Annotated in this window: 56 protein-coding genes and 2 pseudogenes (2 of these 58 cut by a window edge); 31 read left to right on the top strand and 27 right to left on the bottom strand. The window is 57.9% G+C overall.

Annotated features, from left to right (window positions below):
• A protein-coding gene (locus RHM56_RS23980; protein ID WP_322236705.1) for an ABC-type transport auxiliary lipoprotein family protein crosses the window boundary here: on the top strand, positions 1 to 413 show its 3' portion. 214 nt of this gene lie to the left of the window's left edge; only the last 413 of its 627 coding nucleotides appear in the window; its start codon lies off the left edge, out of view; its stop codon occupies positions 411 to 413.
• Positions 414 to 561: 148 nt separating this feature from the next.
• Here the strand turns inward: RHM56_RS23980 and RHM56_RS23975 are convergent, their stop codons facing one another.
• The 4 genes from RHM56_RS23975 to RHM56_RS23960 form a co-directional block, all read right to left on the bottom strand.
• Positions 562 to 1791 carry a nucleoside recognition domain-containing protein gene (locus RHM56_RS23975; RefSeq protein WP_322236703.1) on the bottom strand — a complete coding sequence of 410 codons (1230 nt, stop codon included), beginning with the start codon at positions 1789 to 1791 and terminating at the stop codon, positions 562 to 564.
• Positions 1792 to 1896: 105 nt separating this feature from the next.
• The gene (gltP, locus tag RHM56_RS23970; RefSeq protein ID WP_322236701.1) at positions 1897 to 3210 is read right to left on the bottom strand and encodes a glutamate/aspartate:proton symporter GltP; all 1314 of its coding nucleotides are present in this window, start codon (positions 3208 to 3210) and stop codon (positions 1897 to 1899) included.
• Positions 3211 to 3765: 555 nt separating this feature from the next.
• The gene (locus tag RHM56_RS23965; protein WP_019409262.1) at positions 3766 to 3930 is read right to left on the bottom strand and encodes a DUF1328 domain-containing protein; all 165 of its coding nucleotides are present in this window, start codon (positions 3928 to 3930) and stop codon (positions 3766 to 3768) included.
• Between the two features lie 82 nt (positions 3931 to 4012).
• Positions 4013 to 4312 (bottom strand): hypothetical protein, encoded by a 300-nt coding sequence (locus RHM56_RS23960; protein ID WP_322236699.1) that lies wholly within the window; start codon positions 4310 to 4312, stop codon positions 4013 to 4015.
• A 445-nt stretch (positions 4313 to 4757) separates the two neighbouring features.
• Between RHM56_RS23960 and algB the strand changes: the two genes are divergently transcribed.
• Both algB and RHM56_RS23950 read left to right on the top strand, forming a co-directional pair.
• On the top strand, positions 4758 to 6104 hold the full coding sequence (algB, locus tag RHM56_RS23955) for a sigma-54-dependent response regulator transcription factor AlgB (protein ID WP_322236697.1): 1347 nt from the start codon (positions 4758 to 4760) through the stop codon (positions 6102 to 6104).
• A gap of 10 nt (positions 6105 to 6114) precedes the next feature.
• The gene (locus RHM56_RS23950; RefSeq protein WP_322236695.1) at positions 6115 to 7902 is read left to right on the top strand and encodes a KinB sensor domain-containing domain; all 1788 of its coding nucleotides are present in this window, start codon (positions 6115 to 6117) and stop codon (positions 7900 to 7902) included.
• A gap of 122 nt (positions 7903 to 8024) precedes the next feature.
• Here the strand turns inward: RHM56_RS23950 and RHM56_RS23945 are convergent, their stop codons facing one another.
• The 7 genes and pseudogenes from RHM56_RS23945 to RHM56_RS23915 all read right to left on the bottom strand — a co-directional run bounded on the left by RHM56_RS23945 (position 8025) and on the right by RHM56_RS23915 (position 14312).
• Positions 8025 to 8801, bottom strand: coding sequence for an N-acetylmuramoyl-L-alanine amidase (locus RHM56_RS23945; RefSeq protein WP_322236693.1), 777 nt, complete (start codon positions 8799 to 8801; stop codon positions 8025 to 8027).
• A gap of 134 nt (positions 8802 to 8935) precedes the next feature.
• Entirely contained in the window at positions 8936 to 9337 is a 402-nt protein-coding gene (locus RHM56_RS23940; protein ID WP_322236691.1) for a hypothetical protein, read from the bottom strand.
• A gap of 340 nt (positions 9338 to 9677) precedes the next feature.
• A complete protein-coding gene (locus tag RHM56_RS23935) occupies positions 9678 to 11639 on the bottom strand; it encodes a diguanylate cyclase (protein WP_322236689.1) in 1962 nt (653 codons plus the stop codon).
• Entirely contained in the window at positions 11636 to 12511 is an 876-nt protein-coding gene (locus RHM56_RS23930) for an endonuclease/exonuclease/phosphatase family protein (protein ID WP_322236687.1), read from the bottom strand. Before RHM56_RS23930 ends, RHM56_RS23935 begins: the two co-directional genes overlap by 4 nt.
• A 15-nt stretch (positions 12512 to 12526) precedes the next feature.
• A complete protein-coding gene (locus RHM56_RS23925) occupies positions 12527 to 13186 on the bottom strand; it encodes a thiol:disulfide interchange protein DsbA/DsbL (RefSeq protein ID WP_322236685.1) in 660 nt (219 codons plus the stop codon).
• Between the two features lie 199 nt (positions 13187 to 13385).
• Entirely contained in the window at positions 13386 to 14006 is a 621-nt protein-coding gene (locus RHM56_RS23920; RefSeq protein WP_322236683.1) for a c-type cytochrome, read from the bottom strand.
• An 18-nt stretch (positions 14007 to 14024) separates the two neighbouring features.
• Positions 14025 to 14312: pseudogene (locus RHM56_RS23915) on the bottom strand (c-type cytochrome).
• Between the two features lie 196 nt (positions 14313 to 14508).
• Between RHM56_RS23915 and yihA the strand changes: the two are divergent.
• Positions 14509 to 15156 (top strand): ribosome biogenesis GTP-binding protein YihA/YsxC, encoded by a 648-nt coding sequence (yihA, locus tag RHM56_RS23910; protein WP_322236681.1) that lies wholly within the window; start codon positions 14509 to 14511, stop codon positions 15154 to 15156.
• Between the two features lie 381 nt (positions 15157 to 15537).
• Here the strand turns inward: yihA and polA are convergent, their stop codons facing one another.
• A complete protein-coding gene (polA, locus tag RHM56_RS23905) occupies positions 15538 to 18303 on the bottom strand; it encodes a DNA polymerase I (protein ID WP_322236679.1) in 2766 nt (921 codons plus the stop codon).
• 74 nt (positions 18304 to 18377) lie between these two features.
• Here polA and RHM56_RS23900 point away from each other — a divergent pair, with 74 nt between their 5' ends.
• The gene (locus RHM56_RS23900; protein WP_322236677.1) at positions 18378 to 18668 is read left to right on the top strand and encodes a DUF2782 domain-containing protein; all 291 of its coding nucleotides are present in this window, start codon (positions 18378 to 18380) and stop codon (positions 18666 to 18668) included.
• Between the two features lie 55 nt (positions 18669 to 18723).
• Entirely contained in the window at positions 18724 to 19674 is a 951-nt protein-coding gene (locus RHM56_RS23895) for a homoserine kinase (protein ID WP_322236675.1), read from the top strand.
• A gap of 124 nt (positions 19675 to 19798) precedes the next feature.
• Here the strand turns inward: RHM56_RS23895 and znuA are convergent, their stop codons facing one another.
• On the bottom strand, positions 19799 to 20731 hold the full coding sequence (gene znuA, locus RHM56_RS23890) for a zinc ABC transporter substrate-binding protein ZnuA (RefSeq protein WP_416194871.1): 933 nt from the start codon (positions 20729 to 20731) through the stop codon (positions 19799 to 19801).
• Between the two features lie 57 nt (positions 20732 to 20788).
• Here znuA and RHM56_RS23885 point away from each other — a divergent pair, with 57 nt between their 5' ends.
• The 7 genes from RHM56_RS23885 to RHM56_RS23855 all read left to right on the top strand — a co-directional run bounded on the left by RHM56_RS23885 (position 20789) and on the right by RHM56_RS23855 (position 26341).
• Entirely contained in the window at positions 20789 to 21271 is a 483-nt protein-coding gene (locus RHM56_RS23885; RefSeq protein WP_322236671.1) for a Fur family transcriptional regulator, read from the top strand.
• Entirely contained in the window at positions 21271 to 22059 is a 789-nt protein-coding gene (gene znuC, locus RHM56_RS23880) for a zinc ABC transporter ATP-binding protein ZnuC (RefSeq protein WP_322236669.1), read from the top strand. Before RHM56_RS23885 ends, znuC begins: the two co-directional genes overlap by 1 nt.
• A complete protein-coding gene (gene znuB, locus RHM56_RS23875) occupies positions 22052 to 22840 on the top strand; it encodes a zinc ABC transporter permease subunit ZnuB (protein ID WP_322236667.1) in 789 nt (262 codons plus the stop codon). Before znuC ends, znuB begins: the two co-directional genes overlap by 8 nt.
• Positions 22841 to 22877: 37 nt before the next feature.
• Positions 22878 to 23594 (top strand): PA5502 family lipoprotein, encoded by a 717-nt coding sequence (locus tag RHM56_RS23870; protein ID WP_322236665.1) that lies wholly within the window; start codon positions 22878 to 22880, stop codon positions 23592 to 23594.
• Positions 23595 to 23807: 213 nt separating this feature from the next.
• Complete coding sequence (locus RHM56_RS23865; protein WP_322236663.1) at positions 23808 to 24815, top strand: methionine ABC transporter ATP-binding protein; 1008 nt, start codon at positions 23808 to 23810, stop codon at positions 24813 to 24815.
• A complete protein-coding gene (locus RHM56_RS23860; RefSeq protein ID WP_322236661.1) occupies positions 24815 to 25489 on the top strand; it encodes a methionine ABC transporter permease in 675 nt (224 codons plus the stop codon). The genes RHM56_RS23865 and RHM56_RS23860 overlap by 1 nt, the downstream gene beginning before the upstream one ends.
• A gap of 81 nt (positions 25490 to 25570) precedes the next feature.
• On the top strand, positions 25571 to 26341 hold the full coding sequence (locus tag RHM56_RS23855) for a MetQ/NlpA family ABC transporter substrate-binding protein (RefSeq protein WP_322236659.1): 771 nt from the start codon (positions 25571 to 25573) through the stop codon (positions 26339 to 26341).
• A gap of 112 nt (positions 26342 to 26453) precedes the next feature.
• Here RHM56_RS23855 and RHM56_RS23850 read toward each other — a convergent pair whose 3' ends face one another.
• Positions 26454 to 27089, bottom strand: coding sequence for an SCO family protein (locus tag RHM56_RS23850; RefSeq protein WP_322236657.1), 636 nt, complete (start codon positions 27087 to 27089; stop codon positions 26454 to 26456).
• 229 nt (positions 27090 to 27318) lie between these two features.
• Between RHM56_RS23850 and RHM56_RS23845 the strand changes: the two genes are divergently transcribed.
• Complete coding sequence (locus tag RHM56_RS23845; protein WP_322236655.1) at positions 27319 to 27966, top strand: hypothetical protein; 648 nt, start codon at positions 27319 to 27321, stop codon at positions 27964 to 27966.
• A gap of 64 nt (positions 27967 to 28030) precedes the next feature.
• Here the strand turns inward: RHM56_RS23845 and RHM56_RS23840 are convergent, their stop codons facing one another.
• The 3 genes from RHM56_RS23840 to RHM56_RS23830 form a co-directional block, all read right to left on the bottom strand.
• A complete protein-coding gene (locus RHM56_RS23840) occupies positions 28031 to 28762 on the bottom strand; it encodes a carbonic anhydrase (RefSeq protein ID WP_322236653.1) in 732 nt (243 codons plus the stop codon).
• Positions 28763 to 28912: 150 nt separating this feature from the next.
• A complete protein-coding gene (locus RHM56_RS23835; protein ID WP_322236651.1) occupies positions 28913 to 29404 on the bottom strand; it encodes a DUF523 domain-containing protein in 492 nt (163 codons plus the stop codon).
• Positions 29401 to 30036, bottom strand: a complete 636-nt coding sequence (locus RHM56_RS23830) for a 2OG-Fe(II) oxygenase (RefSeq protein WP_322236649.1) — start codon at positions 30034 to 30036, stop codon at positions 29401 to 29403. Before RHM56_RS23830 ends, RHM56_RS23835 begins: the two co-directional genes overlap by 4 nt.
• A 151-nt stretch (positions 30037 to 30187) precedes the next feature.
• Between RHM56_RS23830 and RHM56_RS23825 the strand changes: the two genes are divergently transcribed.
• Positions 30188 to 30940, top strand: coding sequence for a DUF2059 domain-containing protein (locus RHM56_RS23825; protein WP_322236647.1), 753 nt, complete (start codon positions 30188 to 30190; stop codon positions 30938 to 30940).
• Between the two features lie 8 nt (positions 30941 to 30948).
• Here RHM56_RS23825 and RHM56_RS23820 read toward each other — a convergent pair whose 3' ends face one another.
• Complete coding sequence (locus RHM56_RS23820; RefSeq protein WP_016782682.1) at positions 30949 to 31302, bottom strand: YkgJ family cysteine cluster protein; 354 nt, start codon at positions 31300 to 31302, stop codon at positions 30949 to 30951.
• A gap of 147 nt (positions 31303 to 31449) precedes the next feature.
• Between RHM56_RS23820 and RHM56_RS23815 the strand changes: the two genes are divergently transcribed.
• A complete protein-coding gene (locus RHM56_RS23815) occupies positions 31450 to 32751 on the top strand; it encodes an FAD-binding oxidoreductase (RefSeq protein ID WP_322236644.1) in 1302 nt (433 codons plus the stop codon).
• Between the two features lie 80 nt (positions 32752 to 32831).
• Here the strand turns inward: RHM56_RS23815 and RHM56_RS23810 are convergent, their stop codons facing one another.
• Positions 32832 to 33065 carry a DUF1127 domain-containing protein gene (locus RHM56_RS23810; protein ID WP_322236642.1) on the bottom strand — a complete coding sequence of 78 codons (234 nt, stop codon included), beginning with the start codon at positions 33063 to 33065 and terminating at the stop codon, positions 32832 to 32834.
• 169 nt (positions 33066 to 33234) lie between these two features.
• On the opposite strand from RHM56_RS23810, the gene RHM56_RS23805 reads away from it, so the two are divergent.
• Positions 33235 to 34662, top strand: a complete 1428-nt coding sequence (locus RHM56_RS23805; RefSeq protein WP_322236640.1) for a PLP-dependent aminotransferase family protein — start codon at positions 33235 to 33237, stop codon at positions 34660 to 34662.
• Between the two features lie 30 nt (positions 34663 to 34692).
• Positions 34693 to 36228 carry a phospholipase D family protein gene (locus tag RHM56_RS23800; RefSeq protein ID WP_322236637.1) on the top strand — a complete coding sequence of 512 codons (1536 nt, stop codon included), beginning with the start codon at positions 34693 to 34695 and terminating at the stop codon, positions 36226 to 36228.
• 339 nt (positions 36229 to 36567) lie between these two features.
• On the opposite strand, the gene RHM56_RS23795 is transcribed toward RHM56_RS23800, so the two are convergent.
• Together RHM56_RS23795 and RHM56_RS23790 are read right to left on the bottom strand one after the other, a co-directional pair.
• Positions 36568 to 37722 (bottom strand): MFS transporter, encoded by a 1155-nt coding sequence (locus RHM56_RS23795; protein ID WP_322236635.1) that lies wholly within the window; start codon positions 37720 to 37722, stop codon positions 36568 to 36570.
• A 152-nt stretch (positions 37723 to 37874) separates the two neighbouring features.
• Entirely contained in the window at positions 37875 to 39368 is a 1494-nt protein-coding gene (locus RHM56_RS23790; RefSeq protein ID WP_322236633.1) for an aldehyde dehydrogenase, read from the bottom strand.
• Between the two features lie 242 nt (positions 39369 to 39610).
• Here RHM56_RS23790 and RHM56_RS23785 point away from each other — a divergent pair, with 242 nt between their 5' ends.
• Both RHM56_RS23785 and RHM56_RS23780 read left to right on the top strand, forming a co-directional pair.
• A complete protein-coding gene (locus tag RHM56_RS23785; RefSeq protein WP_322236631.1) occupies positions 39611 to 39973 on the top strand; it encodes a cupin domain-containing protein in 363 nt (120 codons plus the stop codon).
• Positions 39974 to 40189: 216 nt separating this feature from the next.
• Positions 40190 to 40486: an I78 family peptidase inhibitor gene (locus RHM56_RS23780; RefSeq protein WP_322236629.1), complete on the top strand. Its 297-nt coding sequence runs from the start codon at positions 40190 to 40192 to the stop codon at positions 40484 to 40486.
• Positions 40487 to 40564: 78 nt separating this feature from the next.
• Here RHM56_RS23780 and rpmG read toward each other — a convergent pair whose 3' ends face one another.
• On the bottom strand, positions 40565 to 40720 hold the full coding sequence (gene rpmG, locus RHM56_RS23775) for a 50S ribosomal protein L33 (protein ID WP_003437824.1): 156 nt from the start codon (positions 40718 to 40720) through the stop codon (positions 40565 to 40567).
• An 11-nt stretch (positions 40721 to 40731) separates the two neighbouring features.
• A complete protein-coding gene (gene rpmB, locus RHM56_RS23770) occupies positions 40732 to 40965 on the bottom strand; it encodes a 50S ribosomal protein L28 (RefSeq protein ID WP_019410280.1) in 234 nt (77 codons plus the stop codon).
• Between the two features lie 535 nt (positions 40966 to 41500).
• On the opposite strand from rpmB, the gene RHM56_RS23765 reads away from it, so the two are divergent.
• Complete coding sequence (locus tag RHM56_RS23765) at positions 41501 to 43087, top strand: ABC transporter substrate-binding protein (RefSeq protein WP_322236627.1); 1587 nt, start codon at positions 41501 to 41503, stop codon at positions 43085 to 43087.
• A 3-nt stretch (positions 43088 to 43090) separates the two neighbouring features.
• Here the strand turns inward: RHM56_RS23765 and radC are convergent, their stop codons facing one another.
• A complete protein-coding gene (gene radC, locus RHM56_RS23760; RefSeq protein WP_322236625.1) occupies positions 43091 to 43765 on the bottom strand; it encodes a RadC family protein in 675 nt (224 codons plus the stop codon).
• A 122-nt stretch (positions 43766 to 43887) separates the two neighbouring features.
• On the opposite strand from radC, the gene coaBC reads away from it, so the two are divergent.
• The 4 genes and pseudogenes from coaBC to argB all read left to right on the top strand — a co-directional run bounded on the left by coaBC (position 43888) and on the right by argB (position 48190).
• Positions 43888 to 45096: a bifunctional phosphopantothenoylcysteine decarboxylase/phosphopantothenate--cysteine ligase CoaBC gene (gene coaBC / locus RHM56_RS23755; RefSeq protein ID WP_322236623.1), complete on the top strand. Its 1209-nt coding sequence runs from the start codon at positions 43888 to 43890 to the stop codon at positions 45094 to 45096.
• A gap of 5 nt (positions 45097 to 45101) precedes the next feature.
• Complete coding sequence (gene dut / locus RHM56_RS23750; RefSeq protein WP_322236620.1) at positions 45102 to 45557, top strand: dUTP diphosphatase; 456 nt, start codon at positions 45102 to 45104, stop codon at positions 45555 to 45557.
• 295 nt (positions 45558 to 45852) lie between these two features.
• Positions 45853 to 47256: pseudogene (locus RHM56_RS23745) on the top strand (phosphomannomutase/phosphoglucomutase); the annotation flags it as partial.
• A 25-nt stretch (positions 47257 to 47281) separates the two neighbouring features.
• The gene (gene argB, locus RHM56_RS23740) at positions 47282 to 48190 is read left to right on the top strand and encodes an acetylglutamate kinase (RefSeq protein WP_019410286.1); all 909 of its coding nucleotides are present in this window, start codon (positions 47282 to 47284) and stop codon (positions 48188 to 48190) included.
• Positions 48191 to 48261: 71 nt separating this feature from the next.
• Here argB and pyrE read toward each other — a convergent pair whose 3' ends face one another.
• Positions 48262 to 48903, bottom strand: coding sequence for an orotate phosphoribosyltransferase (pyrE, locus tag RHM56_RS23735; RefSeq protein ID WP_322236617.1), 642 nt, complete (start codon positions 48901 to 48903; stop codon positions 48262 to 48264).
• 82 nt (positions 48904 to 48985) lie between these two features.
• Here pyrE and RHM56_RS23730 point away from each other — a divergent pair, with 82 nt between their 5' ends.
• Positions 48986 to 49765, top strand: coding sequence for an exodeoxyribonuclease III (locus RHM56_RS23730; protein WP_003437806.1), 780 nt, complete (start codon positions 48986 to 48988; stop codon positions 49763 to 49765).
• A gap of 144 nt (positions 49766 to 49909) precedes the next feature.
• Here RHM56_RS23730 and RHM56_RS23725 read toward each other — a convergent pair whose 3' ends face one another.
• Both RHM56_RS23725 and rph read right to left on the bottom strand, forming a co-directional pair.
• Complete coding sequence (locus RHM56_RS23725) at positions 49910 to 50278, bottom strand: DUF4870 domain-containing protein (protein WP_322236615.1); 369 nt, start codon at positions 50276 to 50278, stop codon at positions 49910 to 49912.
• A gap of 16 nt (positions 50279 to 50294) precedes the next feature.
• Positions 50295 to 51017, bottom strand: coding sequence for a ribonuclease PH (gene rph / locus RHM56_RS23720; protein WP_322236612.1), 723 nt, complete (start codon positions 51015 to 51017; stop codon positions 50295 to 50297).
• A gap of 302 nt (positions 51018 to 51319) precedes the next feature.
• On the opposite strand from rph, the gene RHM56_RS23715 reads away from it, so the two are divergent.
• The 5 genes from RHM56_RS23715 to RHM56_RS23695 all read left to right on the top strand — a co-directional run.
• Positions 51320 to 52183 carry a YicC/YloC family endoribonuclease gene (locus tag RHM56_RS23715; protein WP_322236610.1) on the top strand — a complete coding sequence of 288 codons (864 nt, stop codon included), beginning with the start codon at positions 51320 to 51322 and terminating at the stop codon, positions 52181 to 52183.
• Positions 52184 to 52196: 13 nt separating this feature from the next.
• Entirely contained in the window at positions 52197 to 52817 is a 621-nt protein-coding gene (gene gmk, locus RHM56_RS23710) for a guanylate kinase (RefSeq protein WP_322236608.1), read from the top strand.
• 169 nt (positions 52818 to 52986) lie between these two features.
• A complete protein-coding gene (gene rpoZ / locus RHM56_RS23705) occupies positions 52987 to 53250 on the top strand; it encodes a DNA-directed RNA polymerase subunit omega (protein WP_016782707.1) in 264 nt (87 codons plus the stop codon).
• 60 nt (positions 53251 to 53310) lie between these two features.
• The gene (spoT, locus tag RHM56_RS23700) at positions 53311 to 55416 is read left to right on the top strand and encodes a bifunctional GTP diphosphokinase/guanosine-3',5'-bis pyrophosphate 3'-pyrophosphohydrolase (RefSeq protein WP_322236606.1); all 2106 of its coding nucleotides are present in this window, start codon (positions 53311 to 53313) and stop codon (positions 55414 to 55416) included.
• Between the two features lie 24 nt (positions 55417 to 55440).
• Positions 55441 to 55797 carry the 5' portion of a RidA family protein gene (locus tag RHM56_RS23695; protein ID WP_019410296.1) on the top strand. 24 nt of this gene lie beyond the right edge of the window, so the window shows 357 of its 381 coding nt (coding positions 1-357); its start codon is at positions 55441 to 55443; its stop codon lies beyond the right edge, outside the window.

Genomic DNA, 55797 nt, shown 5'->3' with positions numbered 1-55797 from the left:
TTGCCGTGATACCCGAGGGCAACCTGGTCAGTAACTACAAGGGTGCGCGCTGGAGCGACCCGGCCCCGGCGCTGCTGCGCAATCGATTGCTGGATGCCTTCTTGCAAGACGGTCGAATCAAAGCCTTGAGCACCGACGACAGCAACTTGCAGTCCGATTACGAGTTAGGCGGCGAGCTGTTGGCGTTCCAGACCCATTACAACGGCAAAAGCCCGGAAGTTATCGTGCAATACAACGCCCGACTGGTGCGTTCCAGCGACCAACGGATCATTGGCTCCAAGCGCTTCGAAGTGCGCCAGCCGCTGACGAATCCATTGGTCCCGGGGGTTGTGGCGGGGTTTGGACAAGCGACTGACACCCTGATGCCGCAAGTGGTGCAGTGGGTGTTGCAGCAAGGGCAGACACAACGCTAAAAGCGCCCTTATCCTCAGGGTGTACCTGAAACCGGTAGGAGCGAGCTTGCCTCGCGATCTTTTGATCGGTTAAAAGATCGCGAGGCAAGCTCGCTCCTACAGGGTCCGTGTTTGCTTAAATAGCCCTCAGAATCCATGGTTGGGCGTGTTAACCGAAGAACCAGTAACAAACGCCAATCGCCGCCACCACGCCTGCAAACTCCGCCAGCAAGGCGCAGCCCACGGCATGCCGGGCGCGCTGGATGCCCACCGCACCGAAGTACACCGCCAGCACGTAGAACGTGGTTTCCGTACTGCCCTGCACAGTCGCCGCGACCAGCGCCGGGAAGCTGTCGACGCCTTGGTTCTGCATGGTTTCAATCAGCAACGCCCGCGCCGCACTGCCCGAGAACGGCTTGACCATCGCGGTCGGCAGCGCATCCACAAAACGCGTGTCCCAGCCCAGCCACTCGACCACATGACGAATGCCGTCCAGGCCAAAGTCCAGCGCGCCCGAAGCCCGAAGCACGCCTACCGCACAGAGCATCGCCACCAAGTACGGCAGCAGGTTCTTGGCCACGTCGAAGCCTTCTTTGGCTCCTTCGACGAACGCTTCGTAGACTTTGACCTTGCGCAGCGCTCCAATCACCAAAAACAGCATGATCAGCCCGAATAGCGTCAAGTTGCCGAGGATTGACGACAAGCTGGCCAGCGCCGTGGCCGACAAGGTTGCCAGCAACGCCATAAACCCGCCCAGCACCAACGCACCCGGTATCAGATAGGCCAACACCACCGGGTCCCACAGCCGCAGACGCTGCATAAAGGCCACCGACAGCAGCCCCACCAGAGTCGAGGCACTGGTCGCCAGCAAGATCGGCAGGAACACCAGCGTCGGATCGGCCGCCCCTTGCTGGGCGCGATACATAAAGATGGTCACGGGCAACAGGGTCAACGAGGAGGCGTTGAGCACCAGAAACAGGATTTGCGCATTGCTCGCGCTGGTAGGGCTGGGGTTCAACTCTTGCAGGGCACGCATGGCCTTGAGGCCAATCGGCGTGGCGGCATTGTCGAGACCCAGGCCGTTGGCGGCGAAGTTCAGGGTAATAAAGCCGAGTGCCGGGTGACCCGGCGGCACTTCCGGCATCAAACGCTTGAACAGCGGCCCCAGCGCCTTGCCCAGCCAGTCGACAATGCCGGCTTTCTCGGCAATGCGCAGAAACCCCAGCCACAAGGTCAGGGTGCCGAACAGCAAAACCATCACTTCGACCGACAGCTTGGCCATGGCGAAAATGCTTTCAACGATCGCCGCGAAGATCCCGGCATTGCCACCCACCAGCCACTGAGCGAGGGCCGACACGGCTGCGACAACGAAAAAGCTGAGCCATAGGCCGTTAAGCATCAGAAAACTCCCGGAATAGACGGCGAATGATAACGGCCAGACCCCAGAAACAACAAACCCCGGACAAGTCCGGGGTCTGGGGAGTGAAGTGCCAAGCGTAGGTGATTAACCTTTGGCCACTTCCTTGTTGCGCCAGTGCGGCAGCGAGTTCCAGTAGCGCTCGCCTTTGGCCTGGTCGTACATGCCTTCCCAGCGCGAGATAACCAGCACCGCCAACGCGTTACCAATCACGTTCAGCGCGGTACGTGCCATGTCCATCACTCGGTCAACACCTGCGATGAAGGCCAGGCCTTCCAGCGGGATACCCACGCTGCCCAAGGTGGCCAGCAACACCACGAAGGACACGCCCGGTACGCCGGCGATGCCTTTGGAGGTGACCATCAGGGTCAGCACCAGCAGCAGTTGCTGGCTGATCGAGAGGTCAATGCCGTACAGCTGGGCAATAAAGATGGCCGCGATGCTTTGGTACAGGGTCGAACCATCAAGGTTGAACGAGTAACCGGTTGGCACCACAAAGCTGCAAATCGCTTTCGGGCAGCCGTAGGCTTCCATCTTCTCGATCACGCGCGGCAGCACGGTTTCGGAGCTGGCGGTGGAGTAAGCCAGCACCAACTCATCTTTGAAGATGCGCATCAGCTTGATCACCGAGAAGCCGAACAGCTTGGCGATCAGGCCCAGTACCGCGAAGGCGAAGAAGAGGATGGCCGCGTAAACCAGAATCACCAGCTTGGCCAGTGGCACCAGCGAGGCAAAACCGAAGTTGGCAACCGTCACTGCGATCAGCGCAAACACACCGATTGGCGCGTAGTTCATGATCATGTGAGTGACTTTGAACATCGCCTCGGACACGCCCTGGAAGGTTTTCACCAACGGGTCGCGCAGTTCGGCATTCAGGCTCGACAAGCCGAGACCGAAGAGTACCGAGAAGAAGATGATCGGCAGCATCTCACCGCGAGCCATGGCCGCGAAGATGTTGGACGGAATCAGGTTGAGGATGGTTTCGATGAACGCATGCTCATGCTGCACTTCAGCGGCCGTGGCTTGATATTTGGAAATATCAACCGTGCCCAGCGTGCTCATGTCGATCCCGGCGCCCGGGTGGAACACGTTGGCCAGTACCAGACCGACCAAAATCGCGATGGTGGTGACCACCTCGAAGTAAATGATTGTTTTAAAACCGATGCGACCGAGTTTCTTCGCATCCCCCACGCCTGCAATCCCGACAACCAGTGATGAAATCACGATTGGGATTACGATCATCTTGATCAGACGGATAAAGATATCGCCAGCAGGTTGCAGAACGTTACTGATCCACCAGGCCTTTTCAGCACTGAAATGGTTGAGCAGTGCGCCGATTGCAATCCCGAGGACCAGACCGATTAGGATCTGCCAGGCGAGGCTGAGTTTTGCCTTCTTCATGTCATTACCCTTACTTCAAGTGGACTCGGGCACACGCTCGGACTAGAGCACTTAAAAGCGCAAAAGCCAGAACCTGTGCCCCCGTAGAAGGTCGCCCAAATCGAGCCCAAGAGGCTCTTTGGCAGGCGAAAAAAGGCGCAACTATTCCCATGCATGGCGTAACCGTCTAATGCCGTAAACGCCTACCCTATGCCGAATCGGCATGCGTTTTGTCGGACAAGACATCAAAAACCAAGGGGGATGCAGTGACAGAATAGACGACATAACCGCCGTAGACCGGCTGTTTCAAGGTCTTTTTGAGGCAGAAGAGAAATTAAAAACAGCGTTGATATTTAAGAAATATCCCACAACACAAATCGAAAATTGCGAAGCAATCATTTTGCTAGCAGTCGATATACGGTCGACGTTTCAGAGGGTCGTTCAGCCACATACTTTTGAAAAAAATGAACATTAATAAGGCATTACCGACGAAAGGAGGTTATGCACTGAACAGACAATTGATCATTTTGTAGCCGCTGCCGCAGGCTGCGAAGCGGCTACAGGTTTGAGTCCCCTTCAACCTCGACCGCGACGACCAAAGATAAAGGACACAATGAACATCACCAGGAACACGACAAAGAGGATCTTGGCGATGCCGGTGGCGGTGCCTGCGATACCACCGAAGCCCAGAACCGCAGCGATGATGGCGATAATCAGGAAAGTAACTGCCCAGCTCAACATGGTGAATCTCCTTATTACTGTGTGAAAGGGTGAAGCCGTTTTTCTACTCAAGGCCCGGCAAGGGCCTCAACGTTGTGAACACTTAAAACACCCAACGTTCCGGCGCAGGTTGCGAGTGTGCAATTTGCGTGTCTTCAGCAGCAGTCAGGTCATAGCGGCCCGTCGTTTGGCTTGAGCTCTGCAGGCTGGAGCGAATCGCGCCGAAGTGCTGCTGTTGCGTGACAACATGCTGAACGGGCGTTGCTACCGGTTGCTGCATCTGTTCCCAACGCCCCCATTGCTGACCACCAATCAGCGTGACCACGAGCGCAAGGCTGGCGAACAGGCCTTGCTGCACATTCAGAGATGAAAAACGCATGCTGGCGAAACCTTGACGATTCATGCTCAAACTCCTGCCACTGGGTGGTCGTTTTTGTGAGGGCTGCCGCGAGCCCAGCTGGGCTATGCGACTTCAATACAGGAGATATTGCAGGCTGCATGCCAGCTTTAATATTTAGATAAATTCGTTATAAATCAAATAGTTATAACTAATCTAAAAACGCTTGAACACGCAGATTGCACGATACGCCCGAGCGTCACCGTGCGTTCTGCACGATCGATCAGGGCGCTGTAGAGTCGGTGGGTGAAACATCAGGCACAAAGGTTCACGTTGAGAATTAACAAGCGCGACGCGACTTCGGGAAATCGCCATTAAATTCATTAAAATCAGTTATTTACGAAAATACCGATGAAGCATTCCTACTCGCTTCGGAATCATTCGTGAATAATCATGCAACTTGCCCGATTATTGCGACACTAACCAAGACACTCATTAAGGAGCGCCTGATATGGAATCAGCCAAAGATCAACAGGGCCGCATTCTGCTGGTCGACGATGAGTCCGCGATCTTGCGCACTTTCCGGTATTGCCTCGAAGACGAGGGCTATACCGTTGCTACGGCCAACAGTGCGGCTCAGGCCGATGCCTTGCTGCAACGCCAAGTCTTCGACTTGTGCTTTCTGGACCTGCGCCTGGGCGAGGACAATGGCCTGGATGTGTTGGCCCAGATGCGTATTCAAGCGCCCTGGATGCGGGTCGTTATCGTGACCGCACACTCCGCCGTCGACACCGCGGTGGATGCTATTCAAGCGGGCGCAGCTGACTATCTGGTCAAACCGTGCAGCCCGGACCAACTGCGTCTGGCGACCGCCAAGCAACTGGAAGTGCGCCAACTGTCGGCCCGACTCGAGGCCCTCGAAGGCGAAGTGCGCAAACCCAAGGACGGGCTCGACTCGCATAGCCCAGCGATGATGGCGGTGCTGGAAACCGCTCGCCAGGTGGCAGGCACTGACGCCAACATCCTTATTCTCGGCGAATCGGGTACGGGTAAAGGCGAGCTGTCACAAGCGATTCATGGCTGGAGCAAACGGGCCAAAAAGTCCTGCGTGACTATTAACTGCCCCTCGTTGACCGCAGAGCTGATGGAAAGCGAGCTGTTCGGCCACACCCGTGGCGCGTTTACCGGTGCCAGTGAAAGCACCTTGGGCCGGGTCAGCCAGGCCGACGGCGGAACGCTGTTTCTGGATGAGATCGGCGACTTCCCGCTGGCCTTGCAGCCTAAGCTGCTGCGCTTTATTCAGGACAAAGCCTACGAGCGCGTCGGTGACCCGGTGACACGCCGCGCCGATGTCCGGATCCTGGCCGCCACCAACCTTAATCTTGAAGACATGGTGCGCGACGGGCGTTTTCGCGAGGACTTGCTCTACCGCCTGAATGTCATCACCTTGCACTTGCCGCCGTTGCGCGAGCGTAGCGAAGACATCCTGACCCTGGCGGACCGCTTTCTGGCCCGCTTTGTTAAAGAGTACGCGCGCCCTGCCCGCGGCTTCAGTCAGGAGGCGCGTCTGGCGCTGTCCAACTACCGATGGCCGGGCAACATTCGTGAGCTGCGTAACGTGGTTGAGCGCGCGAGCATCATTTGTCCGCAAGAAGTGGTCGAAGTCAGCCACTTGGGCATGGCTGAGCAAGCCGTCCCCAACGCCCCGCGCATTGGTGCCGCACTGAGCCTCGACCAGTTGGAAAAAGCCCATATCGGCGCGGTTCTGGCCACCAGCGAGACCTTGGATCAAGCAGCAAAAACCCTGGGCATTGATGCCTCGACCCTCTATCGCAAGCGCAAGCAGTACAACCTGTGAGCCCTCTGCGATGAAACTGGCTATCAAGCTGCGCACCCGGTTGTTCCTCAGCATTTCCGCATTGATCACGGTGGCGCTGCTCGGGCTGTTGCTCGGCGTTGTCAGCGTGATGCAGATGGCCAAAACCCAGGAAGCGCTGATCCGCAACAACTTCATCACCCTCGATCTGGGCCTGAAGCTGCGCCAGACCCTGGGCGACCAACTGATCCTGATGCTGCGCAACCATCCCGAGCCCGCAGCACTGGAAAAGTCGGCGCAGGAGTACTTCAAGCTGCTTGACGAAGGCATCGAGCACGAACACAAAAACGATCTGCAAAATGGATTTGCCCAGGCGCGCACGGACTACGAGCAGTTTTTACAAGCGTTCAAGCAGGCCCACGCCAATTCGCTCGACCTGGCCAGCGACAAAGAACTCACTACCCGCTTCAACCAACTGCGCAATGGCCTGATCAGCGAGCACCGTCAGGCGCTGGACGACATCTATACCGCGCAGGCCGCCGCCCGCGATCGCGCAATCATCATCGCTTCGCTGCTGGGGCTGGTAGGGCTGGCGGTGCTGATTATCGGCTTTATTACTGCCCACGGAATTTCCCGACGCTTTGGTGCGCCGATCGAAGCGCTGGCCAAGGCCGCCGACAACATCGGCAAAGGCAATTTTGAGGTGGTGCTGCCACTGTCTTCCGCCACCGAGATGAACTTGCTGACACGCCGCTTCGGGATCATGGCCGAGGCGTTGCGCCAGCATCAGGCAACCAATGTCGACGAACTGCTGGTCGGCCAGCAACGACTACAGGCGGTGCTCGACAGCATTGATGACGGTTTGCTGATGATCGATCAGCAAGGCCGCCTTGAGCACTTGAACCCCGTCGCTCAGCGGCAATTGGGCTGGGACGAAGGACGCCTCGGCCAGCCGTTGGGGCAGGCGTTGGCACGCCCTGAGCTAGACCAGCTATTGCTCACAGTGCTGCGCGGCGGCAACCTTGATCGCGCCCCCGAAGACTTGAGCGTCGACATTCAAGGCGAAACCCGCCTGCTGACGTACAGCCTGACCCCCGTGAGCCAGCCCAAAGGCCCGATTTTGGGCGCCGTGATGGTGCTGCATGACGTGACCGAGCAGCGGGCCTTTGAGCGCGTGCGCAGCGAATTTGTGTTGCGCGCCTCCCATGAGCTGCGGACCCCGGTCACCGGTATGCACATGGCGTTCGGCTTATTTCTGGAGCGTGCGCGCTTTGACCCGCAATCACGCGAAACCGACTTGCTGAACACCGTCAACGAAGAAATGCAGCGGCTGATGCAGTTGATCAATGACCTGCTGAATTTCTCGCGTTATCAGAACGGCATGCAAAAGCTGACGCTGGCCCCGTGCGATCTTGAGCACATGCTTGAACAGGCCCGCGCGCGTTTTGCAGAGCGCGCTGCCGCCAAAAATATAGAGTTGCTGATCGACCTGCAGCCGCCGCTGCCGAGCCTGAATGCCGATCAGGCCCAGTTGGAACGCGTGCTGGATAACCTGCTGGGCAATGCGTTGCGCCATACCGCGAGTGGCGGGCTGATCCGCCTGCAAGCTCGACGTCATGGTGAACGGATCATTATCAGCATCGAAGACAATGGCGAAGGCATTGCCTACGGCCAGCAGGGCCGCATTTTCGAGCCCTTCGTACAAGTGGGCCGTAAAAAGGGCGGCGCCGGCCTCGGGCTGGCGCTGTGCAAAGAGATCGTGCAATTGCATGGCGGGCGCATCGGCGTGTATTCACGTCCAGGGCAAGGCACGCAGTTCTATATGGCGTTGCCATTGTAAGGACTGTTTTGTAGCCGTTGCCGAAGGTTGCGAAGGGGCTCGCAGCGACCCTGCCCGAAGGTCCTTCGGCCCTTATCGCAGCCTTCGGCAGCGACTACAGGAGCTGCGCAGTCCAAATGGCTCTACTTCTGCGCATTAAGCACTTTCAATATGGCCGCGCTTTCAGCATCAGGCGTGCCGTCGAAACGCGATGGCCGGAAGTGCATCTGAAACGCCGCCAGGACATGGCGCGTGGCAATGTCGAGTTCGCCAGTTTGTGGCGTCTCGTAACCCAGCAACGCTAGCTGCTGCTGGAACCAGGTGATGCTCGGCAGGTCGTTGGCAAACTGCGCCTGCTCATGTGCGACGGCCTGGGCGTTGGGCCAGGTACCGAAGCCTGCTTCAGCCAAGCGTTTCCAGGGGAACAACGGGCCGGGATCAAGCTTGCGCAACGGCGCAATGTCGCTATGGCCGATGATGTTGTGCGGGTCGATCTTGTAGCGCGTCGAAATATCTTTCAGCAGCGCGATCACTGACTGGACCTGGCCTTCGGTGTAGGGATACCAGACACGCCCGGTCGGGGTATCACGGAAGCCCGGGTTAACGATTTCGATGCCAATTGAGCTTGAATTGAGCCAGGTACGGCCTTTCCATTGGCTTTCGCCGGCGTGCCACGCACGCTGGTTTTCATCGACCAGCTTGTAGATTGTCGGCGGTGTATCGCCGATCAGGTAATGACTGCTTACAGGTCCGCTCGTCAATAACTGCAGCGAGCGCTCAAGCGAAGTTGATGTGTAATGAAGCACCACAAACTGCACGCGGCTGTCATGGTTGACCGAAGGATGGCTGGTGTCCATCCGCAAACCGTTGGCACAACCAGCCAGCAGTGCAAGAGACAAAACAAGAAGAGGAAATTTCATGGGCAGCGGCCACACAAGAGCAATTAATGCGCCAGCATACCTTACCGCCCATGCCTGTATCTGAACGTAGCCTCTGCTTCAGGTGCAAACGCCTATATGCACCGCAGCGGCTGTGCCTATAGGCGTGGGTCAAATTACTTGCCGCACACCAGATAAAAACTCATCGATGAATCGCCAGATGGCCGATCAAGCCCAAGCATAACCCCGATGACATTGACCTCTTCACGGGTCGGTTTACTCGACAACTTGGCGATGCCATGGAGTACGTGCTCATAACTCGAACTATCGAACGTCGAAACGTGGCAATACTTCGGCGCTTTATTAAAAGCACCGGGCATAAATTTAATTTTATAACTAGCGCCGTAATCTTTTTGACTGGTGTATTCAGTAGAATTTATCCAGTTTGGCGATTGAGCCTCTATCTTTCCGTCATGGGTAATAGTGGCTGAATAAGTGACCGACTTAGTCGCCGCGCTCACGCTTACAGCGCCAGCCATAAGCCCTAGAGCCGATAACATAGAAATCAATATTTTCATGGTATTCCTTCGATAATGCAGGGCATTACATCGGCTCAACGCATGCCATAGAGGCCGAGAACAGGGTATTGCGAGGCATGCAAGCTCACCAGCGCTATCAATCAGCTTTCATTTAATAACGCATACAAGATCATTCAATAACCGATGTAACTACTCAATATAATTAAACACCCTTTAGCCGTCTGTCACTTCATCTAAGCCGTGAAACTACAACGCGTCAAGCCGTCAAAGTACAACTAGGCTGGCAACTAAACAAATAAGACAGGTACTACTATCCCGCAGGAAACAAACTACGCACTCACTAATACAACCACTCAACAAGAACCGCGAATACTTACACTTAAACCCGGCTGCACTCTATACGGTTGCGGCCATTATGTTTGGCTCGGTACAACGCTTCGTCTGCCCGCTTAAGTACGTGTTCGCTGCGATCTGCGAGCTTGAAGGGCGCCAGACCAATAGAGCACGTGAGCGTCACAGGCTCGCCCTTGAAATGGAACGGGCAAGCCTCGATGGCCGCGCGCAGTTTTTCGAGCAATTGCAAACCCGCTGCCAGGGTTGTATCGGGAATTAACAAGACAAACTCTTCACCCCCAAATCGGGCGATGAAGTCATTCGCCCGCAAGTGCTTGCGAAGTTGTGCGGCCACAATTTTAAGCACTTTGTCGCCCGCCAGATGGCCATAGCCATCATTGATGCGCTTGAAGTGATCAAGGTCGAGCATGGCTATCAGCAACGGATTGCCGTGGGCTTGCCACTGTTGAACTTCAAACGCCAGCCGTTCGCCCCAGGCAGCCCGATTGGGCAAGCCGGTCAACGGATCGATCAGGGCTTTGAGACGCTGCTCTTCGAGGTGCTCTCGGTAGTCCTGGGCCTGCTGCTCCATGAAAGCCACCCGCTCGGCCAACCCTTGCAGGTGCTCGGAGAGTTCTTGCTCACGAGCATCACGCTGTTGCTGGTGCTGGTCCATCGTGCCCAGCAGACCTTCAAGACGGGCTTCAAGGATGTGTTTGAGGCTGTTGAGGTCGACGGCCTCTTGCACACTGCTCTGCAGGCCATCGACGTGCTCGCGCAACTGGTTGTCCAACTCAGCCGCAGCCGATCGCCCATGGGCGTGGCCGTCACTGGCAGCTTGCAGGTTGTTTTGAAACGATTCGAGCCGCTCATTGAGCTGTTTGAGGTAGGTCTCAAACTCATGCTGGCCGCCGTCGGTGATGGCCAGCATCAAAACAGCCAGATCGTCGAGAATCGGCAGTAATTCGTACCAATTGAGACCTTTTTCGAGACGACGACGCATGGACTCAGCTTGCGGCCGATGATGTTCGGGCAGCGACAGATCGTTCAGCAAGCCGAGCAAGGTCGATTCAATGTGCTCCGCGACCGAGCTGTAGGTGGGCTCGGGACTTTCCGGGAGGGCATACGCCGTGTCGACTGCCACTGGTGCAGGTGCGCGCTCTGGCTCCGGCTCGGGCTCAGACTGTTCAAGCTCGTCCCGAAGTGCCTCAACGGGTTGATCCGAACGCGTATTTTCAGCGTCCACCAGCGCCACGACCGACTCAAGGGCGCCACTTGAGGCCTCTTCAGTGAGCGAGTCGGGAGCAGGCGCTAAGGGCGCCTCAGGAGCCTCTTGATCGAGAGCCGGCAGCGCGGGCTGAACGTCAATGGCTTTAGAAGAAGGCGCCGCAACCGGTTTGGAGGCAGGCAATGGCGCCGCAATGCTGGATGCCGGGGCAGGGGGCTGAGCCTCGCTGGCTTGCGAGGCGCCCTTATCGGCGTCTTGAGCGCCAAACAGCCGCTGCAAAAGGTTCGGTTTCGGCGGCTCGGCTTCATGGCGCTGAGGCGCCAGCGCAAGGCCCTGCAAGTTGCTCAGTTCACTCAGCAACAACGGTATTTCGCGGGCCTGGGTCACTCGGTTATCGAGCTGCCTGGCGAATGTCTTCAGTGGCTTGCTGACTTCGCGGGGCAGGGGCAGGGCTTGCAGCTGGGTCACCAGCGCATTGAGCGCGACGCTCATTTGATCAATGCGCGTTTCGCGGCGCTGTTCGGAATCGAGTACGGCCTTTTCGAGACGTGGCAGCAAGGCTGCCAAGGGTGCGTCCATGTCATCGGTGCGCACCGCTTCACGCATTTCTTTCATGTACTGATCAACGGTCCGGTCCGTGCCTTCTGCCGCCAACGTGCTACGCACCAGGCCGCGGCGCAACAGGTCGAGACGCGCTTTCCAGCGGCGTTCGAGCTTGTCTTGCTGCTCGACGCTCTTCAGGTATTTCTCTTTCCAGCGTTTGGCGTCGTCAGCGGTCATACCAACGGCTCACGCACAGAACTCAATACGGGCAGTGAGTCGACACCGACGGAGCCCGGCAAACGGATTTCAACGGCTACCGGCAAATGATCGGAAATAGGCTGGTCCAGGACTTGTACACGCTCAAGGGTCAGGCCTGGGCTGAGCAAAATATGGTCAAGGCAACGCTGCGGGCGCCAGCTGGGGAAGGTCGCTTCCATTTGTGGCGCCAGCAAACCGAGGTCGCGCAAAGGAGACGCTTGCAACAGGTCATTGGCGTGGGTGTTCATGTCGCCCATCAAAACCTGATGCTGATAGCCGCCAATCAGCTCACGGATGTACGCCAACTGCAGGGTGCGGGTTTTCGTGCCTAATGCCAGGTGCATGACCACCACGACCAGCGCATCGGGGCCATCCCCGAAACGCACTAAAATTGCGCCACGACCCGCAGGGCCGGGCAAGGGGTGATCCTCAATCGCCGTAGGACGCAAGCGGCTGAGCACGCCATTGCTGTGCTGAGCCAGACGACCGAGGTTGCGATTGAGTTGTTGATACCAGTAAGGGAATTCGCCCTGTTGGGCCAGGTATTTGACCTGATTGACGTAGCCGGATCGGTGGCTGCCGCCATCGGCTTCCTGTAACGCGACCAGATCGAAGTCGCTCAACAAGTCGCCTATCTTTTCCAGATTACCCGCCCGCCCTTTGTGTGGCAGCAGGTGCTGCCAGCTGCGGGTCAGGTAATGACGGTAACTGTGCGTGCTGTTACCTACCTGGATATTGAAACTGAGCAAACGCAAACGCCGATCATCCGGCAGGCCACTGGCGGCCAAATGATCTTCGTTGACCTGCGGTTCGTGCAGGCCAACTATTCGTTCGCTCTTCCAGCGCCGCATGGGAAAGGCCGCCGCTTAGTTTTTGGCGGTCGGTGCTGCTTTCTCTTCTGCACGCTCTTTGGCGATCAGTTGGTCAGCAACGTTCAATGCATTCTCAGAGCCGCCTGTAGAACCGATGTCGAAGCGGTACTTGCCATTAACAATCATGGTGGGTACGCCTGAGACCTCGTACTTTTTGGCCAACTCTTTGGCCTGGGCAATTTTGCCTTTGATGGCGAAGGAGTCGAAAGTTTGCAGGAACTTATCTTTGTCTACGCCCAGAGTGGCCACGAAATCAGCCATGTCATTCTTGTCGGTCAAACGCTTGCCTTCTTTCTGAATGGCATTGAAGACGGCAGCGTGAACCTTGTTTTCCACACCCATGGCATCCAGGGTCAGGAACAGTTGACCGTGCGCATCCCATGGACCGCCAAACATGGCCGGCAGACGGACGAAATGCACATCAGCAGGCAGCTTCTCTACCCAAGGATTGATCGTTGGCTCAAATGCGTAGCAATGCGGGCAGCCGTACCAGAACATCTCAACCACTTCGATCTTGCCAGGCACCGCAACCGGAACAGGGTTTGACAGTTGTGTATAGGTCTTGCCGGCTTCTAGCGGTACATCGGCAGCTTGAGCCGTCATGCCAAACAGAGTGGCCGTAACGAGAGCGGCGCTGAGAATCAGATTACGCATGCTTTACTCCTGGACAAATAAGGTCGCCTGACGTGACCTGTTTTCAGACAGGCCCGTGCGGCTTTGAGTTCGGTAGTGTAGCGGCAGATACCATGAAAAAGGGCAGCCTCGGCTGCCCTTTCACACTTACATTCAAAGATTAAACGATTGTTAACGCCAATCAGCCCCTTCAAGACTGGTTGCGCCGACAGCACAAAAACTAGTGCAAACCTTGAATGTAGCTGGCCAAAGCCTTGATGTCCTTGTTGCTCAGCTTGGCGGCAATACCGCGCATGATCATCGAGTCGCCGTCGTTGGTGCGTTCGCCTTCACGGAAGTCGGTAAGCTGTTTCTCAATGTAACTGGCGTGCTGGCCACCCAGGTGCGGGAAGCCAGCAGCGGCCAAGCCCTGACCATCGGGTGAGTGGCAACCGGTGCAGGCCGGCATGCCTTTTGACAGGTCACCACCACGAAACAACGCCTCACCGCGCGCAACCAATGCAGGGTCAGCAGCACCGACGCTGCCCTTTTGGCTGGAGTAATAAGCGGCGATATCCGCGAGATCCTGATCGTTCAGGTTGGCCAGCAAACCGGTCATTTCAAGCACCTGGCGCTTGCCGTCCTTGATTTCATGCAGTTGCTTGAGCAGGTATCGATCACCTTGCCCAGCCAATTTGGGGAAGTTAGGGGCCATGCTATTGCCGTCTGGACCGTGACAAGCGCCACACACAGCGGTTTTTGCCTGGCCTGCTGCGGCATCACCTACAAGGGTGGTGCCTGCGGCCTGAGCGATACCACTAACGCCCAAGGTCAACAGCAGACTCACGAATAGTTTGTTCATCAGCTAATCCAACTACGGCTAAGGGTTAAGAGTTATGCCGGGCTTACTCATTCATCCGCTGGATGATTGGCTGGTAATCCTCGACACTGCAGTCCGTGCACAACCACGCGGCGGCATCGCCTTTACACCCTGGGTCACGTGTTGTACCAACGCCTGCTTAACTTACCCTTGGCCTTTACACCCGATTTCGGTGTTATGAATCGCTGACCTTCATGGCAGGCAATACAAACGCGGTTGTACACGGCTTCCGGATCCTGTGTAGCCTGAACGCTGTAAAAGCGGCATCAAGACACCGGCAGCAGCCATCTCGTCTAAAACGATTCTTTCAGGGTTGGAGCTTGTTGCGTTCTAATGCGCAACCTAGGTCTACAGCTCCCGCGGACTTCGTCCTACGCTGGGACAAAGCACACACAAAATCTGCGGCATTATATACTGGCGCCACTGAAACGGAAACGACACGCTCGCCGCGTCCATTCCTGACGCCGCTCACATCGGATATCCCATGCAACTCAAGAACCCCATTCTCGGTCTGTGCCAACAGGCTACCTTCATGCTCAGCGCTGCCAAAGTTGACCAATGCCCCGATGACGAAGGCTTTGAAGTCGCATTCGCCGGGCGCTCCAACGCAGGCAAGTCCAGCGCACTCAACACGCTGACCCACGCCAGCCTGGCCCGCACGTCGAAAACGCCAGGGCGCACGCAACTGCTGAACTTCTTCAAATTGGACGAAGATCGTCGCCTGGTCGACCTGCCGGGTTATGGCTACGCCAAGGTGCCGATCCCGCTGAAAATGCACTGGCAGCGTCACCTGGAAGCTTATTTCGGCAGCCGCGAAAGCCTCAAAGGCGTGATTTTGATGATGGATATTCGTCATCCAATGACCGATTTCGACCTGTTAATGCTCGACTGGACCGTCTCCAGCGGCATGCCGATGCATATTTTGCTGACCAAAGCCGACAAACTGACGTACGGCGCAGCCAAAAACACGTTGCTCAAAATTCAGTCTGACATTCGCAAGCAGTGGGGCGACAGCGTCACTATCCAGCTGTTTTCCACCCCAAAACGTATGGGCCTGGAAGAGGCGTACACCGTACTGGCTCGCTGGATGGAACTGCCGAACAAAGGCGAAGAAGAAAGCGCCGAGTCATAAATCGCAGGCAAAAAAAACCCCGGACTTCGTATGGGGGAGGGAAGTTCGGGGTTCAAGTACTGGACCGTTAGGGCGGGGTCCAGAATTCTGCCAACACTTAACACAACATTAGGAGCATTGAAGGGCTTCACCTAAGCCATTCAAATAATCTGAGTCGTGTCTGGCAGGATTAGTTCCTGCGGCTTAAAAACTATTTGGCATAAATCGCCCAGCAAGCCCGGACCGTAGCAGTTGCCGCAGGCTACGTCCGGGGGCGAAGCCGCCGTAAAGTCTGACACCCCGGTGTGCCAGACAAACCCAGTCCTCAGCAATTACGATCGCTTCGCAATCGAACGTAGCCTCGCGTAACTCGGCAACTGCTACGCGATGCAAAGAGGGCTGTTAATGCGCCTCGTCCCAGTTATTGCCCACGCCCACTTCGACCACCAGCGGTACGTCGAGCTTGGCCGCCTCACTCATGTGCACACGTAATTCGTCGCGCACCAGGTCCACCAGGTCTTCACGCACCTCAAGCACCAATTCATCGTGCACCTGCAGGATGACGCGGGCATCGAGGCCTGAAGCCGTCAACCAGTTATCCACAGCCACCATGGCTTTCTTGATGATGTCTGCCGCCGTGCCCTGCATCGGGGCGTTGATCGCCGTACGTTCTGCGCCTTTGCGCAGCGCCGGGTTTTTCGCGTTGATCTCTGGGAGGTACAGACGACGACCGAAAATAGTCTCGACATACCCTTGTTCGGCCGCTTGGGCGCGCGTGCGCTCCATGTAGTCCAGTACACCCGGATAACGCGCAAAGTAGCGGTCGATATAAGCCTGTGACTGCTTGCGGTCGACGCCAATCTGCTTGGCCAGGCCAAAAGCGCTCATGCCATAAATCAAACCGAAGTTGATCGCCTTGGCGCTGCGACGCTGGTCAGTCGTGACGTCACTCAGCTCCACGCCAAACACCTCAGCCGCCGTGGCGCTGTGCACGTCCAGGTCGTTGCGGAAAGCGTTCAGCAGTCCTTCGTCCTTGGCCAAGTGCGCCATGATCCGCAGTTCGATCTGCGAGTAGTCCGCCGCCAGCAGTTTGTAGCCTTTAGGCGCCACGAACGCCTGACGGATCCGGCGGCCTTCGGCGGTGCGGATCGGGATGTTCTGCAGGTTTGGATCACTGGACGACAAACGCCCGGTCGCCGTGACGGCCTGATGGTAAGACGTGTGAATACGCCCGGTGCGCGGGTTGATCTGCTCTGGCAGGCGGTCGGTGTAGGTGCTTTTCAGCTTGCTCATCGAGCGGTACTGCATCAGCACTTTGGGCAGCGGGAAATCCTGCTCAGCCAATTCAGCCAACACGGCTTCAGCGGTCGAAGCCTGTCCTTTGGCGGTTTTGCTGATGATCGGCAGACCGAGTTTTTCGTACAGGATCACGCCCAATTGCTTGGGCGAGCTGAGGTTGAATTCTTCACCAGCGATGGCAAAAGCCTCACGCTCAAGGGCAACCATCTTGTCGCCCAACTCAACGCTCTGTACGCCCAGCAGCTTGGCGTCCACCAGTGCGCCTTGGCGTTCAATGCGCGCCAGAACTGGCACCAGCGGCATTTCAATGTCCGTCAGCACACTGTTCAGGCTTGGAATCGCTTGCAGCTTTTCGTGCAGCACGTGGTGCAAACGCAGGGTCACATCAGCGTCTTCGGCGGCGTACGGCCCGGCCTGTTCCAGCGAGATCTGATCAAATGTCAGCTGTTTGACGCCTTTGCCGGCAATGTCCTGGAAACTGGTGGTGCTGTGGCCCAGGTACTTGAGCGCCAGACTGTCCATGTCATGGCGAGTGGCCGTGGAGTCGAGCACGTACGACTCAAGCATGGTGTCGAAAGCAACGCCCTGCACCACGATGCCGTTGGTCTGATCGCCGCCGATGGCGCAGTTGGCCAGAATGTTCATGTCGAACTTGGCGTGCTGACCGACTTTGAGCTTGTTCGGATCTTCGAGCAGCGGCTTGAGCGCTCGCAGCACCGTGTCGCGGTCCAGTTGCTCTGGCACGCCCATGTAGGAGTGAGTCAACGGAATGTAGGCCGCTTCGCCGGGCTTGACCGCAAATGACACACCCACCAATTGCGCCTGCTGCGCGTCCAGACCAGTGGTTTCAGTGTCAAAGGCAATCAACTTGGCGTCGTTGAGCTTTTTCAGCCACACATCGAAGAGGGCCTGATCGAGGATGGTGACGTACTGCTGCGCTTCGGTCGGCGCCGCAGGCTCTTCGTGCACGATCACCTGACCGGCGCGCTTGGCTTCACGTTCGACTTCGGCGATCCAGCTTTTGAATTCCAGCTCGGTGTACAGCTCAATCAGCTTTTCGCAGTCAGGCGCTTTGAGGTGCAGGTCTTCCAGACCGATATCCAACGGCACATCGACTTTAATCGTGGCCAACTGGTACGACAAAAACGCCATTTCCCGGTGCTCTTCGAGCTTCGCGGGCAGGTTTTTAGCGCCGCGAATCGGCAAGGTCGGCACGATGTCGAGCTTTTCATACAGGTCGACCAGACCGCCGCCTACACCTACCAACAGGCCAGAAGCGGTTTTCGGGCCAATGCCCGGAACGCCAGGGATGTTGTCGGACGAGTCGCCCATCAACGCGAGGTAATCAATGATTTGCTCGGGCGAGACGCCAAATTTCTCTTTGACGCCTTCGATGTCCATCGTGCTGCCGGTCATGGTATTGACCAGCGTGATGTGGCCATCGACCAGTTGCGCCATGTCTTTGTCGCCGGTCGAGATGACCACTGGTCGGTCCGCAGCCGCGCTGCTGCGCGCCAATGTGCCGATCACATCGTCTGCTTCAACGCCTTCGACGCACAACAAAGGGAAGCCCAGGGCGATCACGCTGGCGTGCAATGGCTCGATTTGCACCCGCATGTCATCGGGCATGCTCGGGCGATTGGCCTTGTATTCGGCGTACATGTCATCGCGAAATGTCCCGCCCTTGGCGTCGAAAACCACTGCAAACGGGCTGTCCGGGTACTGCTTTCGCAGACTCTTCAGCATGTTCAATACACCCTTCACGGCGCCTGTCGGCAGGCCCTTGGAGGTAGTCAGCGGCGGCAGCGCGTGAAAAGCGCGGTACAGATATGAAGAACCGTCCACCAGGACGAGGGGAGCTTGGCTCATGAGCAGGATCAACCTTTTCGGCGAGTCCGGCGCTAGAATGTCCGGACCAATGACGACAAAGGGACAAGGTTATCATGCGCACACTCAATCGCCTGTTGCTGACCGGCTTGTTTGCAATCACTCCGCTGGTAACCTTTGCGGCTGACAGCTCACCTACCGGTGATCCAGAAGTAACCATTCGCACGGAAGGCGATAAAACCATTCAGGAATACCGTCAAAACGGGTTCCTCTACGCCATCAAGGTGACCCCAAAAGGAGCGCCGCCGTACTTTTTAGTGCGCGCTGATGGCACTGATGCCAATTTCATCCGTTCCGACCAGCCGGATATGCTGATTCCTTCGTGGAAAATCTTCGAGTGGAAATAGCGTCTTAACTTTAATTGGCGCCGCGACGGCGGCGCCCGCACTGGCAATTTAAACCATGTCTGTATTCACCCCACTGACTCGCCCGGAGCTGGAGACTTTTCTTGCGCCTTACGAACTCGGCCGTTTGCTCGATTTCCAGGGGATTGCCGCGGGTAGCGAAAACACCAACTATTTCATCAGTCTTGCGCAGGGCGAGTTTGTCCTGACCTTGGTAGAACGTGGCCCGATCAAAGAAATGCCCTTCTTTATCGAGCTGCTGGACGTGCTGCACGACGCAGACCTGCCGGTGCCTTTTGCCCTGCGCACCGTCGACGGCCAAGCCCTGCGCGAACTCAAAGGCAAGCCAGCGCTGCTGCAACCGCGCCTGGCCGGCAAGCACATTCGTGAAGCCAATGCCCAGCATTGCGCACAGGTCGGTGAACTGCTCGGCCACTTGCACGTCGCCACACGCGACAACGTACTGGAACGCAAGACGGACCGCGGCCTGGACTGGATGCTGGCGGAAGGCCCCGCGTTAATGGCCGATTTGTTGCCTGAAGCGGCCGATTTGCTGCAAAAAGCGCTGGATGAAATCACCGCACGCAAAGCGCAGATTCTGGCGCTGCCACGGGCCAACCTGCACGGGGACCTGTTTCGCGATAACGCAATGTTCGAAGGCACGCATCTGACGGGGCTGATCGACTTTTACAACGCCTGCTCCGGCCCGATGCTGTACGACGTGGCGATTGCCCTGAACGACTGGTGCGCTGACGAAGAGGGCCAGCTTGACGGCCCGCGTGCCCGTGCGCTGCTCGGGGCGTACGCCGCACTGCGCCCGTTTACCGCCAGCGAAGCCGAGTTGTGGCCGACAATGTTGCGTGTGGCCTGCGTACGGTTTTGGTTGTCGCGCTTGATTGCGGCCCATACGTTTGCGGGCCAGGACGTGCTGATCCACGACCCGGGCGAGTTCGAACGCCGCTTGGCATTGCGCCAAAGCATCACCGTCCAACTGCCGTTCGCGCTCTAACCCATACTCTGTAGCCGCTGCCGCAGGCTGCGATAAGGGCCGCAGGACCTTCGCTTTTCATTCAAAAGCGGGGTCGCTGCGCAACCCATCGCAACCTGCGGCAGCGACTACAGGTGTGTTTGCTTCACAAACTCTCCAGGCAACCCGCCAGATCATTGCCGAGTTTTTCCAGCAGTTGTTCATAACCCTGCGCAGTTGCCGGGGTGAAGCCGCCCAAGGGATCCAGTTCAGCCAATTTGACCGGCAAACCCGCCGTCAACGTGTCTGCCAGACGCGGGCGCAGCGGTGGATCGCTGAATACGCAGGTCTTGCCCACTTCCTGCAAGCGCTGGCGCATCGCCGCAACGTGCTGAGCACCCGGCTGGACTTCCGATGCCACGCTGAACACGCCCGCGTGCTTAAGGCCGTAAGCGCTTTCGAAATAGTCGTAGCCTTCATGGAACACAAAGAACGGCTTGCCCGCAATCGCCGCCATACGCGTTTTGAGGCGCGCATCCAACGCATCCAGGCGCTCATTGAAGGCCTTGAGGTTGCTTTGGTATTTCGGCGCATTGGCCGGGTCTTTCTCACTCAAATCTGCTGCCATTTTTGCCGCAATCACCCGAGCGTTGTCAGGCGCCAGCCACAAGTGCGCGTCCAACGTGCCGGGACGATGATCGTGATCATGTTCAGCGGCATCGTCTTCGTCATGAGAATGACTGTCTTGGGAGAAATGGCGCAGCTTCAAACCCGGCAAGGTTTGCACGGTCACGGAAGGCAGAGTGCGGGTTTTAATCACCCGTGGCAGAAAACCTTCCATGTCAGGGCCGATCCAGTACAACAAGTCAGCCGATTGAACGCGCCGTACGTCGGATGGACGCAACGCATAGTTATGCGGCGATGCATTCGGCGGCAGCAGCACCTCGGGCTGGCCCACGCCGTCCTGCACGGCTGCGGCAATTAGCTGCAAAGGCTTGATGCTGGTCAGCACGTTGACCTCGGCCTGAGCCGGGCTAATCACCAACAAACTGGCGGACAAAGCAATAAAAATCGCAAAAATACGGGGCACGATGAGCACTCAGGATGGCTTAAACGGGTAACATAATAACGTCTCTCTCGGAAATCGTCGCCGCCCATGCCTATAACACCGCTTGCCAGCCGTCCCCATGACCACTCCCATTGTGTCCACAGTGCGCTCTCTGAGGCCGATGTCTTGTGCGCGCAAAAGGGCTTGCGCCTCACGGCTTTGCGTCGTCGGGTACTTGAGCTGGTGTGGCAAAGCCACAAGCCGCTGGGCGCTTATGACATTCTGGCCGTGCTCAGCGAGCAAGATGGCCGCCGCGCCGCGCCACCGACCGTTTACCGGGCGCTGGACTTCCTGCTCGACAACGGCCTGGTGCACCGCATTGCCTCGCTCAACGCCTTTATCGGCTGCAGCCACCCCGAGCACGCGCATCAGGGCCAGTTCCTGATCTGCCGCAACTGCCACGCGGCCATCGAGCTTGAACAAAAAACCATCAGCGATGCGATTATCAGCAGCGCTCAGGGCGTGGGCTTTACCGTTGAAGGGCAAACCGTCGAAGTCGTCGGTTTGTGTTCGGGCTGCCGGGAGGCTTGATGAGCGCTGCACTGATTCGTCTTAGCGAGGTCTGCGTGACCTTTGCCGGGCAAAACGTGCTCGACAACATTGAGCTGAACGTTGAGCCGGGCCAGATCGTGACCCTGATAGGCCCCAACGGCGCGGGCAAAACCACGCTGGTCAAGGCGGTACTCGGCCTGCTCAAGCCCACCAGCGGCAGCGTCTGGCGCAAACCCAAGCTGCGCGTCGGTTACATGCCGCAAAAGCTGCACGTTGATCCAACGCTGCCGCTCTCGGTGCTGCGCTTTTTGCGCCTGGTGCCGGGTGTGGATCGGGCCCAAGCCCTTGCTGCACTGAAAGAAGTCGGCGCCGAAAAGGTCATCGACAGCCCGGTGCAAAGCGTTTCTGGCGGCGAAATGCAGCGTGTCCTGCTGGCCCGCGCCCTGTTGCGCAAACCCGAGCTGCTGGTACTCGATGAGCCGGTGCAAGGCGTCGATGTTGCCGGCCAGGCCGAGCTGTATAGCTTGATCACCCGCCTGCGTGATCGTCACGGCTGTGGCGTACTGATGGTGTCCCACGACTTGCATCTGGTCATGAGCACCACCGATCAGGTGGTCTGCCTCAATCGACACGTGTGCTGCTCGGGTCACCCGGAGCAGGTCAGCGGCGATCCGGCCTTCGTCGAACTGTTCGGCAAAAACGCACAAAGCTTGGCGATTTATCACCACCATCACGACCACGCCCATGATTTGCATGGCTCGGTGGTCAGCGAAGACGCCCCAGCGGCGCACGCCCACGTTCATGGAGAAGGCTGCAAGCATGGCTGATTTTCTGTTTTACGCCCTGCTGGCAGGTCTGTCTTTGGCGGTGGTTGCAGGCCCTCTGGGTTCATTTGTGGTGTGGCGACGAATGGCTTATTTCGGCGACACCTTGTCCCACGCCGCCTTGCTCGGCGTGGCGATGGGCTTTTTGCTGGATGTCAGCCCGACGATTGCCGTGACCGTGGGCTGCCTGTTGCTGGCGGTGCTTCTGGTCACGTTGCAGCAGCGTCAGCCACTGGCTTCCGACACACTGCTCGGAATTCTCGCACCCAGTACCTTGTCCCTCGGGCTAGTGGTACTAAGCTTCATGCATGAAGTGCGAATCGACCTGATGGCCTACTTGTTTGGCGATCTGTTGGCGATCAGCCCGACTGATTTGATGTGGATCATGGGCGGCAGTGCCGTGGTTCTGGCATTGTTGGTGGCGCTGTGGAGGCCGCTGTTGGCGATTACTGTGCATGAAGAGCTGGCCACCGTTGAAGGCTTGCCGGTCGCGGCATTGCGCATGGCGCTGATGCTGTTGATCGCCATAGTGATTGCGGTAGCGATGAAGATTGTCGGCGTGCTACTGATCACTTCACTGCTGATCATCCCGGCAGCTGCCGCTCAACGCCACGCCCGCTCCCCGGAGCAAATGGCCTTGGGGGCCAGTCTGCTGGGGATGATGGCCGTGTGTGGTGGCCTGGCACTTTCATGGTTCAAGGACACACCCGCGGGACCGTCGATTGTGGTGTGTGCCGCTGCACTGTTTCTGCTGAGTTTTGTTCTGCCCCGTCGAGGGGTGTAGACTTGCTCGTTTTTTGCGCACTTAGAGAGCCGCAGGAATGAAGCTGTTTAACTCCCGTTATTTGCTCCTGGCCGCAGTTTGCTTGCTGCTGGGCGCCTGCCAAAGTACACCTTCGGTCGACAATCAAGTCGACCAGGCGCGTGCGGCGGCCATTGCACAGCTGGAGCAAAACCTGGCCAGCAGCGAACTCGCGACCGCCGAAGATGAATTGGCCGCTTTACAGGCCCAAACGCCAGATGACCCGCAATTGGTTCAGTACCAGCGCCAATTGGCAGAGGCCTACCTGCAACGTAGCCAAATCGTGCTGCAAAAGGGCGATGTCAACGCAGCCGCTACGGCGCTGAGCCGTGCCCGCGCACTGATGCCTAAAGCGCCAGCCCTGACAGGCGGCGTCAACAGCGCCATCGCTCAGGCACGCAAGGTCGAACTGGAAAAAGCCGAAGAGGCGCTGAAAGCCGCCGAAGCCCGCCCCGCAGCCAAGGTCATTGATCCGACAGCGGAACACACCACCGTCACGCTCAACATCACCGATATTGCGAAACTTCGCCATCAACTGGATTTGATCGCGCAAGACATCGTCAATTATCAGTGCGCCGTGGTCTTGCAGGTTCCGCGCACAGCAGACTACCCGTGGCTGGCCACGCTGGTGAGCAAGCGCGTCAAAAAGCTCGACCCGGGGTTTGACCTGAGCTTGGAGCGTCAGGTCATCCGCCATGTGCCTGCGCAAGTGGTTCTCATACCGCGCAAGCCTTGAAACAAACGTTCGCCGCCTGTGCCAATCCAGAGTTTTCGCCCTTGCGAGACGCTGGCACACGCGGCGATTGGCATTTTATGGCCGATGATTTCCTTATTTCCAAATCATCGGTTGACCCATCAATAAATGCTAAGTCCTTTATATACGGACAAGCTAAAATGCGCGCCCAGCTAACCGCTGCTCTTTGTCCTCGCGCCCCACAAGGTCCGCTACGTGATTGAGTTTCATAACGTTCATAAAACTTACCGGGTTGCCGGTAAGGACATTCCCGCGCTGCACTCCACCAGTTTGCGTGTTGAGAGCGGCCAGGTTTTTGGCCTGATTGGCCATTCCGGCGCGGGTAAAAGTACATTGCTGCGCCTGATCAACCGCCTCGAAACCCCGAGCGGCGGGCAGATCATTGTCGACAACGAAGACGTGACGGCCATGGATGCCAACGGCCTGCGGCGTTTTCGTCAGCAAGTCGGGATGATCTTCCAGCACTTCAACCTGCTGGCGTCCAAGACTGTTGCCGACAACGTAGCGATGCCTCTGACGCTGGCAGGTGAATTGTCCCGCAGTGAAATCGACCAACGTGTTGCCGAGTTGCTGGCACGCGTGGGCCTGTCAGATCACGCTAAAAAATACCCGGCGCAGCTCTCAGGCGGCCAAAAACAACGCGTCGGCATTGCCCGCGCCTTGGCCACCAAGCCCAAAGTTTTGCTGTGCGACGAGGCCACCAGCGCCCTGGACCCGCAAACGACGGCGTCGGTGTTGCAATTGCTGGCTGAAATCAACCGCGAACTGAAGCTCACCATCGTCCTGATCACCCACGAGATGGATGTGATCCGCCGTGTGTGCGACGAAGTGGCCGTGATGGACGCTGGCGTTATCGTCGAGCAAGGCCCGGTGTCACAGGTGTTCTTGCACCCCACGCACCCGACCACCAAGCGCTTTGTGCAGGAAGATGAGCAGGTCGACGAAAGCGAACAGCGCGACGTTTTCGCCCATGTGCCGGGCCGCATCGTGCGCCTGACCTTCCAGGGCGAAGCGACCTACGCGCCGTTGTTGGGAACCATCGCTCGCGAAACGGGCGTGGACTACAGCATCCTCGCGGGCCGTATCGACCGCATCAAAGACACTCCCTACGGGCAACTGACCCTCGCCATCACCGGTGGCGACATGGAAGCGGCTTTCGCACGCTTTACCGCGGCTGACGTACATATGGAGGTGCTGCGCTAATGGACACTTTAGTGAGCTTTTTCGCCAACATTGACTGGTTCGAGATCTGGTTGGCCACTGGCGACACCCTGATGATGCTCGGTGGTTCGCTGCTGTTCACCATCCTGCTCGGCCTGCCGCTGGGCGTTTTGCTGTTCTTGTGCAGCCCGCGCCAACTGTTCGAGCAGAAAGCCGTCTACGCCCTGCTGTCGCTGCTGGTGAACATTCTGCGTTCGCTGCCGTTCATCATTTTGCTGATTGTGATGATCCCGCTCACCGTGCTGATTACCGGTACCTCGCTGGGCGTCGCAGGGGCCATTCCACCCCTGGTGATCGGTGCTACGCCGTTCTTCGCCCGTCTGGTGGAGACCGCCTTGCGCGAAGTCGATCGCGGCATCATCGAAGCCACACAGGCGATGGGCGCCAGCACGCGTCAGATTATTACCAGCGCTTTGCTGCCAGAAGCGCGTCCCGGCATCTTTGCTGCGATTACCGTGACCGCCATTACGCTGGTGTCCTACACCGCCATGGCCGGTGTGGTGGGCGCGGGCGGCCTGGGTGACCTGGCGATTCGTTTCGGTTACCAACGTTTCCAGACCGACGTGATGATTGTCACGGTGGTGCTGTTGCTGATTCTGGTGCAAATTCTGCAAACCGTTGGCGATCGGCTGGTGGTGCACTTTTCGCGCAAGTAAGCTCGACCTCTCGTTAATAAACGTAACCGCCAGCACGCGCTGGCAAACACCTGGAATCAGGTGTTAACAAGGAGTTGCTGAATGAAGAAGTTATTTGCTGCTGTGGCCGCTGTTGCGGCATTTTCGGCCCACGCGGGCGACCTGTCGGTCGCGGCGACCCCAGTGCCTCACGCAGAGATCCTGGAGTTCGTGAAACCTGCGCTGGCCAAAGAGGGTGTAAACCTCAAGGTCAAAGTCTTCACCGACTACATCCAGCCCAACGTGCAGGTGGCCGAAAAGCGTCTTGACGCTAACTTCTTCCAACACCAGCCGTACCTGGATGAGTTCAACAAAGCCAAGGGCACGAATTTGGTCAGCGTTGCGTCCGTTCACCTTGAGCCGCTGGGCGCGTACTCCAGCAAATACAAAAAGCTTGATGAGCTTAAAGACGGCGCCACCGTGGTGATCCCGAACGACGCCACCAACGGCGGCCGCGCGCTGTTGCTGCTGAACAAGGCCGGACTGATCAAGCTCAAGGACTCGAACAACATCCTGTCGACGCCAAAAGACATCGTTGAAAACAAGAAAAACCTGAAGTTCCGCGAACTGGAAGCAGCCACCATTCCACGCGTACTGACTCAGGTTGACCTGGCACTGATCAACACCAACTACGCGCTGGAAGCCAAGCTGGACCCGGCAAAAGACGCACTGGTCATTGAAGGCAGCGACTCGCCTTACGTGAACATCCTGGTGGCACGTCCGGACGACAAAGACTCCGAAGACATGAAGAAACTGGTTGCTGCCTTGCACACACCAGAAGTGAAAGCCTACATTCTTGAGAAGTACAAAGGCGCCATCGTTCCAGCGTTCTGATACACCTGACTCTCTGTAGGAGCAGCCGGTCGACGCTCGATTGCTCGCGATCTTTTGATCTTTTAAAAGATCGCGAGCAAGCTCGCTCCTACAGTAGATCTATACCCCCGCCTTACGGCCTCTCCACCAACCCCGGTAACTGGGCAATCATTTTCTGATTGTTGAACGGGGCGCGGATAAAACCTCGCTGCGTCCCGTCCGGGCCGATCAAGGCCAGGTTGCCGCTGTGATCAACGGTGTAATTGGGCTTGCTGGTATCCGCCGGAATGAACGGGATGCTCACGGCGCTGGCCAGGGTTTGCAACGCTTGGACGGAGCCCGGCGTCAGGCCCACAAACTGCGGATCGAAATAGCCCAGATACTGTTTGAGTTGCTGAGGGGTATCGCGGTTCGGGTCGACACTGACCAGCACAATTTGCAGTTTGTCCTGCACCTCTTTCGGCAGCTCGCTTTTGATCTGACGCAGTTGGGAGAGGGTGGTTGGACAAATGTCAGGGCAGAAGGTGTAACCAAAAAACAGCAGGCTCCACTTGTCCTTCAGCTCATTCATGAGCACCGGCTGGCCGTCTTGATTGGTCATTTTCACGGCTGGCAGGTGGCGGCTTTGCGGCAGCAGAATAATCCCGGCATCAATCAGTGCTGTGTTATTGCCCTGGTTTTTGCTCGACATCAGGCTGTTGAACACCAGCCCCATGATCAACGCCAACAGCGCAACTAAAATGAAAACAGTTTTTTGGGTTCTAGTCATAAGCTCAACACTTCGTAGTGGTTGATAAACAACGTGAAATACAGCGTACGTGAAGACGTTGATCGCGGTATGCGGCGCAGCGCCACGGCAAAACCTGACTCCCGCGACAAATGGCACTCACTGCCCGGTCACAAAATGAATAACAATACGCCCCCTGAAAAAAAGGCCCTCCTTTGTTGAAGGCTATTTTTGAAGCTTTCCCCTGGTTCAGCGCCCCCCTGGAGTTCCCATGAACACCGCCGCCATCCGCGAGCAGATCTTGCGTGCCCAAGCACTTGATGCCAAAACAGGCCTGCTTACCCAGCACCTGAGCGTTCAGTTCCCTCACCTTCATAAGGCGATTCACGTGCCTGATGCGGAAAAGAACGCAGTGCTGACCCGCTTTGTCAGCGCCTATATTGAGCAGGTGCCTGACTTGCTTGATGCCGCCCATGACGTCGCTCGCGAAGCCGGTATCGAATCACAAATCAAACCCGTGCTGAAAATTGCCGAACAGTTTTTTACTCAGCCACCGCCAGAGTTGCTCGGCCACGAAGGGCTTGAAGGCCTGCTGGATGAGGCCTACCTGGCACACCGGCTGGTCGAAGAAGTGAACGATATCTACATCAAGCACTTTAGCCAGCCGCTGATTCCGCTGGACATGACTGTGGCCAACTTGATTGCTCACCAGTTGATTGGTGAAGACTTTGCCAACCAGCTCGACGAAGCCGTGCACCACTCCGTCGAGCAGATGCTCAATGATGAAAGCTTTTCTCTGGAGTCGGTCGAAGCTTATCGCGAAAAGCTCACCAGCCCGGACACAGGGGCTGCGTGGAAACGCTGGCCATGCCTGTCCAAGCAACTGGGCGTCGAACTGAAGCTGTCACCAGACCTGTAACGAGCTTGCCTCGCGATCTTTTGATCGTTTAAAAGATCAAAAGATCGCGCCTACAGCAGATCGTTTAAAAACGCGCTTTAGGCGTCGCACTCGGGATCGGATGGGTCCCGTCCAGCGGTAGGAAACAGCCTTTATCCGCGTCGTAAGCTTTGATCTCGCTGGTCTCGATGTCGTAGACCCAGCCATGAATGAACAAGTGCCCGCTGGCCATGCGCGACGCCACGGACGGGTGAGTGCGCAAGTGTTGCAGCTGGGCGATGACGTTCTCTTCCGTCAGCACGTGCATGCTTTCGGATTCATTGGCGCAGTTGCAGTTGTCCTGGACCATGGTTTTCGCGACTTCAACATGGTGGAGCCAGGCTTTTACCGTCGGCATCTTTTTCAGGCTGCCGGGGTTGAGCACGGCGCGCATCGCGCCACAATCCGAATGCCCGCAAATGATGATGTGCTGCACACCGAGTGCCAGCACCGCGTACTCAATGGCGGTCGAAACGCCACCGTTCATCTGTCCGTAAGGCGGCACGACGTTGCCGACGTTACGCGTCACGAACAAATCGCCGGGGGCACTTTGAGTGATCAGCTCGGGGACAATGCGCGAGTCGGCGCAGGCAATAAACATCGCGCGCGGGCTTTGCGCCGTGGCGAGTTTTTTGAAGAAGGCTTCTTGTTCAGGGAAGATTTCGTGATGGAAATGTAAAAAGCCATCAACGATATGGTGCAAGGCTGCATCGGCGCTTTCGGCGGGTGAAGGGCTGGCGGTAGAGGCAGTTGGTTGTGGTTTCTGCTTGTCGCTCATATGAATCCCCTGGGCAAAGTGGCACCGGATATTACACGCTCACCTCGTAAAACTGTAGCCGCTGCCGCAGGCTGCGAAGGGACTGCGGCGCTTTTGAGAAACGGGTTGCTGCGCAACCCTTCGCAGCCTGCGGCAGCGACTACTACAGGGTCATGACGATATTTCGGCCAGCGCCTTGGCAGCCTCAGCCAGTTCCAGCTCATTGAAGACCTGGACCCCGGCCGCGCTGAGCAACGCAGCCGTCACGCCTTGGCCTGCAACCTTGGTACCGCTGAACGTGCCGTCATAGGTCAATCGATTGCCGCAAGACGGGCTGTTGGCCTTGAGGACAGCAATGCGAATGTTGTGTTGCTTGACCAGGGCCAGCGCCTGATTCGCACCCGACACAAACGCTTCGGTCACGTCTTCACCCTCGGTGGTCATCACCGGCGCACTGCCGTTGAGCACATCAAGTCCTTGGCCGCCGGGGATTTCAGCCGCCGCACGCGGTATTGGCAAACCGCCTGCCACTTCGGGGCACAAGGCAATCACCCGACCTTCATCCTGCCACTTCACTAATGGGTCATACGGGCCACTGGCCCCGGCGTCGTAGCGCACGCGGTGACCCAACAGGCAGCGACTGACCAACACTTTAGAACTCATAAAAGCACCTCGGTCGCTCGCCGACGGAACCAGCCGGTCAACGACAGACGGTCACGCGTGGCGGGCATCACTTCATGGGGGATTTCACCCGAGAGAAAAACCACCAGACAGCCACCCGTCGGCAGCACGTCGTAATCCACGCCCCCCTCAAGGTACATACGCAAATGCCCGCCGTGTTCGGGCAACCAGGCCTGATTGAGGTACACCACCGCCGAGACCATGCGCCGGTCATCGTCGCGAAAACGGTCCAGGTGCTTGAGGTAAAAGGCGCCGGGCGGGTAGAGCGCGAAATGGCTTTCAAAGTCCTCCAGGCCCAAAAAAAGCCTGCGATTCATGGCGATTCGCAGGCTTTCCATTAACCCTAGATAGCTGTCGCAGGCCAGAGCCTCTCCCGGCTCCAGCCATTGAATATGGTCGCCGCGGATACCCTCACGGACCTCTTGCGCCGGGCCACGTCCCACGGCAGCCGGGGTCAATTCACCCTGGGCGGAACGTTTATGGCACTCAGCCGCCAGTTCGAGAGTCAAAGCCTCGGGCAGAAAGATGTTTTGCTGCGACCAACCCTGTGCGTACAGGTCGTCGACGATGCGTAGCAACAGCGGGTGATCAGTGGGTATTTGCATGCCGCGCATAATATCGACACGCCTTAAAATCTGACAGCTCCGCCTAGCTGGCCGCGCAGAAATATTTCAGTTGGTCATTTAAAGCCTTTGGTGCGAGACGAATTCTCGACAAGTCCTAGGCCACACCCGGACAATAGCGCCCTGCTGACAGGAGTCCTTCATGCGCCGCTTGTTTTTACTGTTAATGATGTTTTGTACGTTACCCGCATGGGCAGACAACCTCGATGACCTGTTCACCGGCGCTGGCTGGCCCGAGCAACGCGCGCATTTCAATGACGCCCTGACCGCCGCCCAGGAACGCTACCGCAACAATTTGCCACCGGCGGTTTATCAAGCGCTGGTCAACAACAGCAGCCAGCGTTTCGCCGCTGACGCTATGGATCGACGGGCCAAGGCGCAGATGCGCAAACACTTGCCCAACCCCAACCCGGCACTGGCTTTTTTCCAGTCACCATTGGGGCGCAAAATTGTGGCCGCAGAACTCCTGGCCACCCGTCGCGATCAGTTGGCCAAGCACGCGCAAGGCTTGCCGCGCATTGAAGCCAGCGCCACCCGTCAATTGCTGATCAACCATTTATCCAACGCCTTGCCTGCGCGTGAAGCGGGCGCGGAAGTCACGCTCGCCATTGCCGGGGTCGCTGCTGACAGTTTGAGTTCGATGATCCCCGGGCTGCTAGGCAGCGGCCAGTCTCAAGGCATGCTGGATAGCCAGCGCCAACGACTGATGGAGCAAATTGCCAGCGAACTGGATAACACCTTGCTCTTTGTGTACCGCGACTTGTCTGATCCGGAGCTGGAAGAATTCGCCACCTTCGCTGAATCGCCGGACGGCAGGACCTACTATCAGGCAGCGCTGGCAGCGATCAGGGCAGGACTGGCGGTGGGCCAAAGCACGGCTAGCCTGACCCAATAACCCGCGCGTTAAACCAGCACTTGCCGCGTACTGGCGATGTACTCATGCACCAACTTCTCGGCGCTGGGATGAATCATCTCCACCGGGCGACGGCCATTAGGGCAGGGCAGAGTCGGTGTAGTACCAAACAGACGACAGATTAACGGGCGCTCTTCATACACCGTGCAACCGTTTGGCCCCAGGTGCACACAGTTCAACTCGTCCATCGCCGCTTCTTGCTCGGCAGCCGTCTTGCGCGGAAGGCGGGCCATTTCTTCAGATGACGTGGTCACAGGCCCACAGCAGTCATGACAACCCGGCACGCAATCAAACGACGGGATTTGCTGCCTGAGAAAGCGAATTTTGTGACTGTTGCAGCTCATCCACGGCTTCCCGGCTTTGAAAAGGGCACAGAGTCTGCCTGAAAATCCCCGCGCTAGACAGCACCGTACGGCTGTTCTTGCCCCTCGGGATTGGCACGGCTTATGCTCCGTAAAATTTTCCAAACATAAACAATCAGGATTACGCACATGAGCGCCCCGGATCAGCGCAGCCAGCACACCGCTTCTTATTACGCCGCCAGCAGCCTGCCGCAGCCCGACCATCCGGTGTTGCAAGGCGAACTGGTGGCTGACGTGTGCGTGGTCGGCGGTGGTTTTTCCGGGCTCAACACTGCGCTGGAACTGGCCGAGCGCGGCATGAGCGTCGTCCTGCTCGAAGCTCACAAAATCGGCTGGGGCGCCAGCGGACGCAACGGCGGGCAACTGATTCGCGGCGTTGGTCATGGCCTGGATCAGTTCGAAGGGGTGATCGGCAAAGAGGGCGTGCGGCAGATGAAACTGATGGGGCTGGAGGCAGTGGAAATCGTTCGCCAGCGCGTCGAGCGTTTCAACATTGCCTGCGACCTGACCTGGGGTTACTGCGACCTGGCCAACAAACCCCGCGACCTTGAAGGCTTTGCCGAAGAATCCGAAGAGCTGCGCGGTTTGGGCTATCGCCATGAAACCCGTCTGCTGCAAGCCAACGAAGTGCGCAGCGTGGTGGGCTCGGACCGCTACGTCGGCGGCTTTGTCGACATGGGTTCGGGCTACCTGCACCCACTCAACCTGGCGCTGGGCGAAGCCGCCGCCGCGACCCAACTGGGCGTGAAGCTGTTTGAAAACTCCAGCGTCACCCGCATCGATTACGGCCCTGAAGTGCGCGTCCACACCGCCCAAGGCTCGGTGCGAGCCAAAAGCCTGGTGCTGGGCTGCAACGCTTACCTCAAGGACTTGAACCCGCAGCTCAGCGGCAAGGTCCTGCCAGCGGGCAGTTACATCATCGCCACTGAGCCATTGAGCGAAGCCCAGGCCCACGCCTTGCTCCCGCAAAACATGGCGGTGTGCGATCAGCGCGTGGCGCTGGATTACTACCGGCTGTCGGCTGACCGTCGCTTGCTGTTCGGCGGCGCGTGCCATTACTCGGGCCGCGACCCGCAAGACATTGCCGCCTATATGCGGCCCAAGATGCTGGACGTGTTCCCGCACCTTAAGGACGCAAGAATTGATTACCAATGGGGCGGCATGATCGGCATCGGTGCCAACCGTTTGCCACAGATTGGTCGCCTCAGCGATCAACCCAACGTGTATTACGCACAGGCGTACTCAGGCCACGGGGTGAATGCCACGCACCTGGCGGGCAAGCTGCTGGCCGAGGCCATCAGTGGCCAACAGAGCACGGGGTTCGACCTGTTTGCCAAAGTCCCGCACATCACCTTCCCAGGCGGCAAATACCTGCGCTCACCCTTGCTGGCGCTGGGCATGCTGTGGCACCGCTTGAAAGAACTGGGCTGACCCATCCCCCGTAGGAGCGAGCTTGCCTCGCGATCTTTTGATCTTTTAAAAGTTCGCCCCTACGGAAAGTTTGGGCTGTATCACGGGCGCCAAAACGGTTTGCAGCCTTCGTCCCGGGCCATTTCGGCACTCAAGCCCACGTCCCGCAGTTGCTGCGCGTCCAGCTTAAGCAAGGCACGGCGGGTGCGGGCGCGGTGCCAATACAAACCCCAACGACCCAGACCGGTGGGCGCTCTGACGATTTGACGGGCCTCGTGTTCGGCCAGCAATTGCGGACCGTGTAATGTCAGACGTACATCGCTCAAACCATTCATCACGCAGCTCCTTTTGACTCCGTTGCTTGGAGTCAGCATGATGGCCTTGCGCCGAAAACCATGACAGATTCAGCAATATGTTTTTACTTGCATACAGATGACGGTTTTTACGGGCTGAATCCTCCATTTTTGCCCTATCTGTGCTGGTCGCCCATTCGAGAGCCCCGCCATGAGCCTTTACGTTAATCTCGCCGACCTGCTCGGCACACGCATCGAACAGGGCTTTTATCGGCCGGGCGACCGCCTGCCTTCAGTGCGGGCGTTAAGCGCCGAACACGGCGTGAGTTTAAGCACGGTACAGCAAGCGTATCGGCTGCTGGAGGACAACGGCCTCGCCTCACCGCGCCCCAAATCGGGCTACTTTGTGCCGATGGAACGTGAGCTGCCAGCCTTGCCGGGCATGGGGAAACCGGCGCAACGGCCGGTTGAAATTTCGCAGTGGGAACAGGTACTGGAGCTGGTGCGCTCTGTGCCGCAAAAAGACGTAATTCAGTTGGGGCGTGGCATGCCAGACGTGACCACGCCCACCATCAAGCCGCTGTTGCGCAGCCTGGCGCAAATCAGCCGTCGCCTGGACTTGCCCGGTCTGTATTACGACAACATCTACGGGGTGCTGGCACTGCGTGAGCAGTTGGGGCGTTTGCTGCTCGACTCGGGCTGCCAGTTGGGGCCTGAAGACCTGGTGATCACCACCGGCTGCCATGAAGCGCTGTCGTGCAGCATTCGGGCGGTGTGTGAGCCGGGCGACATTGTGGCAGTCGACTCGCCGAGTTTTCATGGCGCCATGCAAACCCTCAAGGGCCTGGGCATGAAGGCGCTGGAGATCCCCACCGACCCGCTGACCGGTATCAGCCTCGAAGCCCTGGAGCTGGCGTTGGAACAGTGGCCGATCAAGGCCATTCAGCTCACGCCCAGTTGCAACAACCCGCTGGGCTACATCATGCCCGAGTCGCGCAAACGAGCGCTGGTGACACTGGCGCAGCGCTTCGACGTGGCGATTATCGAAGACGATGTGTATGGCGAACTGGCCTACACCTACCCGCGCCCGCGCACCATCAAGTCATTCGACGATGATGGCCGGGTGCTGCTGTGCAGCTCGTTTTCCAAAACACTGGCGCCCGGCTTGCGGGTGGGCTGGGTCGCGCCGGGGCGTTATCTGGAGCGGGTGCTGCACATGAAATACATCAGCACCGGCTCAACGGCACCTCAGCCGCAACTGGCCGTTGCCGACTTTTTGAAAAACGGCCATTTCGAACCGCATTTGCGCAAGATGCGCACTCATTACCAGCGCAATCGCGACTTGATGCTGGGCTGGGTCAGCCGCTATTTTCCTGCTGGCACTCGCGCCAGTCGTCCTCAAGGCAGCTTTATGCTGTGGCTTGAGCTGCCGGAGGGCTTTGACAGCTTGCGCCTCAACCGCGCACTGCTGGGGCAAGGGGTACAAATTGCCGTGGGCAGTATCTTTTCGGCGTCGGGCAAGTACCGTAACTGCTTGCGAATGAACTACGCTGCCAAACCTACGCAACAGATTGAAGACGCGGTGCGCAAAGTGGGTGCAACAGCCTGCGCGCTGTTGGCTGAAGCCGCTGATCACTAAACGGGGCGCCACACGTTGAAATCACTGTGCATGTTGCTGTTTGCGTTGTGTCTGGGGGGTTGTAGCACATTGGAAGTAAACCGCGCACCGAGCCAGTCGCTGCCAGCTTCGGACTCGGCCTTTGGCCGTTCGATTCAGGCGCAGGCAGCACCGTATCAAGGCCGTTCAGGGTTTCGCTTGCTGCCCAACAGCAGCGAAGCGTTCAGAGCACGCGCCGAGCTGATTCGCAACGCGCAAACCAGCCTCGACTTGCAGTACTACATCGTCCATGACGGGTTGAGCACGCGCATGCTGGTGGATGAGTTGCTCAAAGCCGCAGATCGCGGCGTGCGGGTGCGCATCCTGCTCGACGACACCGCCAGCGACGGCCTGGACGACATCCTGGCAACCCTCGCGGCCCATCCCAACATCCAAATCCGCCTGTTCAACCCCCTGCAGTTGGGGCGCAGCACGGGTGTGACTCGCGCCATGGGCCGACTGTTCAATCTTTCGCGCCAGCACCGGCGCATGCATAACAAGCTGTGGCTGGCCGACAACAGTGCGGCGATTGTCGGCGGGCGCAACCTGGGCGATGAATATTTCGATGCCCAGCCTGATTTGAACTTCACCGACATCGACCTGCTCAGCGTCGGCCCCGTGGCCGAGCAATTGGGGCACAGCTTCGACCAATACTGGAACAGCGCGCTGAGTCAGCCAATTGGCGACTTTGTGTCTTCGCGTCTGTCGCATCGAGAATTGTCCCAAGCGCGTACGGCGCTGGAAGCGTCGCTCAAAAAATCGAAACTGGCCCACCAAGCGTTGTTTCAGCAGTTGGCAGCCTATGAAACCCACCCCCAGATGGAGGTGTGGCGCAAAGAGCTGATCTGGGCCTGGAACCAGGCGCTGTGGGATGCACCGAGCAAAGTGCTGGCCAAGGACGAGCCTGACCCGCATCTGCTGCTGACCACCCAACTGGCCCCCGACCTCGCGGGCGTCAGCAAAGAGCTGATATTGATTTCGGCGTACTTTGTGCCGGGCAAAACCGGGCTCGTGTACCTGACAGGCCGCGCAGATGCCGGGGTCGATGTGCGCTTGCTGACCAACTCGCTGGAGGCCACCGATGTGCCTGCCGTGCATGGTGGCTACGCGCCGTATCGCAAGGCGCTGCTGGAGCACGGGGTCAAGCTCTATGAACTGCGCCGCCAGCCGGGCAGCACGGGTGGCAGCGGGTTGCACCTGTTTCATCCGGGCATGAGTTCGGACTCAAGCCTGCACAGCAAGGCGATGATCTTCGATCAGCAAAAATCGTTTATCGGCTCGTTCAACTTCGACCCGCGCTCGGGGTTGTGGAACACCGAAGTCGGGGTGTTGGTGGACAGCCCGGAGCTGGCCGCAGAGGCGCGCAAGCTTGCCCTGCAAGGCATGGCGCCAGCGCTGAGTTATGAGCCGAAACTGGAAGAGGGCAAGATCGTCTGGGTGACCGAAGACAACGGCCAGATGCACACCCTGACCCGCGAGCCGGGCAACTGGTGGCGTCGGCTGAATGCCTGGGTCAGCAAGACCGTGGGGTTGGAGAAGATGTTGTGATTTGTACTCATACACAGGCTGGCTGGGTACATATCCATTTGATGCGCAACGGCTTTTTACGGGTTCCGGCCTTACGCCGTGTCACTTTGTTAAGAGCGACAAAGTAACCAAAACGCTCTTGCCCCTGCCACTCGGTGCCTCGCCCTGGCTCGGCATGCCCTCACCACAGGCATTGCTCCATGGGCACGCCGCGATCGGCCATCCATGGCCGTGTCGCGGCTAACCCGGCGTCCTGCCGGGTTACCCACTACGCAATACCTGCGTTCGGCCAGCGTGGCTTAAGGGGGCGCCTTAAATCAAAATCAAAAGCACGGAGACCTGAGCGTCGACCGGCTCTTCCTACAAGGGCTTGGCTGCGGTTTGCTCGGCGCCAAATGCGCCCTGGCGCAGCACCAATATCACCAAACCAAAGGCCCCGGCGGCCATGAACAGTGGCAAGGCGTGCCCGCTGATCCATTGGCTGCCCGCGCCTGCGGCCAATGGCCCGATCAAGCAGCCAATGCCCCACAACTGCGCCACGTGTGCGTTTGCCCGCACCAGTGCGTCGTCGCGGTAGCGTTCGCCAATCAGAATCAACGACAGGGTGAACAAGCCGCCCGCGCTGGCGCCGAAGATCACCCACAACGGCCAGATCAACAAGGTGTTGAGCAACAATGGCACCGCCAGGCTCGACAGCATCAGCAGCACGGCGCAACCGGTAAACAGTGAGCGCCGGGACAGGCGATCGGCCAGCGCGCCAATCGGCAGTTGCAGCAAGGCATCGCCCACCACCACGGTGCTGACCATCGCCAGTGCGATGTCAGCGGTGAACCCTTGGCGCAGGCAGTAGATGGGCAGTAACGTCAGAATCATCGCCTCAAAGGCCGCAAATAGAGCGACAGCCCACGCAATAGCAGGCAACCCCCGACAAAACGCCAGCAAGTCCTTGAAGGTCACGCGGTACGCTTCGGTGACCGGTGCGCCGTCGCGTCCCAGCAATAGCAGGGGCGCCAGGGTGAGCAGTGCCACGCCGATCCAGAAGCCGTAGTCGTCCTGCGAACCCACGACGCCCAACAGCAGCGGCCCGGACAGTTGGCTCAGGGCATACGCGCAGCCATACAGCGCCACTAACCGGCCGCGCCATTGCTCGACCACCAGTTGGTTGATCCAGCTCTCGCCGAGAATAAAAATGACCGTGAGCACGATGCCGATCAACAGCCGCAATACCAACCACACCGGGTAGCTGGGCAATAACGCCAGCAACCCGATGGACAGGGCCCCGCACCACAGGCACAAACGCATCAGACCCGGTGTGCCAAAGCGCGCCGCGAGCTTGCTGGCCACGCTGGCCCCGACGAGTACGCCAATGGCGGGCATGGCCGCCATCACGCCAATTGCGAACCCGCCGTAGCCCCAGCTTTCGAGCCGAAACGACACCAGCGGCATGCTCACGCCCAGCGCCAGGCCGACGCTGAGCACCGAGGCCAGCACAGCGAAATAAGTCGCCCAACGCATGTGTGTGCTCCTGTGGATAACAAATCTTGTTGTTATAAACCACTGTGGGAACGGGCCTGCCCGCGAGTCCGGCACCCGCGTCTGATGGACAGACCGAGGTGCCTTCATCGCGGGCAAGCCCGCTCCCACAGAAGGGTGTTGCGTTTAGGGTGTTACAGCTTGATCCAGGTGGATTTCAGCTCGGTGTACTTGTCAAAGGCGTGCAGCGACTTGTCACGACCGTTACCCGACTGCTTGAAGCCACCAAACGGAGCGGTCATGTCACCGCCATCGTATTGGTTGATCCAAACGCTGCCAGCGCGCAGGGCTTTGGCGGTCAGGTGTGCCTTGGAAATATCTGCGGTCCAGACCGCAGCAGCCAAGCCGTACGGCGTGTCGTTGGCAATCTGGATCGCTTCGGCAGCGGTGTCGAAGGCAATTACCGACAGCACTGGGCCGAAGATTTCTTCCTGGGCGATTTTCATGGCATTGCTGACGCCGTCGAAAATGGTCGGCTCAACGTAGGTGCCGCCAGTTTCCTGCAGGATTTGATTCCCGCCAGCGACCAGTTTTGCGCCTTCGCTGTGACCCGACTTGATGTACGACAGCACGTTGTTCATTTGCTGCGTGTCGACCAAGGCGCCCACGGTGGTGGAAGGGTCCAGCGGGTTGCCAGGCTTCCAGTCTTTGAGAGCCGCGATGACCAGCGGCAAGAATGCGTCTTTGATCGAACGCTCGACCAACAGACGCGAACCTGCGGTGCAGACTTCGCCCTGGTTGAAGGCGATGGCGCTGGCAGCCGATTCGGCAGCCGCTTGCAGGTCTGGAGCATCGGCGAAGACGATGTTCGGGCTTTTGCCACCGGCTTCGAGCCAGATGCGCTTCATGTTGGATTCGCCGGAGTAAATCATCAATTGCTTGGCGATTTTGGTCGACCCGGTGAACACCAGCGTGTCGACGTCCATGTGCAAGGCCAGAGCCTTGCCAACGGTGTGGCCATAGCCCGGCAGCACGTTCAACACGCCTGCTGGAATGCCGGCTTCAACCGCCAGCGCAGCGATGCGGATGGCAGTCAGCGGGGATTTTTCGGACGGCTTGAGGATGACCGAGTTACCGGTCGACAGCGCAGGACCCAGTTTCCAGCAGGCCATCATCAACGGGAAGTTCCACGGCACAATGGCAGCCACTACGCCGACCGCTTCACGGGTCACCAGACCCAGTTGGTCGTGCGGGGTGGCTGCGACTTCATCGTAAATCTTGTCGATGGCCTCGCCGCTCCAGCTCAGGGCACCGGCGGCACCCGGCACGTCGATGTGCAGGGAGTCGCTGATTGGCTTGCCCATGTCCAGGGTTTCAAGCAGGGCCAGCTCTTCGGCGTTTTGCTTGAGCAAACCGGCAAAGCGGATCATGGCGGCTTTACGCTTGGCCGGAGCCAGGCGCGACCAGATACCTGATTCGAAGGTCGCGCGCGCATTTTCGACGGCACGCTGGGCGTCCGCGGCATCGCAACTGGCAACCTTGCCCAGCAAGCGGCCATCGACCGGGCTGAGGCACTCGAATGTTTCATTGGAGACCGCGTCGGTGTATTCACCGTTGATGTAGGCGCGGCCTTCGATTTTCAGCTGTTGGGCCCGTTGTTCCCAGTCAGCACGCGTCAGGGTGGTCATTCGAGTGTCCTCCTATTTTGTTGAAATACATTCGCCACGGCATTTTTAGCGGGGCGTGTCAGGAATGCTGTCCAATCCTCTAGAGTGATCGGCACGAGGCATGCGCCACCCTAAACCAGTGGCCCAGGGACTTTCAATATATTTGACACTGAGGTCGCAAACGGCATGGCTTGTTCGTTTTAATAAACATAGACTTTGGCTTTTCTGGCCACTCACGCTGCAATTTCGGGGGGATAAAAACAATGAGCATCGAAAACGTCGTCGACTTCAGCACCGCCAACACCCAGGCTGAACGCTACCATCTGACCCCGGAAAAGGTCCTGAAGGGGAATCCCGAGCAAGTTCTGCACAACCATTACGCCAGCCCATGTGGGCAATTGAACGCCGGCATGTGGGAAAGCGAGGTTGGCCTGTGGAATGTGAATTTCACCGAGCACGAGTACTGCGAGATCTTGCAGGGGGTTTCGGTTTTACGTGACAGAGAAGGTAACGCCAAGACCCTGCGAGCTGGCGATCGCTTTGTCATCCCGGCCGGTTTCAAAGGTACGTGGGAAGTGCTGGAACCTTGCCGGAAAATGTACGTGGCGTTTGAACAGAAAGCCTGAACAGACTGATTTAGACGGTTTAAGAGCTCTGCCCCCATTGTGTGGCGGGGCTTTTTTAGTTGCGGGCTGCGCACAGCTTGCGCACAAATCCTGAAACAGCTGAGTCCGAGCACCTCGATCAATCGGGGCCACTCTTTGGAAGCGAAAGCTGCTCACGGAATGAGCAGGCGCTGACCGGTGATTTCACCCGTCACACATCATCAAGAAGGAAGATTCATGTCTGGTTTTAACGTTTTAAAGGGTGTTCTGTTGGCGACTGGCGTTGTGTTGGGTACTGCGTCACTGCCAGCCATGGCGAGCGAAGACGGCAAGTGCAATACCAATCTGGCGCTCAACTACGTGGTAGCCCCCGTTGTGACGCCAGAGCTTGTAGAGCTTTTACGCACCAGCTACGGCGCCAAAGAAGCTCGTGTAGAGCGCCCAGGCGAGGCGTTCACCAAAGAGTTCAATGCTTACCGCCTGCGAGTGCTGGCTGATAAAGACAACACTTTGGTCCGCCAGATCTGCGGTTAAGCAACAACAGCTGTTTCAAAAGCAACAAAAAAGGCCCGTATCGTGAGATGCGGGCCTTTTTTGTAGAAGAAAAACCAATTACTTGATTTTGGCTTCTTTGTAGATAACGTGCTTGCGAACCCGCGGATCGAATTTTTTGATTTCGATTTTGTCCGGAGTGGTGCGCTTGTTCTTATCTGTGGTGTAGAAATGGCCTGTACCAGCGCTCGACACCAAACGGATCAATTCACGCATGATTAGCTCCCTTAGATCTTGCCAGCGCGACGGATTTCGGCCAGCACGACAGTAATGCCACGCTTGTCGATAATACGCATGCCTTTGGCAGATACGCGCAGACGCACGAAACGTTTCTCTTCTTCAACCCAGAAGCGGTGATGCTGCAGGTTCGGCAGGAAACGACGACGGGTTTTGTTATTTGCGTGGGAAATGTTATTCCCAGTCACCGGACCCTTACCGGTAACTTGACAGACTCTCGACATGCCTCAGCCCTCTAAAACCACATGCCCAACCCGGCATGGGTTGGCCGCTTAATCTCTCAGTCATTTGGCGCTAGGCGCCGCGTTTCTTTAAGGGTCTTACCGGCTACACCTACAAACGAAGGAACCGGGCCCCTAGAAAAGAGCGCTGCTTTATACCAGAAAGACTAAAGCGCAACAACAAGCAGTGTGGTTTGCCTTGATTAATAAAGGCGGCATTCTAGCGACAAACCGCGTGAAAGCCTATGCCCGATGGGTTGCAACCGCTCGTCGCGAGATGAAAGGTTTCAGGTCAATTTTGATCAATCTACTCATCCTTGTAGCCGCTGCCGCAGGCTGCGATAAGGGCCGCAGGACCTTTAAATGACCACAAAGGCTTCAAAAAACGGGCAGCTACGCAACCCTTCGCAGCCTTCGGCAGCGACTACAGGCTGTTTAGTGCTATTAAAAAGTAGTCATTTGGCTAGCAGATCACTAGGGTAAGACTTTTCCAGACTGCACTTGCAGATGGGCCAACGACTTGCAAAGGAAACAGAATATGCGCCTCGCTGCTGCCCCCTTTTTGCTCACCCTGTGCCTGAGCCCGCTGGTTCAAGCGGCCACCTTGAGTGTTTGCACCGAGGCAAGCCCTGAAGGGTTCGATGTAGTGCAGTACAACTCGCTCACCACCACTAATGCCTCGGCTGACGTACTGATGAACCGCCTGGTGAACTTTGACGCCCAGACCGCCAAGCTTGTACCAAGCCTGGCGCAAAGCTGGTCAGTGTCACCTGACGGCCTTGTGTACGATTTCAAATTGCGCCCCGGGGTTAAGTTTCACAGTACCCCGTACTTCACGCCCAGCCGTGAATTGAACGCCGATGACGTGCGTTTCAGCTTCGAGCGCATGCTTGACCCGGCCAACCCGTGGCACAAGGTTGCGCAAAGCGGCTTCCCGCATGCGCAGTCTCTGCAACTGCCCGATCTGGTCAAAAAAATCGAAACCCCCGACCCGCTGACCGTGCGTTTTACCCTCAGCCACCCGGACTCAACGTTCCTGCCTGCGCTGAGCATGGGTTTTGCGTCGATCTATTCAGCTGAATATGCCGACAAACTGCTCAAGGCCGGCACACCCGAGCTGATGAACAGCCAACCGATCGGCACTGGACCCTTTGTGTTCACCCGTTACCAGAAGGACGCCGTGGTGCGCTACAAGGCCAACCCGGATTACTTCGCGGGCAAGCCGAACGTTGACGGACTGATTTTCGCCATCACCCCGGATGCCAACGTGCGCCTGCAAAAGCTGCGTCGCAACGAATGCCAGATCGCGCTTTCGCCCAAGCCGCTGGACGTCGATGCGGCCCTCAAGTACCCAACGCTGACGGTTGCTCAAACCCCGGCTTTTATGACCGCGTTTGTGGCGATCAACTCTCAGCATCCGCCGCTGGACAAGCCCGAGGTGCGTCAGGCGATCAATCTGGCCTTTGATAAAGACACTTACCTCAAGGCCGTGTTTGAAAACAAAGCACAGCCCGCCAACAGCATTTACCCGGACAAAACCTGGGGTTACGCCAAAGACTTGCCTGTCTATGCCCACGACCCGCAAAAGGCCCGCGAACTGTTGACCAAGGCTGGCCTCAAAGACGGCTTTAAAACCACCATTTGGACGCGACCCACAGGCAGCGTACTGAACCCCAATCCAAGCCTGGGCGCGCAATTGCTGCAAGCCGACCTGGCGAAAATCGGGGTACAGGCCGATATTCGGGTGATTGAGTGGGGCGAACTGATTCGTCGCGCCAAAGCGGGCGAGCACGATCTGTTGTTTATGGGTTGGGCAGGGGATAACGGCGACCCGGATAACTTCCTCACCCCGCAGTTTTCGTGCGCGGCAGTGAAATCCGGGACCAACTTTGCACGTTACTGCGACAAGCCCCTCGATAGCCTGATCAGCCAAGGCAAAACCATCACCGAGCAAAACAAACGCAGCGCGCTGTATCAAAAAGCTCAGGCGTTGATTCAGGAACAGGCGCTGTGGCTGCCTCTGGCTCACCCAACGGCCTACGCATTGACCCGCAAAGACGTACAGGGTTATCAGGTGAGTCCGTTTGGACGTCAGGACTTTTCGACGGTCAGTGTTAAGCCTTAAACGTCACATCCAGCCATATTCGACCATTGACAGCGGTTCGCCATCACCGACGATAAAGTGGTCCAGCGCACGCACTTCTATCAAATCCAGCGCCTCGGTGAGGCGCTGGGTCAGGGTGCGATCAGCCTGGCTGGGCTCGGTGATGCCCGACGGGTGGTTGTGGCAAAAAATCACTGCGGCGGCGTTGTGCGCAAGGGCGCGCTTGACCACTTGTCGAGGGTAAACACTGGCGCTGTCGATAGAGCCCCGGAACAACACTTCAAAGGCCAGCATTCGATGTTTGGAGTCCATAAACAGACAACCAAACACCTCGTGCGGCTCGTGGCGCAGCAGCGATTTCAAATAGTCGCGAACTGCCTGCGGGCTCTCTAGCGCAGAGTCTCGACGCAAACGTTCGGCCAAGTGACGACGCCCCATTTCCAGCACCGCTTGCAGTTGGGTGAACTTGGCGGGGCCAAGCCCGAGCTGGCGACAGAACGCCCCCAGATCAGCCTCCAGCAAGGCACGTAAACTGCCGAACTCGGTGAGTAAATGCCGCGCCAAATCGACGGCACTCTTGCCTGAAACCCCAGTGCGCAGGAAGATCGCCAGCAACTCAGCGTCTGAAAGACTGGCCGATCCATGCTCTAAAAGTTTCTCGCGCGGGCGCTCGGCCGCGGGCCAATCTCTGATACTCATAACACCTCCGTGTGTGGGTGCGCCGCTGTTCCGTAGCAAGCGCTGTGTTATCTTAGCCCATCATTTTTGCGTGGCATTTGGCCATTTTCCGCGCAGTCATCATCGAACTAGAAGGCAGGCCTATGCAGCGGCTGTATCGAAAACGCATTGTTTTGGGCGTCGGCGGCGGCATTGCTGCTTACAAGAGTGCAGAGCTGGTTCGCCGCCTGCTGGACCAAGGCGCTGAAGTACGCGTTGTGATGACTCGGGGCGGCAGTGAGTTCATCACCCCTCTGACCATGCAAGCCTTGTCCGGGCACCCCGTTCATCTGGATTTGCTCGACCCGGCAGCCGAAGCGGCCATGGGCCACATTGAGCTGGCCAAGTGGGCCGACCTGGTGCTGATTGCCCCTGCGACCGCTGACTTGATCGCCCGCCTGGCGCAAGGCCTGGCCAATGATTTGCTGACCACGCTGGTGCTGGCCACAGACGCGACGGTTGCCATTGCGCCCGCCATGAACCAGGCCATGTGGCGCGACCCGGCCACTCAAGCCAACACTCAACTGCTCCAGAGCCGCGGCCTCAAGGTGTTTGGCCCAGCCTCCGGCAGCCAGGCCTGTGGCGACGTGGGCTTTGGCCGCATGCTTGAAGCCGATGATTTGGTGCATTGCGCGGCCGAGTGCTTCCAGCACCTGGCGCTGACTGGCAAGCACGTGCTGATCACGGCGGGCCCGACCCAGGAAAACATCGACCCGGTGCGCTACATCACCAACCACAGCTCCGGAAAAATGGGCTTTGCCCTGGCCGAAGCAGCGGTTGAGGCGGGCGCCCGCGTGACGTTGATTACCGGCCCCGTGCATTTGCCCACGCCAGACCGCGTAAGCCGTATCGACGTGGTCAGCGCCCGCGACATGCTCGCCGCGTGTGAAGCGGCGATCCCGTGCGACATCTTTATTGCCTCGGCAGCGGTTGCGGACTACCGCCCGGAAGTCGTTGCGCCACAGAAACTCAAGAAAGACCCGACCAAGGGCGACGGCTTGTTGCTGCAAATGGTCCGCAACCCAGACATTCTGGCCACCATTGCAACGCGCCCGGACCGTCCATTTAGTGTCGGCTTTGCCGCAGAGACCGAGCACTTGCTCGATTACGCGGCACGCAAGCTTAAAGACAAAAACCTCGACCTGATTGTGGCCAACGATGTGGCTAACCCCAGCATCGGCTTCAACAGCGAAGAGAACGCCTGCAGCGTGATTGACCGCGACTTGCACGCCACCGTATTTGCCCAGACCAGCAAGGGCAAGATTGCCCGCCAGCTGATCACTTTTATCGCCGAACGTCTGAACCAGGTTTAACTCGTATGCACGCTTTGCAAGCCAAAATCCTTGATCCACGCATTGGCAGCGAATTCCCGCTGCCGCAATACGCCACACCCGGCTCCGCGGGTCTTGACCTGCGCGCCATGCTTAAAGAAGACACCATTCTTGAGCCAGGCCAAACGGTGCTGATCCCGACCGGCCTGTCGGTGTACATCGGCGATCCGGGCCTTGCCGCGCTGATCCTGCCGCGCTCGGGTCTGGGCCACAAGCACGGGATCGTGCTGGGCAATCTGGTCGGCCTGATCGACTCCGATTACCAGGGCGAGTTGATGGTGTCGTGCTGGAACCGTGGCCAAACTGCATTCAACATCACCATCGGCGAGCGTATCGCTCAACTAGTGCTGGTGCCGGTGGTGCAGGCGCACTTTGAGCTGGTTGAAGAGTTCGACGAAAGCCAGCGTGGCGCTGGTGGTTTCGGTCACTCAGGCAGCCTCTGATTGGCAGCACAGGTCAGGCGCCCTGCCTGACCTGAACCGTTGGCGTGGTAATTCAGGATGAAGCTCGCGCAAATGTTTCGACCCCTTTGTTCGTCTAAACCGATAGCGGCCTTGTGCCGTACGTTCGCTGATGCCATTTGGCCTCGCGAACTCGCGTGTCTAAACACCGTCCAAACGCTCAACATGTACTCGACCGCAGCCCCTCAATCGGTGATTGTTTGCCGCAGGCCCTGGTCAATTTTCGTGTGCGTGACCGCATCAGCCCGTCCCCAAAATCCTTGAGAGTGGAGTCCCCCCTGTAATGAGCAGCCCAGTTTCGGTCGCACCCAAATTCCCTGACACCATTTTTCGCGCCTATGACATTCGCGGCGTTGTACCGGAAACCTTGACCGCTGAAACCGCTTACTGGATTGGCCGCGCCATTGGCTCCGAGAGCCTGGCCAAGGGCGAGCCCCATGTATCGGTGGGCCGCGACGGCCGTTTGTCTGGCCCCGCGCTGGTTGAGCGCTTGATCCAGGGCGTTGCCGACAGCGGTTGCCAGGTTAGCGATGTGGGCCTGGTGCCCACGCCTGCACTGTATTACGCGGCCAACGTTTTGAAAGGCAAGTCGGGCGTGATGCTCACCGGCAGCCATAACCCGTCGAACTACAACGGTTTCAAAATCGTGATCGCGGGCGACACACTGGCTAACGAACAAATTCAAGCGCTGCACACCCGCCTCAAGACCAATGACCTGACGTGGGGCGAAGGCAGCATCGAGCGCGTTGATATTTTGTCGCGCTACGCCGATGAAATTACCGGCGACATCAAGCTGAGCAAGAAGCTCAAAGTGGTGGTCGATTGCGGCAACGGCGCCGCCGGCGTGATTGCGCCGCAACTGCTTGAGGCGCTGGGTTGTGAAGTGATCCCGCTGTTCTGTGAGGTCGACGGCAACTTCCCGAACCACCATCCAGATCCGGGCAAACCTGAAAACCTGGTAGACCTGATCGCCAAGGTCAAAGAAACCAACGCCGACCTGGGCCTGGCTTTCGACGGCGACGGCGACCGCGTAGGCGTGGTAACCAACACCGGCACCATGGTATTCCCAGACCGCTTGCTGATGCTGTTCGCCCAGGACGTACTGGAGCGCAACCCGGACGCCGAGATCATCTTCGATGTGAAGTGCACCCGCCGCCTGACGCCGTTGATCAAGGAATACGGCGGCCGCCCGCTGATGTGGAAGACCGGTCATTCGTTGATCAAGAAGAAGATGAAAGAAACCGGCGCCTTGCTGGCCGGTGAAATGAGCGGGCATATCTTTTTCAAAGAGCGCTGGTTCGGTTTTGATGACGGCATTTACAGCGCTGCACGCCTGCTGGAGATTCTCAGCAAGCAGCACGACACCGCTGAAGAACTGTTTAAAACATTCCCGAACGATATTTCTACGCCAGAGATCAATATCGATGTGACGGATGAGAGCAAATTCAGCATCATTGACGCTCTGCACGACGCCCAATGGGGTGAGACCGCCGAGCTGACGTCGATTGACGGCGTGCGCGTCGACTATCCACATGGCTGGGGCCTGGTTCGCGCCTCCAACACCACACCGGTGCTGGTGCTGCGATTTGAGGCTGATACCGAGGCCGAACTGCAACGCATCAAGGATGTCTTCCACGCTCAACTCAAGCGTGTGGCACCTGATCTCCAACTACCGTTTTGATCGACTTGTTTTACCGGAGCCCTGAATGACCCTCGAACGTGATGCCGCCTCTAACGTCGCCAAGGTTTTATCCGAAGCGCTGCCCTACATTCGCCGCTATGTCGGCAAGACGCTGGTCATCAAGTACGGCGGCAACGCGATGGAAAACGATGACCTGAAAACCGGTTTTGCGCGCGACATCGTGCTGATGAAAGCGGTGGGTATCCACCCGGTCGTGGTACACGGTGGCGGCCCGCAAATCGGCGATCTGCTCAAGCGTTTGTCCATCGAGAGTCATTTTATCGACGGCATGCGTGTGACCGACTCACAAACCATGGATGTGGTTGAGATGGTGCTCGGCGGCCATGTGAACAAGGAAATCGTCAACTTGATCAACCGTCATGGCGGCAGCGCTATCGGTCTGACCGGTAAAGATGCCGCACTGATCCGGGCCAAGAAAATGGTCGTGACACGCCAGACGCCTGAGATGACCACGCCGGAAATCATCGATTTTGGTCATGTGGGTGAAGTCACCGGCATCAACACTGATCTGCTGAACATGTTGACCAAAGGTGACTTCATCCCGGTAATCGCGCCGATTGGTGTAGGCCCGAATGGTGAGTCGTACAACATCAACGCTGATTTTGTGGCGGGTAAAGTGGCTGAAGCGCTGAAAGCTGAAAAGCTGATGCTGCTGACCAACATTGCCGGTTTGATGGATAAACAGGGCAAAGTGCTGACCGGTTTGACCACGGCACAGGTCGATGCGCTGATTGAAGACGGCACCATTTACGGCGGCATGCTGCCGAAAATTCGCTGCGCACTTGAGGCCGTGCAAGGTGGCGTGACCACTGCGCACATTGTCGATGGTCGTGTACCGAACGCGGTGCTGCTCGAAATCTTCACCGACACCGGTGTCGGTACGCTGATTACCAACAGCAAACCGGCCGCTTAAGCCGATTCATAAAAAAGATCCCGTCCGGAGCTTCCGGGCGGGGTCTTTTTTTAGGCCTACTTTACGGGGTGTTAAATCCCGTATTGCGCCCGATAGGCTTCAACGGCAGGCAGGTACTGCTTTAGCGTGTCGTCTTCGGCCAAGAACTGCAGTACTTGGTTCAACGACACGATGCTGACCACCGGAATACCGAAGTCGCGCTCAACTTCTTGAATGGCCGACAGCTCGCCATTCCCGCGCTCCTGGCGGTTCAAGGCAATCAGCACGCCCGCCGCTTTTGCGCCCTGGACCTGAATGATCTGCATGACCTCACGGATGGCCGTGCCAGCCGTGATCACGTCGTCGATGATCAAGATTTCGCCTTCCAGTGGCGAACCCACCAGGCTGCCGCCTTCGCCGTGAGCCTTGGCTTCTTTGCGGTTAAAACACCACGGCATATCGCGTTCATGGTGCTCAGCCAGCGCTACAGCAGTGGTCGCGGCCAACGGAATACCTTTGTAAGCCGGGCCAAACAGCACGTCGAAAGGAATACCACTGTCGACGATGGCAGCCGCATAGAAACGGCCTAACTGAGCCAGCGCGGAGCCTGTGTTGAACAGGCCGGCATTGAAGAAGTAAGGACTGGTACGCCCGGACTTCAGGGTGAACTCACCGAAGCGCAAAACGCCGCGATCGATGGCAAAACGGATGAAGTCGCGCTGATACGCTTGCATGAAAAAGGCCCCAGATACCACGGATTTAGCTAAATAGTAAGACGGCGTGTATCATACACGCACGTGATTTTTGGGGCCATTTATGCGGATCATCAGTGTGAACGTCAATGGTATTCAGACGGCAGTCGAGCGTGGTTTGCTCAGTTGGCTGCAAGCTCAGAATGCCGACGTTATCTGCCTGCAGGACACCCGCGCCTCCGCCTTTGAACTGGACGATCCAGCCTACCAACTGGATGGCTACTTTCTTTATGCCTGCGAAGCTGAAGTCCCTGCCCAAGGCGGCGTGGCTTTGTACTCGCGGTTGCAACCGAAAGCAGTCATCACTGGGCTGGGCTTCGAGACGGCCGATCGCTACGGGCGCTACCTGCAAGCCGATTTCGATAAGGTCAGCATCGCGACCTTGCTGCTCCCTTCGGGGCAGAATGGCGATGAAGACTTGAACCAGAAGTTCAAGCTAATGGACGACTTTGCTCGCTACCTGGATAAGCAGCGTCGCAAGCGTCGTGAGTACATTTACTGCGGCTCGCTGTATGTGGCGCAGCAAAAACTCGACATTAAAAACTGGCGTGACAGCCAGCAGTCTCCTGGTTTCCTGGCGCCTGAGCGGGCCTGGATGGATGAGATTGTCGGCAACATGGGCTATGTCGATGCGTTGCGTGAAGTCAGTCGTGAAGGCGATCAGTACAGCTGGTGGCCGGACAACGAACAGGCCGAGATGCTGAATCTGGGCTGGCGTTTCGACTACCAATTGTTGACCCCGGGCTTGCGCCGCTTTGTACGCAGCGCTCGCTTGCCGCGTCAGCCGCGCTTCTCGCAACATGCGCCGTTGATCGTGGACTACGACTGGACACTGACTATCTAAGTGTTTTTTCGCAGTTATAAAAATGCCCGTATCGAAAGATACGGGCATTTTTTTTGTGAGCCTCACTGCAAGAGCGAGCTTGCCTCGCGATCTCTTGATCTTTAAAAAGATCGCTAGGCGAGCTCGCTCCTACAAATATTTGGCTTACTTGATCGGGCGCCAGGTGAAGGGGTAGCGGTACGCCACGCCGTCATTGGCTTTAACCCCGGCGATGACCACCAGCACCACCGCGCCGATGAACACCAGGCCGAGCAAGACGAAGCCAATCAGAACAAACATCAGCACGTAGCAAATGGCCGAAGCAATCGCCACAGTGATCTGAAAGTTCAGAGACTCCTTGCCCTGCTCGTCGATAAAGGGATCGCTCTCACGCTTGAGCTGCCACAGAATCAACGGCCCGATCAGGTTGCCAAACGGAAACCACATTCCAAGGAACGCCGCAAAATGACAGAACATCGCCCATTGACGAGCTTCACGGCTCGGCTTTGGGGTTGAAAGGTCTGACTCAGTCATGGCGTTCTCCTGTCGATCAGTCAACCAACGCCGCCTGTTGCAAGGCGAAGATTTCGTTCATGCCTTTTTGTGCCAGTGCCAGCATGGCGTTCAGCTCTTCCGGCTGGAACGGCGCACCTTCGGCGGTGCCCTGAACTTCGATGAAACCACCGCTGCTGGTCATCACGACGTTCAAGTCGGTTTCGGCTGCCGAATCTTCAGGGTAGTCCAGGTCAAGCACTGGCACGCCTTGATACATGCCCACCGATACAGCGGCGATCATTTGCTTGATCGGGTCGCCGCCTTTGAGGCCACCACGCTTTTTGATCACTTTCAGCGCATCAACCAGTGCAACCATTGAGCCGGTGATCGACGCGGTACGGGTACCGCCGTCAGCCTGGATCACGTCGCAATCGACGTACAGAGTGATGTCGCCCAGCTTGGACATATCCAGTGCAGCTCGCAGCGAGCGGCCGATCAGGCGCTGGATTTCAAGGGTGCGGCCGCCTTGCTTGCCACGGCTCGCTTCACGCTGGTTACGCTCGCCAGTGGCGCGCGGCAGCATGCCGTATTCGGCTGTCAGCCAGCCTTGGCCCTGACCTTTAAGGAAGCGCGGAACGCCGTTCTCGACGCTGACGGTGCAGATGACTTTAGTGTCACCGAACTCGACCAGTACAGAACCCTCTGCGTGTTTGGTGTAGTTGCGGGTGATGCGGATCGGGCGCAGCTGATCGGCAACGCGACCACTTGGACGTTTCATGTGGGATACCTGTACGGGACGGAAAACTGCCGAGCATTATAAAGGCCATGGCCGATCAGGGCACATTTAAAACGCATGCTATGTTTTGCCGCGACCCATACGTGGGAGTCTGGCTTGCCAGCGATACGAGCAATGCGTTCTTACTGTAAGCCCCCTCCGATACCATCGCTGGCAAGCCAGCTCCCACGCAAAACAAGTCCGGCTTTACGACAGACGCCGTTTGGGGCCATCGCCCGCACTGCGTTACAATCCGCCGCCTTAATAGCCGCCCGGCTTAATTCATCAGATCGCGAGGTACCTCCATGGTGCACAGCATGACCGCCTTTGCCCGCGTCGAAAGCGCCGGCACTCAGGGCACCCTGAGCTGGGAGCTGCGCTCGGTCAACAGCCGTTACCTGGAGCCGCACCTGCGTTTGCCCGAGTCTTTCCGGGACCTCGAAGGGGCTGTGCGTGAAGCGCTGCGTCAGGGCATTTCCCGAGGCAAACTTGAGTGCACCTTGCGCTTCACCGAAGAAACCACTGGCAAACCGCTACAGGTCGACCGCGAGCGCGCCGCACAATTGGTCGCCGCAGCCGAAACCATCGCCAGCCTGATCAAGCAGCCCGCGGCCCTCAACCCGCTTGAAGTGCTGGCCTGGCCCGGTGTTTTGGTGGCCGACGCTACCGACCCGCAAGCCCTGAACAACCAGGCACTGGCGCTGTTCAAGCAAGGTCTGCAAGAGCTCAAGAATGGCCGCGAGCGCGAAGGCGCAGAGCTGGCCCGCTTGATCAGTGAACGCTTGACCGCCATTGAAGGCGACGTCGAGACCCTGCGCGTGCTGGTCCCGCAAATGCTCGCTACCCAGCGGCAAAAGGTGCTGGATCGCTTTGCTGACATGAAAGCCGAACTTGATCCGCAGCGCCTTGAGCAAGAAATGGTCATGCTCGCGCAAAAAAGCGACGTTGCCGAAGAGCTTGACCGCCTCAGCACTCACATTCTTGAAGTGCGCCGCGTGCTCAAGTCAGGCGGTGCCGCCGGTCGGCGTCTCGACTTCCTGATGCAAGAACTTAACCGGGAAGCCAACACCCTCGGCTCCAAGGCATTCGACCCGCGCAGCACCCAAGCAGCGGTCAACCTCAAAGTGTTGATCGAGCAAATGCGCGAACAAGTACAGAATATTGAGTAAGGTTCACCCCGACATGACCCACAGCACTGGCACCCTCTACATTATTTCCGCGCCTTCAGGGGCGGGGAAAAGCAGCCTGGTCAAGGCCCTGATCGACGTTGAGCCGCAGATCCGCGTCTCGGTGTCGCACACCACCCGGGCCATGCGCCCCGGCGAAGTGGACGGCGTGCACTATCACTTCGTCGAGCGCGAAGCGTTCGTGAAGATGATCGAGCACGGCGACTTCCTGGAGCGCGCAGAAGTGTTTGGCAATCTGTATGGCACTTCGCAAAGCTACTTGCAGCAGACGCTGGATGAAGGCCACGACCTGATTCTGGAGATCGACTGGCAAGGCGCCGAGCAGGTTCGCAAGCTGATGCCGCAAGCGCGTTCAATCTTCATTCTGCCGCCGAGCCAACAGGCCTTGCGTGATCGTCTGGATAATCGCGGGCAGGACAGTGCCGAGATTATTGACGGCCGCATGCGCGAAGCCGTGAGTGAAATGAGCCACTACGTCGACTACGACTACCTGATCATTAACGACGACTTTGCACTGGCACTGGAGGACATGAAGGCCATTTTCCGCGCCAATCGCCTCCAGCAAAAACGTCAACAGCAGCGTTTTGGTAAATTACTGGCCGAACTGCTCGGCTAAAACAGCACTTCCCAAAACCCCTGCAAGCGCTTTACATTGGCGCTTACAGAGGCTTTGGGTGGTGTGCTTGAAAAATCAGCGCTTCCCTAATGGCTGGTGATTTTTTAAACTGTCGAGTCCGCTCGCCCATCCGGGCAGCGCGCATATTGCATTTGCTACGAGGAAGACCATGGCCCGCGTAACCGTTGAAGACTGTCTAGAACACGTGGATAACCGCTTTGAGCTGGTCATGCTGTCTACCAAGCGTGCCCGTCAACTGGCCACCGGCGGTAAAGAGCCTCTGGTGCAGTGGGAAAACGACAAGCCTACCGTTGTTGCCCTGCGTGAAATCGCAGAAGGCCTGATGAGCTACGAGTTTATCGCCAACGCTGAAATCGTCGAAGACGAACCGCTGTTCGCAGCGTTCGAGGACGAGTCCAACGAGGCGAACTAAGCCTATGCCCGGTCGACGTAGTACGGCGAAGGGTTCACAGTTTTGGCAGGAGGCTCCCTCATGCCGAGCATAGACGCCCTCGCCGATCGCTTGTCGGCCTACCTCAGTGCGGACCAGGTCAATCTGGTCCGACGAGCGTATTTCTACGCAGAACAAGCCCACGACGGCCAACGCCGACGCAGCGGCGAGCCTTATGTCACGCACCCGCTGGCAGTGGCAAACATCCTTGCCGACATGCATATGGACCATCAGAGCCTGATGGCGGCCATGCTGCATGACGTGATCGAAGACACCGGTATAGCCAAAGAAGCGCTTGTGGCGCAGTTCGGTGAAACCGTGGCCGAACTGGTCGATGGCGTCAGCAAGCTGACCCAGATGAACTTCGAAACCAAAGCCGAAGCCCAAGCTGAAAACTTCCAGAAAATGGCCATGGCCATGGCGCGAGATATTCGTGTGATTCTGGTGAAGCTGGCTGACCGCTTGCACAACATGCGCACCCTCGAAGTGCTGTCCGGCGAAAAACGCCGGCGGATTGCCAAGGAAACCCTGGAAATCTACGCGCCCATTGCCAATCGGCTGGGCATGCACAGCATTCGTATCGAATTCGAAGACCTCGGTTTCAAAGCGATGTACCCGATGCGCTCCGCGCGCATTTACCAGGCAGTCAAACGCGCCCGGGGCAATCGCAAAGAAATCGTCAACAAAATTGAAGAATCGCTCAGCCACTGCCTGGCCATTGATGGCATTCAGGGTGAAGTGAGCGGTCGCCAAAAGCATATCTACGGCATCTACAAAAAGATGCGCGGCAAGCGGCGGGCCTTCAACGAGATCATGGACGTGTATGCGTTCCGGATCATCGTCGACAAGGTCGATACCTGCTACCGCGTGTTGGGCGCTGTACATAATTTGTACAAACCCCTGCCGGGGCGCTTCAAAGACTACATCGCCATTCCCAAAGCCAACGGCTACCAGTCGCTGCACACCACGCTGTTTGGCATGCACGGCGTACCGATCGAAATTCAGATCCGTACCCGTGAAATGGAAGAAATGGCCAACAACGGCATCGCTGCGCACTGGTTGTACAAGTCCAGTGGTGACGAGCAGCACACGGGGACTCACGCCCGGGCGCGCCAATGGGTCAAAGGCGTGCTGGAAATGCAGCAGCGCGCAGGCAACTCCCTCGAATTTATCGAAAGCGTAAAAATCGACCTGTTCCCGGACGAGGTCTACGTCTTTACGCCTAAAGGCCGAATCATGGAGCTGCCTAAAGGCTCCACGGCGGTCGACTTTGCCTACGCGGTGCACACCGACGTCGGCAACAGCTGCATTGCGTGCCGCATCAATCGCCGTCTCGCTCCGCTGTCCGAGCCCCTGCAAAGCGGCTCCACGGTCGAGATCGTCAGCGCCCCCGGCGCGCGTCCGAACCCGGCCTGGCTCAACTTTGTGGTCACCGGCAAGGCCCGCACGCACATTCGCCATGCCCTGAAACTGCAACGCCGCTCCGAGTCGATCAACCTCGGCGAGCGTTTGCTGAACAAGGTGCTCAACGGCTTCAACAGCGCGCTGGACAAGATCCCGGCCGAGCGGGTTCAGGCCATGCTCCAGGAATACCGCCTGGAACAGATCGAAGACCTGCTCGAAGACATTGGCCTGGGCAACCGCATGGCGTACGTCGTAGCCCGACGCTTGCTGGGCGAGGGCGAGCAACTGCCGAGCCCTGAAGGTCCACTGGCGATTCGCGGAACAGAAGGTTTGGTGCTCAGTTACGCCAAATGCTGTACGCCGATCCCGGGCGATCCGATTGTCGGCCACTTGTCGGCGGGCAAAGGCATGGTTGTGCACTTGGACAACTGCCGCAACATCAGTGAAATCCGCCACAACCCCGAAAAATGCGTCCAGTTGTCATGGGCCAAGGACGTTACGGGCGAATTCAACGTTGAATTGCGCGTCGAGCTGGAACACCAGCGCGGCCTGATCGCACTGCTGGCCAGCAGCGTCAACGCCGCCGACGGCAACATCGAAAAGATCAGCATGGACGAACGCGATGGTCGAATCAGCGTGGTCCAACTGGTGGTCAGCGTGCACGACCGCGTGCACCTGGCTCGCGTGATCAAAAAACTGCGCGCCCTTACCGGGGTCATCCGCATCACTCGCATGCGTGCGTAGCCACCTAATTACAAGGAGTCCCCCATGTCCAAGACTGTTATCACCAGCGATAAGGCACCTGCTGCAATCGGCACTTACTCTCAGGCGATCAAAGCTGGCAATACCGTCTACATGTCCGGTCAAATCCCGCTGGACCCAAAAACCATGGAACTGGTTGAAGGCTTTGAAGCCCAGACCGTTCAGGTATTCGAAAACCTGAAGTCGGTGGCTGAAGCCGCAGGTGGCTCGTTCAAAGACATCGTCAAACTGAACATTTTCCTGACTGACCTGAGCCACTTTGCCAAGGTCAACGAGATCATGGGCAAGTACTTCGAACAACCGTACCCAGCACGCGCAGCCATCGGCGTTGCAGCTCTGCCAAAGGGCTCGCAGGTTGAGATG

It is taken from the genome of Pseudomonas sp. CCC3.1, assembly GCF_034347405.1.
Taxonomy (GTDB): Bacteria; Pseudomonadota; Gammaproteobacteria; order Pseudomonadales; family Pseudomonadaceae; genus Aquipseudomonas.
The sequence above is the reverse complement of the archived record's forward strand: the minus strand, read 5'-3'. Positions and strand labels throughout refer to the sequence as shown.

Excerpts from the sequence above, each read along its gene's own strand:
- dut (WP_322236620.1), top strand. The coding sequence starts at position 45,102 with ATGCACGCTTTGCAAGCCAAAATCCTTGATCCACGCATTGGCAGCGAA.
- znuC (WP_322236669.1), top strand. The coding sequence starts at position 21,271 with ATGAGCGCTGCACTGATTCGTCTTAGCGAGGTCTGCGTGACCTTTGCC.
- RHM56_RS23940 (WP_322236691.1), bottom strand. The coding sequence starts at position 9,337 with ATGAAAATATTGATTTCTATGTTATCGGCTCTAGGGCTTATGGCTGGC.
- gmk (WP_322236608.1), top strand. The coding sequence starts at position 52,197 with ATGACCCACAGCACTGGCACCCTCTACATTATTTCCGCGCCTTCAGGG.
- RHM56_RS23765 (WP_322236627.1), top strand. The coding sequence starts at position 41,501 with ATGCGCCTCGCTGCTGCCCCCTTTTTGCTCACCCTGTGCCTGAGCCCG.
- RHM56_RS23920 (WP_322236683.1), bottom strand. The coding sequence starts at position 14,006 with ATGAACAAACTATTCGTGAGTCTGCTGTTGACCTTGGGCGTTAGTGGT.
- polA (WP_322236679.1), bottom strand. The coding sequence starts at position 18,303 with ATGAGCCAAGCTCCCCTCGTCCTGGTGGACGGTTCTTCATATCTGTAC.
- RHM56_RS23840 (WP_322236653.1), bottom strand. The coding sequence starts at position 28,762 with ATGAGCGACAAGCAGAAACCACAACCAACTGCCTCTACCGCCAGCCCT.
- pyrE (WP_322236617.1), bottom strand. The coding sequence starts at position 48,903 with ATGCAAGCGTATCAGCGCGACTTCATCCGTTTTGCCATCGATCGCGGC.
- RHM56_RS23965 (WP_019409262.1), bottom strand. The coding sequence starts at position 3,930 with ATGTTGAGCTGGGCAGTTACTTTCCTGATTATCGCCATCATCGCTGCG.
- RHM56_RS23960 (WP_322236699.1), bottom strand. The coding sequence starts at position 4,312 with ATGAATCGTCAAGGTTTCGCCAGCATGCGTTTTTCATCTCTGAATGTG.
- RHM56_RS23935 (WP_322236689.1), bottom strand. The coding sequence starts at position 11,639 with ATGACCGCTGACGACGCCAAACGCTGGAAAGAGAAATACCTGAAGAGC.
- RHM56_RS23945 (WP_322236693.1), bottom strand. The coding sequence starts at position 8,801 with ATGAAATTTCCTCTTCTTGTTTTGTCTCTTGCACTGCTGGCTGGTTGT.
- RHM56_RS23835 (WP_322236651.1), bottom strand. The coding sequence starts at position 29,404 with ATGAGTTCTAAAGTGTTGGTCAGTCGCTGCCTGTTGGGTCACCGCGTG.
- RHM56_RS23730 (WP_003437806.1), top strand. The coding sequence starts at position 48,986 with ATGCGGATCATCAGTGTGAACGTCAATGGTATTCAGACGGCAGTCGAG.
- RHM56_RS23900 (WP_322236677.1), top strand. The coding sequence starts at position 18,378 with ATGCGCACACTCAATCGCCTGTTGCTGACCGGCTTGTTTGCAATCACT.
- RHM56_RS23975 (WP_322236703.1), bottom strand. The coding sequence starts at position 1,791 with ATGCTTAACGGCCTATGGCTCAGCTTTTTCGTTGTCGCAGCCGTGTCG.
- RHM56_RS23790 (WP_322236633.1), bottom strand. The coding sequence starts at position 39,368 with ATGACCACCCTGACGCGTGCTGACTGGGAACAACGGGCCCAACAGCTG.
- RHM56_RS23830 (WP_322236649.1), bottom strand. The coding sequence starts at position 30,036 with ATGCGCGGCATGCAAATACCCACTGATCACCCGCTGTTGCTACGCATC.
- gltP (WP_322236701.1), bottom strand. The coding sequence starts at position 3,210 with ATGAAGAAGGCAAAACTCAGCCTCGCCTGGCAGATCCTAATCGGTCTG.
- RHM56_RS23855 (WP_322236659.1), top strand. The coding sequence starts at position 25,571 with ATGAAGAAGTTATTTGCTGCTGTGGCCGCTGTTGCGGCATTTTCGGCC.
- RHM56_RS23885 (WP_322236671.1), top strand. The coding sequence starts at position 20,789 with ATGCCTATAACACCGCTTGCCAGCCGTCCCCATGACCACTCCCATTGT.
- RHM56_RS23845 (WP_322236655.1), top strand. The coding sequence starts at position 27,319 with ATGAACACCGCCGCCATCCGCGAGCAGATCTTGCGTGCCCAAGCACTT.
- RHM56_RS23930 (WP_322236687.1), bottom strand. The coding sequence starts at position 12,511 with ATGCGGCGCTGGAAGAGCGAACGAATAGTTGGCCTGCACGAACCGCAG.
- RHM56_RS23795 (WP_322236635.1), bottom strand. The coding sequence starts at position 37,722 with ATGCGTTGGGCGACTTATTTCGCTGTGCTGGCCTCGGTGCTCAGCGTC.
- RHM56_RS23925 (WP_322236685.1), bottom strand. The coding sequence starts at position 13,186 with ATGCGTAATCTGATTCTCAGCGCCGCTCTCGTTACGGCCACTCTGTTT.
- RHM56_RS23950 (WP_322236695.1), top strand. The coding sequence starts at position 6,115 with ATGAAACTGGCTATCAAGCTGCGCACCCGGTTGTTCCTCAGCATTTCC.
- RHM56_RS23715 (WP_322236610.1), top strand. The coding sequence starts at position 51,320 with ATGGTGCACAGCATGACCGCCTTTGCCCGCGTCGAAAGCGCCGGCACT.
- RHM56_RS23810 (WP_322236642.1), bottom strand. The coding sequence starts at position 33,065 with ATGAATGGTTTGAGCGATGTACGTCTGACATTACACGGTCCGCAATTG.
- RHM56_RS23815 (WP_322236644.1), top strand. The coding sequence starts at position 31,450 with ATGAGCGCCCCGGATCAGCGCAGCCAGCACACCGCTTCTTATTACGCC.
- coaBC (WP_322236623.1), top strand. The coding sequence starts at position 43,888 with ATGCAGCGGCTGTATCGAAAACGCATTGTTTTGGGCGTCGGCGGCGGC.
- algB (WP_322236697.1), top strand. The coding sequence starts at position 4,758 with ATGGAATCAGCCAAAGATCAACAGGGCCGCATTCTGCTGGTCGACGAT.
- rpmB (WP_019410280.1), bottom strand. The coding sequence starts at position 40,965 with ATGTCGAGAGTCTGTCAAGTTACCGGTAAGGGTCCGGTGACTGGGAAT.
- argB (WP_019410286.1), top strand. The coding sequence starts at position 47,282 with ATGACCCTCGAACGTGATGCCGCCTCTAACGTCGCCAAGGTTTTATCC.
- yihA (WP_322236681.1), top strand. The coding sequence starts at position 14,509 with ATGCAACTCAAGAACCCCATTCTCGGTCTGTGCCAACAGGCTACCTTC.
- rpoZ (WP_016782707.1), top strand. The coding sequence starts at position 52,987 with ATGGCCCGCGTAACCGTTGAAGACTGTCTAGAACACGTGGATAACCGC.
- rpmG (WP_003437824.1), bottom strand. The coding sequence starts at position 40,720 with ATGCGTGAATTGATCCGTTTGGTGTCGAGCGCTGGTACAGGCCATTTC.
- RHM56_RS23805 (WP_322236640.1), top strand. The coding sequence starts at position 33,235 with ATGAGCCTTTACGTTAATCTCGCCGACCTGCTCGGCACACGCATCGAA.
- spoT (WP_322236606.1), top strand. The coding sequence starts at position 53,311 with ATGCCGAGCATAGACGCCCTCGCCGATCGCTTGTCGGCCTACCTCAGT.
- RHM56_RS23850 (WP_322236657.1), bottom strand. The coding sequence starts at position 27,089 with ATGACTAGAACCCAAAAAACTGTTTTCATTTTAGTTGCGCTGTTGGCG.
- RHM56_RS23825 (WP_322236647.1), top strand. The coding sequence starts at position 30,188 with ATGCGCCGCTTGTTTTTACTGTTAATGATGTTTTGTACGTTACCCGCA.
- RHM56_RS23895 (WP_322236675.1), top strand. The coding sequence starts at position 18,724 with ATGTCTGTATTCACCCCACTGACTCGCCCGGAGCTGGAGACTTTTCTT.
- RHM56_RS23860 (WP_322236661.1), top strand. The coding sequence starts at position 24,815 with ATGGACACTTTAGTGAGCTTTTTCGCCAACATTGACTGGTTCGAGATC.
- radC (WP_322236625.1), bottom strand. The coding sequence starts at position 43,765 with ATGAGTATCAGAGATTGGCCCGCGGCCGAGCGCCCGCGCGAGAAACTT.
- RHM56_RS23785 (WP_322236631.1), top strand. The coding sequence starts at position 39,611 with ATGAGCATCGAAAACGTCGTCGACTTCAGCACCGCCAACACCCAGGCT.
- RHM56_RS23800 (WP_322236637.1), top strand. The coding sequence starts at position 34,693 with ATGTTGCTGTTTGCGTTGTGTCTGGGGGGTTGTAGCACATTGGAAGTA.
- rph (WP_322236612.1), bottom strand. The coding sequence starts at position 51,017 with ATGAAACGTCCAAGTGGTCGCGTTGCCGATCAGCTGCGCCCGATCCGC.
- RHM56_RS23780 (WP_322236629.1), top strand. The coding sequence starts at position 40,190 with ATGTCTGGTTTTAACGTTTTAAAGGGTGTTCTGTTGGCGACTGGCGTT.
- RHM56_RS23725 (WP_322236615.1), bottom strand. The coding sequence starts at position 50,278 with ATGACTGAGTCAGACCTTTCAACCCCAAAGCCGAGCCGTGAAGCTCGT.
- RHM56_RS23870 (WP_322236665.1), top strand. The coding sequence starts at position 22,878 with ATGAAGCTGTTTAACTCCCGTTATTTGCTCCTGGCCGCAGTTTGCTTG.
- RHM56_RS23820 (WP_016782682.1), bottom strand. The coding sequence starts at position 31,302 with ATGAGCTGCAACAGTCACAAAATTCGCTTTCTCAGGCAGCAAATCCCG.
- znuB (WP_322236667.1), top strand. The coding sequence starts at position 22,052 with ATGGCTGATTTTCTGTTTTACGCCCTGCTGGCAGGTCTGTCTTTGGCG.